The organism is Pseudomonas sp. GL-RE-29 (assembly GCF_019947275.1).
Classification (GTDB): Bacteria; Pseudomonadota; Gammaproteobacteria; order Pseudomonadales; family Pseudomonadaceae; genus Aquipseudomonas; species Aquipseudomonas fluorescens_A.
Genome location: NZ_JAGYGD010000004.1, coordinates 230,085 through 273,951, shown reverse-complemented (window position 1 = coordinate 273,951; position 43,867 = coordinate 230,085). Strand labels below are relative to the sequence as shown.

45 protein-coding genes and 1 pseudogene (1 of these 46 running past the window's edge) are annotated in these 43,867 nt (G+C 61.0%); 24 read left to right on the top strand and 22 right to left on the bottom strand.

The window, feature by feature from the left end:
* Positions 1-78 precede the first annotated feature (78 nt).
* From KGB21_RS06035 to KGB21_RS05990, 10 genes and pseudogenes are all read right to left on the bottom strand, one after another.
* Positions 79-173: pseudogene (locus KGB21_RS06035) on the bottom strand (DUF3392 domain-containing protein); the annotation flags it as partial.
* A 151-nt stretch (positions 174-324) separates the two neighbouring features.
* The gene (locus tag KGB21_RS06030) at positions 325-648 is read right to left on the bottom strand and encodes a DUF3392 domain-containing protein (RefSeq protein WP_034147559.1); all 324 of its coding nucleotides are present in this window, start codon (positions 646-648) and stop codon (positions 325-327) included.
* A 22-nt stretch (positions 649-670) separates the two neighbouring features.
* On the bottom strand, positions 671-1,876 hold the full coding sequence (gene hemW, locus KGB21_RS06025; protein ID WP_223504169.1) for a radical SAM family heme chaperone HemW: 1,206 nt from the start codon (positions 1,874-1,876) through the stop codon (positions 671-673).
* Complete coding sequence (gene rdgB / locus KGB21_RS06020; protein ID WP_103402811.1) at positions 1,873-2,469, bottom strand: RdgB/HAM1 family non-canonical purine NTP pyrophosphatase; 597 nt, start codon at positions 2,467-2,469, stop codon at positions 1,873-1,875. Before rdgB ends, hemW begins: the two co-directional genes overlap by 4 nt.
* Positions 2,466-2,900, bottom strand: a complete 435-nt coding sequence (locus KGB21_RS06015; RefSeq protein WP_034147556.1) for a DUF4426 domain-containing protein — start codon at positions 2,898-2,900, stop codon at positions 2,466-2,468. The genes rdgB and KGB21_RS06015 overlap by 4 nt, the downstream gene beginning before the upstream one ends.
* A gap of 26 nt (positions 2,901-2,926) precedes the next feature.
* The gene (gene metW / locus KGB21_RS06010) at positions 2,927-3,547 is read right to left on the bottom strand and encodes a methionine biosynthesis protein MetW (protein ID WP_034147555.1); all 621 of its coding nucleotides are present in this window, start codon (positions 3,545-3,547) and stop codon (positions 2,927-2,929) included.
* 7 nt (positions 3,548-3,554) lie between these two features.
* Positions 3,555-4,694, bottom strand: a complete 1,140-nt coding sequence (gene metX, locus KGB21_RS06005) for a homoserine O-succinyltransferase MetX (RefSeq protein ID WP_034147554.1) — start codon at positions 4,692-4,694, stop codon at positions 3,555-3,557.
* Positions 4,695-4,879: 185 nt separating this feature from the next.
* Positions 4,880-5,467, bottom strand: a complete 588-nt coding sequence (locus KGB21_RS06000) for a YggT family protein (protein ID WP_020797373.1) — start codon at positions 5,465-5,467, stop codon at positions 4,880-4,882.
* Positions 5,468-5,491: 24 nt separating this feature from the next.
* On the bottom strand, positions 5,492-6,310 hold the full coding sequence (gene proC / locus KGB21_RS05995) for a pyrroline-5-carboxylate reductase (protein WP_034147553.1): 819 nt from the start codon (positions 6,308-6,310) through the stop codon (positions 5,492-5,494).
* Between the two features lie 34 nt (positions 6,311-6,344).
* On the bottom strand, positions 6,345-7,031 hold the full coding sequence (locus tag KGB21_RS05990; protein ID WP_223504167.1) for a YggS family pyridoxal phosphate-dependent enzyme: 687 nt from the start codon (positions 7,029-7,031) through the stop codon (positions 6,345-6,347).
* Between the two features lie 194 nt (positions 7,032-7,225).
* Between KGB21_RS05990 and KGB21_RS05985 the strand changes: the two genes are divergently transcribed.
* Positions 7,226-8,260 carry a type IV pilus twitching motility protein PilT gene (locus KGB21_RS05985; RefSeq protein ID WP_223504165.1) on the top strand — a complete coding sequence of 345 codons (1,035 nt, stop codon included), beginning with the start codon at positions 7,226-7,228 and terminating at the stop codon, positions 8,258-8,260.
* Between the two features lie 142 nt (positions 8,261-8,402).
* On the opposite strand, the gene KGB21_RS05980 is transcribed toward KGB21_RS05985, so the two are convergent.
* Positions 8,403-9,020, bottom strand: a complete 618-nt coding sequence (locus KGB21_RS05980) for a C40 family peptidase (protein WP_034147550.1) — start codon at positions 9,018-9,020, stop codon at positions 8,403-8,405.
* A 249-nt stretch (positions 9,021-9,269) separates the two neighbouring features.
* On the opposite strand from KGB21_RS05980, the gene KGB21_RS05975 reads away from it, so the two are divergent.
* Positions 9,270-9,701 carry an NINE protein gene (locus KGB21_RS05975; RefSeq protein WP_034147549.1) on the top strand — a complete coding sequence of 144 codons (432 nt, stop codon included), beginning with the start codon at positions 9,270-9,272 and terminating at the stop codon, positions 9,699-9,701.
* A gap of 72 nt (positions 9,702-9,773) precedes the next feature.
* Here the strand turns inward: KGB21_RS05975 and KGB21_RS05970 are convergent, their stop codons facing one another.
* The 7 genes from KGB21_RS05970 to gshB all read right to left on the bottom strand — a co-directional run bounded on the left by KGB21_RS05970 (position 9,774) and on the right by gshB (position 15,794).
* Positions 9,774-11,045, bottom strand: coding sequence for a dihydroorotase (locus KGB21_RS05970; RefSeq protein ID WP_223504164.1), 1,272 nt, complete (start codon positions 11,043-11,045; stop codon positions 9,774-9,776).
* On the bottom strand, positions 11,042-12,046 hold the full coding sequence (locus KGB21_RS05965; protein WP_007939362.1) for an aspartate carbamoyltransferase catalytic subunit: 1,005 nt from the start codon (positions 12,044-12,046) through the stop codon (positions 11,042-11,044). Before KGB21_RS05965 ends, KGB21_RS05970 begins: the two co-directional genes overlap by 4 nt.
* 27 nt (positions 12,047-12,073) lie before the next feature.
* Positions 12,074-12,577 carry a bifunctional pyr operon transcriptional regulator/uracil phosphoribosyltransferase PyrR gene (gene pyrR / locus KGB21_RS05960; protein ID WP_034147547.1) on the bottom strand — a complete coding sequence of 168 codons (504 nt, stop codon included), beginning with the start codon at positions 12,575-12,577 and terminating at the stop codon, positions 12,074-12,076.
* Between the two features lie 94 nt (positions 12,578-12,671).
* The gene (ruvX, locus tag KGB21_RS05955) at positions 12,672-13,109 is read right to left on the bottom strand and encodes a Holliday junction resolvase RuvX (protein WP_034147546.1); all 438 of its coding nucleotides are present in this window, start codon (positions 13,107-13,109) and stop codon (positions 12,672-12,674) included.
* The gene (locus tag KGB21_RS05950; protein ID WP_034147545.1) at positions 13,109-13,681 is read right to left on the bottom strand and encodes a YqgE/AlgH family protein; all 573 of its coding nucleotides are present in this window, start codon (positions 13,679-13,681) and stop codon (positions 13,109-13,111) included. Before KGB21_RS05950 ends, ruvX begins: the two co-directional genes overlap by 1 nt.
* 135 nt (positions 13,682-13,816) lie before the next feature.
* Positions 13,817-14,716: an energy transducer TonB gene (locus tag KGB21_RS05945; RefSeq protein ID WP_223504162.1), complete on the bottom strand. Its 900-nt coding sequence runs from the start codon at positions 14,714-14,716 to the stop codon at positions 13,817-13,819.
* Positions 14,717-14,822: 106 nt separating this feature from the next.
* The gene (gene gshB, locus KGB21_RS05940; protein WP_034147543.1) at positions 14,823-15,794 is read right to left on the bottom strand and encodes a glutathione synthase; all 972 of its coding nucleotides are present in this window, start codon (positions 15,792-15,794) and stop codon (positions 14,823-14,825) included.
* 326 nt (positions 15,795-16,120) lie between these two features.
* Here gshB and pilG point away from each other — a divergent pair, with 326 nt between their 5' ends.
* From pilG to madM, 17 genes are all read left to right on the top strand, one after another.
* Positions 16,121-16,525 (top strand): twitching motility response regulator PilG, encoded by a 405-nt coding sequence (pilG, locus tag KGB21_RS05935; protein WP_034147542.1) that lies wholly within the window; start codon positions 16,121-16,123, stop codon positions 16,523-16,525.
* Positions 16,526-16,585: 60 nt separating this feature from the next.
* Positions 16,586-16,951, top strand: a complete 366-nt coding sequence (pilH, locus tag KGB21_RS05930) for a twitching motility response regulator PilH (protein ID WP_008068134.1) — start codon at positions 16,586-16,588, stop codon at positions 16,949-16,951.
* A 10-nt stretch (positions 16,952-16,961) separates the two neighbouring features.
* Complete coding sequence (locus tag KGB21_RS05925) at positions 16,962-17,495, top strand: chemotaxis protein CheW (RefSeq protein ID WP_034147540.1); 534 nt, start codon at positions 16,962-16,964, stop codon at positions 17,493-17,495.
* A gap of 157 nt (positions 17,496-17,652) precedes the next feature.
* Entirely contained in the window at positions 17,653-19,713 is a 2,061-nt protein-coding gene (locus tag KGB21_RS05920) for a methyl-accepting chemotaxis protein (protein ID WP_411741328.1), read from the top strand.
* Between the two features lie 61 nt (positions 19,714-19,774).
* Positions 19,775-25,801, top strand: coding sequence for an Hpt domain-containing protein (locus KGB21_RS05915; protein ID WP_223504160.1), 6,027 nt, complete (start codon positions 19,775-19,777; stop codon positions 25,799-25,801).
* Positions 25,794-26,261 carry a chemotaxis protein CheW gene (locus KGB21_RS05910; protein WP_034147537.1) on the top strand — a complete coding sequence of 156 codons (468 nt, stop codon included), beginning with the start codon at positions 25,794-25,796 and terminating at the stop codon, positions 26,259-26,261. Before KGB21_RS05915 ends, KGB21_RS05910 begins: the two co-directional genes overlap by 8 nt.
* 60 nt (positions 26,262-26,321) lie before the next feature.
* Complete coding sequence (locus tag KGB21_RS05905; protein ID WP_034147536.1) at positions 26,322-26,951, top strand: nucleotidyltransferase domain-containing protein; 630 nt, start codon at positions 26,322-26,324, stop codon at positions 26,949-26,951.
* Positions 26,914-27,339 (top strand): hypothetical protein, encoded by a 426-nt coding sequence (locus tag KGB21_RS05900; RefSeq protein ID WP_034147535.1) that lies wholly within the window; start codon positions 26,914-26,916, stop codon positions 27,337-27,339. The genes KGB21_RS05905 and KGB21_RS05900 overlap by 38 nt, the downstream gene beginning before the upstream one ends.
* Positions 27,340-27,564: 225 nt before the next feature.
* Positions 27,565-29,235 carry a malonate decarboxylase subunit alpha gene (mdcA, locus tag KGB21_RS05895; RefSeq protein WP_223504158.1) on the top strand — a complete coding sequence of 557 codons (1,671 nt, stop codon included), beginning with the start codon at positions 27,565-27,567 and terminating at the stop codon, positions 29,233-29,235.
* On the top strand, positions 29,235-30,110 hold the full coding sequence (locus tag KGB21_RS05890) for a triphosphoribosyl-dephospho-CoA synthase (RefSeq protein ID WP_223504156.1): 876 nt from the start codon (positions 29,235-29,237) through the stop codon (positions 30,108-30,110). Before mdcA ends, KGB21_RS05890 begins: the two co-directional genes overlap by 1 nt.
* Positions 30,110-30,409 (top strand): malonate decarboxylase subunit delta, encoded by a 300-nt coding sequence (locus tag KGB21_RS05885; RefSeq protein ID WP_034147532.1) that lies wholly within the window; start codon positions 30,110-30,112, stop codon positions 30,407-30,409. The genes KGB21_RS05890 and KGB21_RS05885 overlap by 1 nt, the downstream gene beginning before the upstream one ends.
* Positions 30,402-31,253: a biotin-independent malonate decarboxylase subunit beta gene (locus tag KGB21_RS05880; RefSeq protein ID WP_223504154.1), complete on the top strand. Its 852-nt coding sequence runs from the start codon at positions 30,402-30,404 to the stop codon at positions 31,251-31,253. The genes KGB21_RS05885 and KGB21_RS05880 overlap by 8 nt, the downstream gene beginning before the upstream one ends.
* Positions 31,250-32,053, top strand: coding sequence for a biotin-independent malonate decarboxylase subunit gamma (gene mdcE / locus KGB21_RS05875; RefSeq protein WP_223504152.1), 804 nt, complete (start codon positions 31,250-31,252; stop codon positions 32,051-32,053). The genes KGB21_RS05880 and mdcE overlap by 4 nt, the downstream gene beginning before the upstream one ends.
* On the top strand, positions 32,047-32,667 hold the full coding sequence (locus tag KGB21_RS05870) for a malonate decarboxylase holo-ACP synthase (RefSeq protein ID WP_223504151.1): 621 nt from the start codon (positions 32,047-32,049) through the stop codon (positions 32,665-32,667). The genes mdcE and KGB21_RS05870 overlap by 7 nt, the downstream gene beginning before the upstream one ends.
* The gene (gene mdcH, locus KGB21_RS05865; RefSeq protein WP_223504149.1) at positions 32,664-33,575 is read left to right on the top strand and encodes a malonate decarboxylase subunit epsilon; all 912 of its coding nucleotides are present in this window, start codon (positions 32,664-32,666) and stop codon (positions 33,573-33,575) included. The genes KGB21_RS05870 and mdcH overlap by 4 nt, the downstream gene beginning before the upstream one ends.
* A gap of 65 nt (positions 33,576-33,640) precedes the next feature.
* Entirely contained in the window at positions 33,641-34,057 is a 417-nt protein-coding gene (madL, locus tag KGB21_RS05860; protein ID WP_034147527.1) for a malonate transporter subunit MadL, read from the top strand.
* 1 nt (position 34,058) lies between these two features.
* Positions 34,059-34,823 carry a malonate transporter subunit MadM gene (gene madM / locus KGB21_RS05855; RefSeq protein WP_034147526.1) on the top strand — a complete coding sequence of 255 codons (765 nt, stop codon included), beginning with the start codon at positions 34,059-34,061 and terminating at the stop codon, positions 34,821-34,823.
* A 112-nt stretch (positions 34,824-34,935) separates the two neighbouring features.
* On the opposite strand, the gene KGB21_RS05850 is transcribed toward madM, so the two are convergent.
* The gene (locus tag KGB21_RS05850; RefSeq protein ID WP_034147525.1) at positions 34,936-35,850 is read right to left on the bottom strand and encodes a LysR substrate-binding domain-containing protein; all 915 of its coding nucleotides are present in this window, start codon (positions 35,848-35,850) and stop codon (positions 34,936-34,938) included.
* 232 nt (positions 35,851-36,082) lie between these two features.
* Here KGB21_RS05850 and trhA point away from each other — a divergent pair, with 232 nt between their 5' ends.
* Positions 36,083-36,700, top strand: a complete 618-nt coding sequence (gene trhA / locus KGB21_RS05845; protein ID WP_034147524.1) for a PAQR family membrane homeostasis protein TrhA — start codon at positions 36,083-36,085, stop codon at positions 36,698-36,700.
* Positions 36,701-36,739: 39 nt separating this feature from the next.
* On the opposite strand, the gene KGB21_RS05840 is transcribed toward trhA, so the two are convergent.
* Positions 36,740-37,657, bottom strand: a complete 918-nt coding sequence (locus KGB21_RS05840) for a LysR family transcriptional regulator (RefSeq protein WP_034147523.1) — start codon at positions 37,655-37,657, stop codon at positions 36,740-36,742.
* Positions 37,658-37,766: 109 nt separating this feature from the next.
* Here KGB21_RS05840 and KGB21_RS05835 point away from each other — a divergent pair, with 109 nt between their 5' ends.
* The 3 genes from KGB21_RS05835 (at position 37,767) to KGB21_RS05825 (ending at position 40,319) form a co-directional block, all read left to right on the top strand.
* The gene (locus KGB21_RS05835) at positions 37,767-39,008 is read left to right on the top strand and encodes a D-amino acid dehydrogenase (RefSeq protein WP_034147522.1); all 1,242 of its coding nucleotides are present in this window, start codon (positions 37,767-37,769) and stop codon (positions 39,006-39,008) included.
* 27 nt (positions 39,009-39,035) lie between these two features.
* Entirely contained in the window at positions 39,036-39,386 is a 351-nt protein-coding gene (locus tag KGB21_RS05830; protein ID WP_223504147.1) for a RidA family protein, read from the top strand.
* A 72-nt stretch (positions 39,387-39,458) separates the two neighbouring features.
* Positions 39,459-40,319 carry a transporter substrate-binding domain-containing protein gene (locus tag KGB21_RS05825; RefSeq protein WP_223504177.1) on the top strand — a complete coding sequence of 287 codons (861 nt, stop codon included), beginning with the start codon at positions 39,459-39,461 and terminating at the stop codon, positions 40,317-40,319.
* A 27-nt stretch (positions 40,320-40,346) separates the two neighbouring features.
* Here KGB21_RS05825 and KGB21_RS05820 read toward each other — a convergent pair whose 3' ends face one another.
* Together KGB21_RS05820 and KGB21_RS05815 are read right to left on the bottom strand one after the other, a co-directional pair.
* The gene (locus KGB21_RS05820; RefSeq protein ID WP_223504145.1) at positions 40,347-41,066 is read right to left on the bottom strand and encodes a 16S rRNA (uracil(1498)-N(3))-methyltransferase; all 720 of its coding nucleotides are present in this window, start codon (positions 41,064-41,066) and stop codon (positions 40,347-40,349) included.
* Positions 41,067-41,212: 146 nt separating this feature from the next.
* Positions 41,213-42,619 (bottom strand): adenosylmethionine--8-amino-7-oxononanoate transaminase, encoded by a 1,407-nt coding sequence (locus KGB21_RS05815; protein ID WP_034147518.1) that lies wholly within the window; start codon positions 42,617-42,619, stop codon positions 41,213-41,215.
* 222 nt (positions 42,620-42,841) lie between these two features.
* On the opposite strand from KGB21_RS05815, the gene KGB21_RS05810 reads away from it, so the two are divergent.
* Positions 42,842-43,867 carry the 5' portion of a flavin monoamine oxidase family protein gene (locus KGB21_RS05810; RefSeq protein WP_223504144.1) on the top strand. It continues 738 nt past the right edge of the window, so 1,026 of the gene's 1,764 nt are visible here — the first part of the coding sequence; the start codon lies at positions 42,842-42,844; its stop codon lies off the right edge, out of view.

Here is a 43,867-nt window from a genome sequence, read left to right as displayed (position 1 = left end):
GTGTCAGACACATCAATGTCCACTGACACACCATCGCCAGCAAGCCGGCTCCTACAGGTTTTTTTGCGCCTGTGGAAATCAGCGGCGGTCGGCAACTACGCCAATCAGCACCAACACACCGGCGCCAGGGTGTAATTGTTGAACTGGCTCAAACCGCGCACTATCCATCGTGTGTGGGATCTGAAGTTCGAGAAGCAGTCCAAAGCCAAACGCTAACAACCCTGTAGGAGCCGACTTGCTGGCGATGGGTGTCAGACACATCAACGTCTACTGACACTCCATCGCCAGCAAGCCGGCTCCTACAGGTTTTTTTGTGTCTGGAAATCAGCGGCGGTCTGCGACGACGCCAATCAACACCAACACCACCAACAACACCGGCGCCAGGCTGTAGTTGTTGAACTGGCTCAAGCCTTTGACGATCCACGGCGTGGCGTAGATCAGCGCAGCGCCGCTGCCGACCATGCACAGCAGGGACATCAGCGGTACGCGCAAGGCGCCGGCGATGCTGCCCAGGCGCTGCTCGACCCAGCCTTTGAAATCCGCACCAAACAGCACCAGCAGGCAACCCACCAGGGCCAGGGCGATTTCCGAGAGGTTGCTGCGGCTCCAGCGAGACACGGTGGCGAGCAGGTCGAGTACCAAATCCATTCGTTTTCCCTTAAGGCTGAAATCAGCTCAGAAATTTCTGCAGCAAGTCGTTGAGGAATAGCTGTCCGCGCTCGGTGGCCGCCAGACGTGACGGTTCGACCTGCAACAGACCGCTTTGTTCGGCTTCGCAGCGAGCTTCGGCAAGGCTTTCCAGTGATAGGCCGGTGCGCTCCGGATACAGGCACGATTCGACACCAGCGGTCAGGCGCAAGGCGTTCATCAGGAATTCGAACGGCATCTCGTCGTTGGTCAGGGCTTTCTCGCCCGCCTGAAAGCTTTTCGCCGGGTTGAGGTAATCCTTCGGCAGGCGCGTTTTCCAGGTGCGCACAATGCGCCCGTCCGGATGGCTCAGCTTGCCGTGGGCGCCTGCACCGATGCCGATGAAGTCGCCGAAACTCCAGTAATTTAGGTTATGCCGCGCCGGACGACCGGGCTGGGCATAAGCCGAGACTTCGTATTGCGCGTAACCGTGTTCGGCCAGCAGCGCTTGCCCCGCCTCCTGAATGTCCCACAGCGTGTCGTCTTCCGGCAGCGTCGGCGGCTGGTTCCAGAACACTGTGTTCGGCTCCAGGGTCAGTTGATACCAGGATAAATGTGTCGGCTTCAGGGCGATAGCGGTGCGCAGGTCGGAGAGGGCATCGTCCAGGGACTGATTTGGCAAGCCATGCATCAAATCCAGGTTGAAGTTATCGAACCCGGCCTGACGCGCCATCCCTGCGGCGCGTACCGCCTCGTCGCCGTTGTGGATGCGGCCCAAGGCCTGGAGTTTTTCCTGCTGGAAACTCTGGATGCCGATCGACAGGCGATTGATCCCCAGTTTCCTGTACGCCACGAACTTGTCTTGCTCGAACGTCCCCGGATTGGCTTCCAGCGTGATTTCGATGTCACTGGCAAACGCGATGCGCTGTTCGACGCCCTTGAGCAAACGCCCCAAGGCTTCGGCGCTGAACAGGCTTGGCGTGCCGCCACCGAAGAAAATCGAGCTCAGTTCGCGGCCGTAAACGGCGTGCAGATCCTGATCGAGATCTGCCAGCAACGCGTCGACGTACTCTTCTTCCGGCAACACGGGGCTGGCGGTGTGGGAGTTGAAGTCGCAATAAGGGCATTTGCGTACACACCACGGAATGTGGATGTACAGCGCCAAGGGCGGCAGCACAGGCAGGGCCGCCCGAGGCGATTGTGCGTCGCCGCCGAAGATCAGCGGCGACGCGGATGATTCACCGGTCATTTCAAGCCCAGACGCTGGCGCAGCAGATCCATTGCACGGGCGCGGTGGCTGATCTGGTTCTTGTCGCCCGGGCTCAACTCGGCGCTGGAGCAATCGCGCTCCGGCACCCAGAACAGCGGGTCATAGCCAAATCCGTGTTCGCCGCTGGCCTCGGTCAGGATGCGCCCGTGCCACAGGCCTTCGCAGAGGATCGGCAGCGGATCATCGGCATGCCGCACCAGCGCCAGCACGCAGACAAACTGCGCGCCGCGTTCGGCTTCGGGTACGTCCTTCAACACGTCGAGCAATTTGGCGTTGTTCGCCGCGTCGCCCTTGCCGTCGGCATAACGTGCCGAGTAGATGCCCGGTGCCCCGCCAAGGAAATCCACCGCCAGCCCGGAATCGTCGGCTAGCGCCGGCAAGCCGGAGATGCGCGCGGCATTGCGGGCCTTGAGGATGGCGTTCTCGACGAACGACAGGCCGGTTTCTTCAGGCTCGACCTGGCTGAACTCGCCGATCGAGCGCAGTTGCACCGAGTCGCCGAGCATGGCCTGGAGTTCCTTGAGTTTGCCGGCGTTATGGCTGGCCAATACGAGTTGCGTGAAATTGATCATTCGCCGGGGAAGAGCTCTTGGTTGAAATTGATGGTGTTGATTTTGTCACCGGTCTGCACCTTGATGTCGAAGGTGCGGGTTTCCTGTTGTTCCACCGGGAACTGGGCGATGTAGTAAATCGCGCCTTGCTCGGTGATCTGGCGGAAGTTCAGGTTCACGCTCTGGCTGGTCAGGTCTTTGATCGTACCGCTGACCTGGGCCATCTGCGGCTTGCCGTCCTTGAGCACCGAAATGTTGATCACGCCCTGGTTCTTGCTGCGTGTGAGTTCCGCGGCTTTGGCGATGTCGGGTGTCAGGAAGGTGGAGTTGAACGTGTTGTAGTGCACCGTCACATCGCCAAATTTTTCCTGGCGTTCACCTTTGATGGCATCAGCGGCCATGGCGGTGACGCTCAGGCAGGCGGTAAGCAAAAGCAGCGCTAGACGACCCATGATCATTCTCCTCGAAAAGTGGTGATTCAGACCGCGACCTTGTGGTCTGCAAGCCCCGGGCTGCTGACGCGGTAGATACCGATCTCACCTAACAGATTAGGCCATAGCTTACTGGCCCACCCGTGCCGATGCTGTTGATCCACGGCAAGCCGATCAATGACCTTGGCTTCACGTTCGCGGCACAAGGCTTCAAAGTCCGCGAAGGTGCAAAAGTGGATGTTCGGCGTGTTGTACCAGGTGTACGGCAGGAACTCGGAAACCGGCATCCGCCCCTTGCTCGCCAGGTACCAACGGCAGCGCCAGTGGCCGAAGTTGGGGAAGGTGATGATGCATTGGCGGCCGACCCGCAGCATTTCATCGAGGATCTTGTCCGGGTAATGCACCGCTTGCAGTGCCTGGGTCATGACCACGATGTCGAAGCTGTTGCTGGCAAAGTTACCCAGGCCCTTGTCCAGGTCCTGCTCGATGACGTTGATGCCTTTGGCCACGCACTCGGCAATGTTGTCCGGGTCGTTTTCCAGGCCATAGCCGGTGACTTGTTTGTTGTCGCGCAGCCAGGTCAGCAGTTCGCCGTCGCCGCAGCCGAGGTCGAGCACGCGGCTGCCAGCGGGGATCCATTCCTGGATGATTTCCAGATCAGCTCTCATGGCTTTCTCACAACGTAATGCGGTTCATGTAATTGCCGAACGCCTGCAAATAGCGTGGGATCGGAATCAGGAAGGCGTCGTGGCCCTGGGGTGCATCGATTTCCAGGTAGCAGACGTCCTTGCGCGCGGCCATCAGCGCATCCACCAGTTCCCGGGAACGGGCAGGGGAGAAGCGCCAGTCGGTGGTGAACGACATCACGCAGAACTTGGCTTTGGCGTTTTCGAAGGTTTTTGCCAGGTTATCGTCGAAATTCGCAGCCGGATCGAAGTAGTCCAGCGCCTTGGTCATCAACAGATAGGTATTGGCGTCGAAACGTCCGGAGAACTCTTCGCCCTGATAGCGCAGGTAGCTTTCAACCTGGAATTCGACGCTGTGGAAGTCGTAGTTGAGCTTCTCGCTTTTCAGGCCGCGACCGAATTTCTCGCCCATGGAATCGTCGGACAGGTAGGTGATGTGCCCGACCATCCGCGCCAGCATCAGCCCGCGCTTGGGGATCACGCCTTGTTCCTGGAACGAACCGCCGTGGAACTCGGGGTCCGTGAGGATCGCCTGGCGCGCCACTTCGTTGAAGGCGATGTTCTGCGCCGACAACTTGGGCGCCGAGGCGATGGCCAGGCAGTGCCGCACGCGATCCGGGTAGGTGATGGTCCACTGCAAGGCCTGCATACCCCCCAGGCTGCCGCCGATGACGGCGGCCCATTGGCCGATGCCGAGCAGGTCGGCGAGACGCGCCTGGCTGTGCACCCAATCTTCGACTGTCAGCACCGGGAAATCGGCGCCGAACGGCTTGCCGGTTTCCGGGTTGACGCTGCTCGGGCCGGTGGAGCCGTTGCAGCCACCGAGATTGTTCAGGCTGACCACGAAGAACTTGCTGGTGTCGATGGGCTTGCCGGGGCCGATGCAGCTGTCCCACCAACCGGGTTTGCGGTCGTCGGCGCTGTGATAGCCGGCCGCGTGGTGGTGGCCGGACAAGGCGTGGCAGATCAGCACGGCGTTGCTCGCCGTGGCGTTCAGCGTGCCGTAGGTCTCGTAAATCAGGTCATAGGCCGGAAGCGAACGACCGCAGGCCAATGCCAGGGGTTCGCTGAAGTGCGCCACTTGCGGCGTCACCAGACCAACAGAATCGGGGGGAAAGGCAGCTGGCATCGACCCTGCTCTCGTTGAAATGAGGCGTAAGTCTAAAGACCAGTGGGGTTAGCGGCAAGCAAAGGCCGGGGCTTATTGTTTCCCTGTTAGACCGAGGCGCTACCATCGCCAGCAAGCCGGCTCCTACAGGGGGAACGCGTACCCTTGTAGGAGCCGGCTTGCTGGCGATGAACGATAACGCGGTCTTAGATCAGCCCGAACAATTCCTTCGGCATCAACGCGTAGTAAGCAAGGCGCGGAATCAGCCAGCTCTGCAGCAATTGCAACGCGATGAAGGCAAAGATCGGCGAGATGTCGAGGCCGCCCAGGTTCGGGATGATCCGGCGGAACGGCGCGAGTACCGGTTCGGTGATTTGCTGGACCAGTTCCGCACCCGGGTTGTGGCTGCCCGGAGCGACCCAGGACAGGATCACGCTGATGATCATTGCCCAGAACAGAATCTTCAAAAACAGCGCGAAGATGCCGATCAAGGCCCACGGCGCCAGGAACAGTACGTCGACCGAGTAGCCGCTAAGCAGCAGGATCACCGCGAACAGTACCATTTGCACGATCAGCGCCAAGACCAGCGACGACATGTCCAGCCCGAACATGCTCGGAATCACCCGGCGCAGTGGCTTGAGCAATGGTTGAGTGGCCTTCACGGCGAATTGGCAGAGCGGGTTGTAGAAGTTCGCCCGCACCAGTTGCAGGATGAACCGCAGCAGTACGATCAGCAAATACAGGCTGCCCAGGGTTTGAATCACAAAAATGGCAGCGTCATTGAGTCCGAGCATTATTGATTCCTTTGTAAGAGCTGATTAGCGGCCGAGTTGCTCAGCCATTTCGGCGGAGCGGTGCGCAGCGGCGCCGAGTGCTTTTTCTACCAATGCTTCGAACCCGTCGGCCTGGAACGACTTGATCGCCGCTTCAGTGGTGCCCGCAGGCGAGGTGACGCGGCGACGTAGTTCTGCGGCGTCAACATCGCTGGCCACGGCCATGTGCGCAGCGCCCAATGCGGTCTGCAAGGTCAGTTGCGCGGCAATGTCCGCAGGCAGCCCGAGTTTCACCCCGGCAGCGGTCATGGCTTCGATAAGCAGGAAGAAGTACGCCGGGCCGGAGCCGGACACGGCAGTGACGGCATCCAGTTGCTGTTCTTCGGTCAACCACAGGGCGATGCCCACAGCCGACAGCAGCTCTTGTGCTTGCTGGCGCTGATCGGCATTCACTTCGGCGGTGGCGAACAAGCCGCTCACGCCTTGGCGCAGCAGCGCCGGGGTGTTGGGCATGCAGCGCACGATCGGCTGGGCGCCGAGCCAGTTGTTCATGCTGGCGCAGGTGATGCCGGCGGCAATCGACACCACCAGTTGATTCGGTTTGAGGCTCGGACGGATCGCCTCACAAACGGATTTCATCGCCTGGGGTTTGACCGCCAGTACGACCACGTCGGCATCCTGGATGGCTTCGGCGTTGTCGGCGAACACCTCTATGCCGTGCTCGGCCTTCACGCGCACACGTGTTTCTTCACCCGGATCGCTGGCGCGGATCTGCGCGGCGTCCAGACCTTTGGCCCGCAGGCCGCCGATCAAACTGGCCGCCATGTTGCCGGCACCGATAAAGGCAATACGCGTCTTGCTCATGTCAGGTCCTTATAAAGAAGAGGGTCAGCCATGGTTATGGCCGATCGTAATCGCGGGCGCCAAATAGCGCGGTACCGATCCGCACCCAGGTGGCGCCCATGGCAATGGCCGACTCGAGGTCGTGGCTCATGCCCATGGAAAGTGTGTCGAGCGGCAAATTGAGGCTGGCTTGCAGGCTTTGCACGGCAGCGAAAGCGGCATCCTGGGCGGCGCGATCTTCAGTCGGCTCGGGAATGGCCATCAACCCGCGCAACTTCAGGCGCGGCAGCTCGCTGATGGCATTGGCCAGGGCCGGCAGATCGGCCGGGGCACAGCCCGATTTGCTGGCTTCACCACTGACGTTGACCTGGATGCAGATGTTCAACGGTGGCAGATCGGCAGGACGTTGTTCGGAAAGGCGTTGTGCGATTTTCAAACGATCCACGGAATGCACCCAGTCGAAATGCTCGGCAATGGCGCGAGTCTTGTTCGATTGAATGGGGCCGATGAAGTGCCAGATCAAGGGCAGGTCGGCCAATTCGAGCTGTTTGCCCAGTGCTTCCTGCAAGTAGTTCTCGCCAAAGTCGCGCAGGCCGGCGGCATAGGCTTCACGCAGGGCTTGTGCGGGTTTGGTCTTGCTTACGGCCAGCAGCTGGACGCTGTTTTCGGCGCGGTTGGCGGCGAGTGTTGCAGCGTGTATGCGCGAACTAACCAGTGAAATGTTGTCTGCTATGGTGGACATCAAATCCTGCCTGAAAAAGTGCCTGCACTCGATCATGCGGCGTTAAAAGTCACCTCAGAATGCTCATTGACTGACGTCAACTCCGCTTCTTCGCTGACTTTTGCCTTGCCTGATCATCGCTCGGCGACTTTTCAGGCAGGATTTGGCGCCAGCGGCTGAAGGTTCGCGGCATTCTACTGGAATTGAGGAGCGCTATGGATATCACTGAACTGCTGGCGTTCAGCGCCAAACAAGGAGCTTCCGATCTGCATCTGTCCGCCGGCCTGCCGCCGATGATTCGTGTCGACGGCGATGTGCGGCGGATCAATTTACCGGCACTGGATCACAAGGAAGTACAGGCGCTGATCTACGACATCATGAACGACACCCAGCGGGTCGACTTCGAAAAGCACCTGGAAACCGACTTTTCCTTTGATGTGCCCGGCGTGGCGCGCTTTCGGGTTAATGCCTTCAACCAGAGCCGCGGTGCCGGCGCGGTGTTCCGTACGATTCCCTCCAGGGTCCTGAGCATGGAGGAGCTGGGGATGGGCGACGTATTCCGCAAGATGACCGACGCACCCCGTGGCCTGGTGCTGGTGACGGGCCCCACCGGCTCCGGCAAGTCCACCACGCTGGCGGCGATGATCGATCACCTGAACAACCATCGCCATCACCACATCCTCACCATCGAAGACCCCATCGAGTTCGTCCACGAATCTCGCAAATGCCTGATCAATCAGCGTGAGGTGCACCGCGATACCCGCAGCTTCGCCACGGCCCTGCGCTCGGCGCTGCGAGAAGATCCGGACGTGATTCTGGTGGGGGAGATGCGCGATCTGGAAACCATTCGCCTGGCCCTGACTGCCGCCGAAACCGGTCACCTGGTGTTCGGCACGCTGCACACCACATCGGCGGCGAAAACCATCGACCGGATCGTGGACGTGTTTCCGGGGGACGAAAAACCCATGGTGCGCTCGATGCTTTCCGAGTCGTTGCTGGCGGTGGTGTCGCAGACGCTGGTGAAGAAGATCGGCGGTGGGCGCATTGCTGCCCACGAGATCATGCTGGGGACGTCGGCGATTCGTAACCTGATCCGCGAAGACAAGGTGGCGCAGATGTACTCGTCGATTCAGGCAGGAGGATCGCTGGGGATGCAGACGCTGGATATGGGTTTGAAGGATTTGGTGACCAAAGGGCTGGTCAGTCGTGAGCACGCGCGGGAGAAGGCGCGGTCACCGGACAATTTTTGAGGGATGGAATACAGCACTGTGGCGAGGGAGCTTGCTCCCGCTCGAGTGCGCAGCGCTCGCGTTTTTTGGGGTCGCTTCGCAATCCAGCGGGAGCAAGCTCCCTCGCCACAAGTGCCCGCCTCAGAGGACGGGCGCTTTCAAATCAGCGCTGAACAACCCGCATCGCGTTCTGTTCTTTTGGAAGAACCCGCTTGGCCACTACGTAGTGTTTTTCCCAATACGGTTTCTTCAAGGTGTCGATGGAGACCGACTTGCCACGGCGCGGTGCGTGGATGAAGCGGTCGTTGCCCAAGTAGATGGCAACGTGATTGACTCGGCGACTCTTGATGTTGAAGAAAATCAGGTCGCCCGGCTTCAAGTCTTCGCGATCGACTTTCTCGCCGTGACCGCTGGCCATGGCATTGGAGGTGCGTGGCAGGTCAAACGTGGCGTCGTTGAACGCGTATTTCACCAGGCCGCTGCAGTCGAAGCCTTTGCTCGGGCTGCTGCCGCCCCAACGGTAGGGCGTACCGAGGACGTTAACAGCGCGGCTCAGCACGTTGCTGCTTTCCTTGGTCGCCATCGGCGGGACCAGGCTGCTGTTGCTGGTCAGCTGAGGCGCGAGCTTGACCGTTTTTTTGCTTTTGCTGGAAGGGGCAGAAGCGTGGGATTTTGGGGTGTAACCATTAACGTTTGGAAGACGTTGCTCACGATTGGTGGCGTGGGCGGCCAGTGGCATCAAAAGGCAAATGGTTAGCCATGTCTTGAAAAATGAACGCATTAGGCAGGGCTCGAATGTGTGAACGCGCAACTTTATAACAGCTTTTTTGTCCCTTCCGAGGCCGTTGGTCGATTCAACTTGTGGTCAACGGAACCAAATAAGCGGCAAATTGACGCAATTGTCGGACAGAACGCAGACGCCACGGGGCTTCGACGGTGGACAAAGTAGCATTTGCCATACGTCGGGTGATCGTAAAAAAGTCACAAAGATTTAAAGAATATTTATCTATCGTGTGAATCGAGGTCATCCATGAACACCTATCAGTCCCCCGTTCCGCATCAAGACACGCACAGTAAAGTGATCGGATATCTGCTGTGGATTTTCGGCTTTACCGGCGCTCACCGCTTCTATTACGGCAAACCGGTGACTGGAACGATCTGGTTCTTCACTTTCGGTTTGCTGGGCATCGGCTGGCTGATCGACTTGTTCCTGATCCCGTCCATGGACCGTGAAGCAGACTTTCGGTTCACGGCCGGGCCGATCGAATACAACGTCGCGTGGATTCTGTTGACGTTTCTTGGCGTGTTCGGCGTGCACCGGATGTATCAAGGGAAATGGATCAGCGGGCTGCTGTACCTGGTGACGGGCGGGTTGTTCTTCGTGGGGGTGCTGTATGACTTCTGGACGTTGAATGATCAGGTGTCCGTGCGCAACGCGCAGAATCGCGGCGCCTTCCAGTAAAAGCATCGCCAGCAAGCCGGCTCCTACAAATTCCGCAGGAGTCGGCTTGCTGGCGATTGGGGCGACGCGGTCTTATGCCTGGTGGCTGATCCGCCCATCCACCAGTGTGTAGCGCACTACGCCCGGCAAGCTGTGCCCAATGAACGGGCAGTTCTCGCCCTTGGACCGCCAGGTCTCACCGGCCACGGTCGAAGCCGCCGGGTCGAACAGCACGATATCCGCCGCGCCACCCACCGCCAGTTTGCCCGCCAGCAGGCGCAAGGCCTCGGCAGGCCCGGCACCGAGGCGCGCCAGCAGCGTCGGCAAGTCCAGCAGACCGTCTTCCACCAGTGTCATCGCCAGTGGCAACAACAACTCAACGCTGCTGATGCCCGGTTCGGTGGCACCGAACGGCGCCAGTTTGGCGTCGCGCTCGTGGGGTTGGTGATGGCTGGAAATCGCCGAAACCACGCCCGACTTCACGGCCGCACGCAGACCCTCACGGTCGGCGCGGGTGCGCAGTGGTGGCTGGACGTGATAGAGGCTGCTGAAATCAATCAGCGCTTCATCGGTCAGGATCAGTTGGTACAACGCCACATCCGCCGTAACCTTCAGACCACGTGCCTGGGCCTGGGCGATCAGGGCCACACCGCGAGCGCTGGTGAGTTGGCTGAAGTGCGCGCGCACGCCGGTTTGCTCGACCAACAGCAGATCCCGCGCCAGGGCCACGGTTTCGGCCGTTTCCGGAATGCCCGGCAAACCGAGGAAACTGGCGGTCGGGCCTTCATGGGCCAGCCCACCTTCGGCCAGGTCATGATCCTGCGAATTGAAAATCACCGTCAGGTCGAAGGTCGCCGCATAGTCCAGCGCCCGGCACAGGGTGCGGGTATTGCGGAAGCTCTCCAATCCGTTGCCGAAGGCCACGCAGCCGGCATCGCGCAACGCGACCAGTTCGGCCAGCTGTTCGCCATCCAGGCCTTTGCTCAGGGCGCCGATCGGGAAGACTTTGGCGTTGCCGGCCTCGCGGGCGCGGTCGAGGATCAGTTCGGCCACCGCCGAGGTGTCCAGCACCGGTTTGGTTTTCGGCGGGCAGCACAGGCTGGTCACGCCACCAGCGGCGGCGGCGCGGGTTTCGCTGGCGATCGAGCCTTTACGGCTGTAACCCGGTTCGCGCAGGGCGACGTTGAGGTCAACCAGGCCGGGAGCGGCTACCAGGCCTTGGGCGTCGATGGTGTCGACGGCGACAAAACCGGCCGGCGCGGCGCCAAGGCCGACGATCTTGCAGGCTTCAATGTGAATATCGGTGACTTGATCCAGGCCACTGGCCGGGTCGATGACGCGTGCGCCGAGAATGCTGAGCTTCACTGGGCGTTCTCCTGCTCGAATTGGCGCTGGGCTGTTTGCCCGCTCATGGCCATGGACAGCACCGCCATACGAATCGCGATGCCGTAGGTGACCTGGTTGAGGATCACCGAGTGCGGGCCGTCGGCCACCGCCGACTCAATCTCCACGCCACGGTTGATCGGCCCCGGGTGCATGACGATGGCATCGGGTTTGGCCCCGGCCAGGCGCGCGGTGGTCAGTCCGAACAGGCGATAGAACTCGCCCTCGCTCGGCAACAGGCCACCGGTCATGCGTTCACGTTGCAGGCGCAACATGATCACCACATCGACGTCCTTCAGGCCTTCGGTCATGTCGGTGTAGACCTTCACGCCGTATTGCTCGATGCCGATCGGCAGCAGGGTTTTCGGCGCGATCACGCGGATGTCCGGGCAGCCGAGGGTTTTCAGCGCCAGCATGTTCGAGCGTGCGACCCGCGAGTGCAGGATGTCGCCGACGATGGCCACCGAAAGATTCTCGAAACCGCCCTTGTGCCGGCGGATCGTCAGCATGTCGAGCATGCCCTGGGTCGGGTGCGCATGACGGCCGTCGCCGCCGTTGATGATCGCTACTTGCGGGCACACGTGTTCGGCGATGAAGTGCGCGGCACCCGAATCACCGTGGCGCACGACGAACATGTCGGCAGCCATGGCTTCCAGGTTACGTAGCGTGTCGAGCAGTGTTTCCCCCTTGCTCGCCGACGATGTCGACACGTTCAGGGTGATCACGTCCGCCGACAGGCGCTGGGCCGCCAGTTCGAAGGTGGTGCGGGTGCGGGTGGAGTTCTCGAAGAACACGTTGCACACGGTCTTGCCGCGCAGCAACGGGACTTTCTTCACCGCCCGGGCGCCGACTTCGAGGAACGAGTCGGCGGTGTCGAGGATTTCCGTCAGCAGCTCGCGGCGCAAGCCGTCGAGCGAGAGGAAGTGGCGCAGCTGGCCCTGATCATTGAGCTGCAGCGGGCGCTTGGTTTCTAGAGGCGTCATCGCGAGGGGGACTCTCAATAGGGCGAATTAAAGGGCGAGGTCTTGCACTTCGAGCGCAAGCTCCGGACCGGACAGCTTCACCCGTTCGTGGGCTGCCAGGGACAAGGTCGCGCCGACCACGTTCGGGCGGATCGGCAGTTCACCGGCGTCCAGGTCCAGCAGGCACACCAGCGTCACGCTGGCCGGGCGGCCGTAGTCGAAGAGTTCGTTCATGGCGGCGCGGATGGTGCGGCCGCTCATCAGTACGTCGTCGATCAGCACCAGGTGCTGGCCTTCGATCTCGAACGGCAGGGCGGACGGGCGCACTTGCGGGTGCAGGCCGTTCTGGCTGAAATCGTCGCGGTAGAAGGAAACGTCGAGCGTGCCAAGCGGTTCAGCGCTGCCCAGCTCTTTCAGCAAAGCCTGGGCGACCCAGACGCCGCCGCTGCGGATTCCGATGTAACGCGGTTCGCTGATGCCACGGTGTTCCAGGTGGGCCTTGAGATCGGTCGCCATCTGGCGGATCAGTTCGGCGGGATTGGGCAGGCTCATGGTTGCTCCTTCTTGGGCCCGAGGCGGCTTGTGCTTGAGGTGGCTCGGGTTGTTACTAAAAGAGCCGCATTGCGACTCTTCAGGATTGGGTGCATCAGGATTCGAACAGTGCGCCATTTTCGTCGAGCCAACCTTGCAGTAGCAGGGCGGCGGCGATGGCGTCGACCGGGTTGTCGCGGTAACTGCCTTTCTGCCCGCCACGGGCCAGGCGTTCGCCCTTGGCCTCGAAGGTGGTCAGGCGTTCGTCGTGAGTATAGAAGGGCAGGTTGAAGCGGCCGTTGAGGCGCCGGGCGAATTTTTCCGCGCGCGCGCACATGTCGCTGGGGGTGCCGTCCATGTTCAGCGGCAGGCCGACCACCACGGCGTCGGGCTTCCACTCTTTAATCAGGGCTTCGACCTGGTCCCAGTCGGGAATGCCGTTCTGCGCTTTCAAGGTGCACAGCTCGCGGGCCTGGCCGGTAATGACCTGGCCGACCGCCACGCCGATTTGTTTGGTGCCGTAGTCGAAACCCAGGATCAACCGCAGGGCCATCAGGCGTGCCCCGCCTGGCTGGTGAGCAGGCTGAGGTTGACGCCCAGGTGTCTGGCCGCCGCTTCGAGGCGCAGTTCACTGCTGGTGTTGAACAGGATGTCGGCGTCGAACGGGCAGGTCAGCCAGGCGTTTTGCGCCAGTTCGGCTTCCAGTTGCCCGGCTTCCCAACCGGCATAACCCAGGGTAATCACGCTTTTCGCCGGACCGACGCCATCGGCGATGGCGAACAGCACGTCCTGGGAGGTCGACAGGGACAGCTCGCCTTCCAGATCAACGGTCGCCTGAAAGCTCTGCCCCGAAGGGTGCAGAACGAATCCGCGATCGGTCTGCACCGGCCCGCCGATGAAGATCGGCACGTGCTGGCAGAGCGCTGGAGGTTCGATATCCGGGCGCAGTTGCTCGAGGATATCGGCCAGGTTCAGGTCTTGCGGACGGTTGACCACCAGCCCCATGGCACCATTGGCCGTGTGCTCGACGATGTAGGTCAAGGTGTGCGCAAAGTTCGGGTCGACCATGTGCGGCATGGCGATCAGGAAGTGATGCTTGAGGTAGCTGGGGCTGACGTTTTTCATGAGCGCTAGTGTGGCGTTGGAGGGGCGAACTGACAAGCTTGAGTGAGCCAAAAGATCGCAGCCTGCGGCAGCTCCTACAGGGAAACGCGTTCCAAATGTAGGAGCTGCCGCAGGCTGCGATCTTTTGATCTTCAGTCAGTTGCTTGAGAGGCGATCCCCACGCGCAAATTTCCACGTGCGGATGATTTCCAGCCGGTCGATATCCGACAAGTCCCCGGTAAACGGCGCAAATGGCGCCGCCAGCCGCACGATGCGCTGGGCCGCCTGATCCAGCAGCGGTTGCCCGGACGACTCCAGCACCAGCACTTCATACAGCGAGCCGTCGCGGTTGATCGACACCATCAGGCGCAAGTTGCCGTAAATCTGTTTGCGCCGGGCTTCGTCGGGGTAATTGAGGTTGCCGATGCGCTCGACCTTCTTGCGCCATTCGTCCTTGTACCAGGCGCCCTTGTCTTTCATGGTCGAAGCGGCGCTCAGACGGTGGATGCGCGGGCGTTTGGCGTACAGCTGTTGTTCCTGGGCCAATTCCGCTTCCAGGCTGGCGATGTCGCTGGACAGCTGTTCACTGTCGAAGGTCGGCGCGGCCACGGCGGGTTTGGTGAGGGGTTTGGGTTCTTCGGTTTTCGCCGGGGCTTTTTTCGGCTTCGGCGCGACGGTGGTCACGGCGGCCTTGGGCGCAGCCTCCTGGACTTCAGGCTTGGCGGCTGGCGGTGGCGTGACTTTCTGCACCTTGTTGTCCTGGAAAGGCGCGACCTCAGTGGTCTTGGGGATCGCCTTTTTATCCAGGGTGCCACTGCCTTGCTGGTTTTCCTGGGCAAGAAAATCAGCTTTTTCAGGCTTCTTTTCGCTTTTGAAGGTGGCGAGGGTGATTTCCAGGGTTTTGCTGATCTGCTTGGGTTCGACCATGGTAAAGCCGACACCCAACAGCAAAGCGAGGTGAATCAACGCTGCCAGAAACAGGGTAAAACCGAGGCGATCGGCCGGGCGCACGCCGTAATGGGCGAGTTCGGGAGGCAGATCGGACGGGAGGGTCATGGCAAAAAAACCAACATCGCGTTTTTACGAGCCCGGCATGATAACGCAATGTTGGTTTTTAGCTTCAAGCTCCAGGCTTCAAGCGACAAGCTGCATTCGGCACGCTTCAACCTTGCCGCTTGAGGCTTGCAGCTTTCAGCTGCTTCTCTATGGCATCCATCAACAAGCTGCCAATGTCGGTGCCAAAGGCATTGTCGATTTCGCGAATGCAGGTCGGGCTGGTGACGTTGATTTCCGTCAGGTGCTCGCCGATCACGTCGAGGCCGACGAACAGCAGGCCTTTCTCGCGCAGGGTCGGGCCGACCTGGGCGGCGATCCAGCGATCCTTCTCGCTCAGCGGACGCGCTTCGCCACGGCCACCAGCGGCGAGGTTGCCACGGGTTTCGCCAGCAGCGGGAATACGCGCCAGGCAGTAATCCACCGGCTCGCCGTCGATCATCAGGATGCGTTTGTCGCCATCCTTGATCGCCGGCAGGTAGGCCTGGCCCATGATCTGCTGGGTGCCGAGTGCGGTCAGGGTTTCGAGAATCACTGACAGGTTCGGGTCGCCCGCGCGGTGACGGAAGATCGATGTGCCGCCCATGCCGTCCAGCGGCTTGAGAATCACGTCGCCGTGTTTGGCGGCAAATTCACGCAGCACATCGGCGCGGCGGCTGACCACGGTCGGCGGCGTGCACTGCGGGAACAGCGTGGCGAACAGTTTCTCGTTGCAGTCACGCAGGCTCTGCGGTTTGTTGACCACCAGCACGCCAGCGCTCTCGGCTTGCTCCAGCAAGTACGTGGAGTAAACGAACTCCATGTCGAACGGCGGATCCTTGCGCATCAGGATCACGTCCAGGTCGCTAAGCAGCGCATCCTGCTCGGCTTCCAGTTCGAACCATTTTTCCGGGTTGGCGAACACTTTCAGCGGACGCATCCGCGCTCTGGCTTCACCTTCGCCCTGGTACAGGTCGCGCTGTTCCATATAGAACAGTTCCCAGCCACGCTTCTGCGCGGCCAGCAGCATGGCCAGCGAGCTATCCTTTTTATAGGAGATGCCGGCAATAGGATCCATGACAATCCCGACGCGAACGCTCATGGGTGTTTCCTCGAAATTAGGGGGCGAAATCAGTCTGTAGGAGCAAGCTTGCTCGCGATCGGGTCGACGCGGTTGTTCAGATAGACCATGTCAACGTTCATCGCGAGCAAGCTTGCTCCTACAGAAGGTAAGGACCATATAAAAGTGGCGTCAGAGTGGCGCTGAGTGTGTTCCCGGTCAAGGAAAAACCACTGCCAGGGCCGGCCGATAGATTGCGTTTGGAGACTGTGCTAAAAAGGCTGCCAAGTGGCGCCGGGCCTTGAGCTTCAAGGGTTTCGAGCGGCCAAACGGACAAATTGTTTCACAAAGGCGACGGCAGATCATTTATGGACCAGCAACCCAGCGCCTTGAAGGTCATGGTGATCGACGATTCGAAGACGATTCGCCGCACCGCCGAAACGCTGCTCAAGAACGTGGGTTGTGAGGTCATCACGGCCATCGACGGTTTCGATGCGCTGGCCAAGATTGCCGACAATCACCCCGGCATCATCTTCGTCGACATCATGATGCCGCGTCTGGATGGCTATCAGACCTGCGCTTTAATCAAGAACAACAGTGCATTCAAGTCCACGCCAGTGATTATGCTGTCGTCCAAGGACGGGCTGTTCGACAAGGCCAAGGGGCGCATCGTCGGCTCCGATCAGTTTCTGACCAAGCCTTTCAGCAAGGAAGAACTGCTCAACGCGATCCAGGCCCATGTTCCGGGCTTCGCCGCTGTTTTGCCGCAGTAAGACACGCACAGTGACGCTCGGCCAGCGGGCCGGATGTCGACAAGAAAAATGGGGAAGACCATGGCACGTATTCTGATCGTCGATGATTCGCCGACCGAAATGTACAAACTGACCGGCATGCTGGAAAAGCACGGTCATGAAGTCTTGAAAGCCGAAAACGGCGCGGACGGCGTGGCCCTGGCCCGCCAGGAAAAACCCGACGCAGTGCTGATGGACATTGTGATGCCCGGCCTCAACGGTTTCCAGGCGACCCGTCAGTTGACCAAAGACCCGGAAACCGGGCACATCCCGGTGATCATCATCACCACCAAGGATCAGGAAACCGACAAGGTCTGGGGCACGCGCCAGGGCGCCAAGGACTACCTGACCAAACCAGTCGACGAAGAAACCCTGATCAAGACCCTGAACAACGTGCTGGCCGGTTGATCAGCCGGCCATGAACGAGTCGCTGACGGCTTTTGAACTGCTGCTGCAGATCGACCAGCGCTGTCGTCTGCTGGCAGCGGATCTGCCGTCTCAACCAACCCGGCAGGATAGCTGGAGCGGCATCGGCTTTCGCCTGGGCGAGCACTGGTACGTCGCCCCCATGGGCGAAGTCAGTGAAGTGCTGCACGAGCCGCGCTTCACTCAAGTGCCGGGGGTCAAGCCCTGGGTCAAGGGCGTGGCCAATTTGCGTGGGCGTTTGTTGCCGATCATGGATTTGTGCGGTTTCTTTGGTCACGAAGTCTCGACGGCGCGCAAGCAACGGCGGGTGTTGGTGGTGGAGCATAACGAGGTGTTTGCCGGGTTGTTGGTCGATGAGGTCTTCGGCTTGCAGCACTTTGCCCAGGACAGCCTGAAGCCGGCAGATCATTCGAGTGGGCCGATTTCAGCGTTTATCGAGGGCCGGTTTCAGCGAGAGCAGAGCTGGCAGGTGTTCAGCCCGTTTGCGCTGGCGCGGGCGCAGGGATTCATGAACGTGGCGCTATAGCCGGTACAACAGAGGACCTGTGGGAGCCGAGCTTGCTCGCGATGAGGGACTCAAAGCCAACACATGTGTCGACTGACATACCGCTATCGCGGGCAAGCCCGCTCCCACAGGGGGGTTGGGCAAGTCTTGGAAAGCGTGGATTAACAGGCGAAGACCGATGATAAAAGCAAAAACAGGCAAGCCAATGGAAGGGTCGCGCAGTCGTTCGCAGATCATCGTGCTGTTTATCGCACTGATCATCTTCATCATGCTGTTGTTCGCCAACTTCGCGTACCTCAACACCCAGGCCACTTGCGACAAACAATACATCGGCCACGCCGGTGAGCTGCGCGTGCTGTCCCAGCGCATCGCCAAGAACGCCACCGAAGCCGCCGCCGGCAAGGCCGCGGCATTCAAATTGCTCAGCGACGCGCGCAACGATTTTGCCCAGCGCTGGAGCTATCTGAAGAAAGGCGACCCGGCCACCGGCTTGCCACCGGCACCGTCCGAGGTGCGTCCGGAAATGCGCGCCGTGCAGATGGACTGGGAACGCCTGCTGAAAAACACCGACGCCATCCTCTCCAGCGAACAGACCGTTTTGTCGCTGCACCAAGTCGCCTCGACTCTGGGCGAAACCGTGCCGCAGTTGCAGGTCGAGTACGAAAAAGTGGTGGAAATCCTCTTGCAGCGCGGCGCTCCGGCGGCCCAGGTGGCGATGGCCCAGCGTCAATCGCTGCTGGCCGAACGGATTCTCGGCGCGGTGAATACCGTGCTGTCCGGCGACGAAAGTTCACAGCAGGCCGCTGACGCCTTCGGTCGCGATGCGGCGCGTTTCGGCCAGGTTCTCAACGGCATGCTGCAGGGCAACACAGCGCTGCGGGTCAGCCAGGTCGAAGACCGCGATGCGCGTGCGCGCTTGATGGAAATTTCCGAACTGTTCGAATTCGTCTCCGGCTCCGTCGATGAAATCCTCGAAACCTCGCCGGAACTGTTCAAGGTCCGGGAGTCTGCCAGCAACATTTTCAGCCTGTCGCAAACCTTGCTCGACGAAGCCTCGCACCTGGCCAGCGGTTTCGAAAACCTTGCCGGCGGGCGCAAAACCGACACCATCGGTGGTTACGTGCTGGGCCTGGCTGCATTGATGTCGATCATCCTCATCGGTCTGGTGATGGTGCGCGAAACCAATCGCCAACTGCGGGAAACCGCCGAGAAAAACGAGCGCAACCAGAACGCGATCATGCGCCTGCTCGACGAGATCGAAGACCTCGCCGATGGCGACCTGACGGTAACCGCTTCGGTGACCGAAGACTTCACCGGGACTATCGCCGATTCGATCAACTATTCCGTGGACCAATTGCGCGATCTCGTGGCGACCATCAACCTTACCGCTGGCCAGGTCGCCGCCGCCGTGCAGGAAACCCAGGCCACCGCCATGCACCTGGCGCAGGCGTCGGAGCATCAGGCGCAGCAGATTTCCGAAGCCTCCACCGCGATCAACGACATGGCCCAGTCCATCGATCAGGTGTCGGCCAACGCCGCCGAATCCTCAGCGGTGGCCGAGCGTTCGGTGGAGATCGCCAACAAGGGCAACGAGGTGGTGCACAACACCATCCACGGCATGGACAACATCCGCGAGCAGATTCAGGACACCGCCAAGCGCATCAAGCGCCTCGGTGAGTCTTCCCAGGAAATCGGTGACATTGTCAGCCTGATCGATGACATCGCCGATCAAACCAACATCCTGGCCCTCAACGCGGCCATCCAGGCCTCCATGGCCGGTGATGCCGGGCGTGGTTTTGCGGTGGTCGCAGACGAAGTGCAACGGCTGGCCGAGCGTTCGTCCGCCGCCACCCGGCAAATCGAAACCCTGGTGCGGGCGATTCAGACCGACACCAACGAAGCGGTTATTTCCATGGAACAGACCACCACCGAAGTGGTGCGCGGCGCGCGTCTGGCGCAGGATGCCGGTGTGGCCCTGGAAGAAATCGAAGGGGTTTCCAAAACCCTCGCGGCGCTGATCCAGAGTATTTCCAACGCCGCCCAGCAACAGACGTCGTCTGCCGGGCAGATTTCCCTGACGATGAACGTGATCCAGCAGATCACCTCGCAGACTTCGTCCGGCTCCACTGCCACCGCCGAGAGCATCGGCAACCTGGCGAAAATGGCCAGCCAGCTGCGGCGCTCGGTGTCCGGTTTCACCTTGCCGGCCGCCAAGGCGCAAGTGGCGGACGAAGCTTGAACCGCCCTCGGGCCTTGGCGTCTTGATTGGCATTTTGACTGAAGCGGGAACTGGAGTGGTTATGGGTGATCGGCACGACTATGTGGCCCTTGAGTGGGTCAAAGGCGAGATTGCCGAAACGCTGAAGCAGGCTCATCACGCGATCGAAACCCAGCTTGATGACCCGCAGGCGACGCACGCCCTGAGCGAATGCCTGGCGTGCATCCATCAGGTTCACGGCAGTTTGCAGATGGTCGAATTCTACGGCGCGGCCCTGCTCGCCGAAGAGATGGAACGGTTGACCACCGCCCTGCAACAGAACCGCGTCAGCCATCGTGACGAGGCGCTGCACCTGATGCTGCAAGCTCTCGGCCAGCTGCCGATCTACCTCGACAGGGTGCAGAGCGCCCGCCGCGATTTGCCGCTGGTGGTGCTGCCGCTGATCAACGATTTGCGCAGTGCTCGTGGTGAAAGTCTGTTGTCGGAAACCAGCCTGTTCAGCCCGCAACTGCCCGACCTGCCAGCGCTGGATGAAGAAGCGCTGAAGCGGCTGGAACCGGCAGACCTGCCGAGTGTGCTGCGCAAGTTGCGGCAGATGTTGCAGATGGCTCTGGTCGGTTTGCTGCGCGAGCAGGATGACGACACGCATCTCGGTTATCTGGCGACCGTGTTCAGCCGACTCGAAAGCCTGTGCGACAGCGCGCCCCTGAGCCCGCTGTGGCAGGTCGCTTCGGCGCTGGTCGAAGGCATGCGCGGCGGTGCTATCGCCAACAGTCCGGCCTTGCGCAGCCTGTTCAAGGACGCCGACAAAGAACTGAAGCGCCTGCTCGAACAGGGCATGCGCGCAGCCAATCAGCCGGCACCGCCGGAGTTGCTTAAAAGCTTGCTGTTCTACATAGCCAAAGCCGAACACCCCACCGGGCAGATGCTGACCATGAAAGATCGTTACGGACTGGACGATGCGCTGCCGGACAGCGCGATGGTCGATGAAGAACGCGCACGGCTGGCCGGTCCTGACCGCGACGCCATGCGCTCGGTATTGGCGGCGCTCTGCGAAGAGCTGGTGCGGGTCAAGGAGCGCCTTGACCTGTTCGTACGCAGTGACCGGCAACACACCTCCGATCTCGAGAGCCTGTTGGCACCGCTGCGGCAAATCGCCGACACCCTGGCGGTGCTGGGTTTCGGCCAGCCGCGCAAAGTCATCATCGATCAACTGGCGGTGGTGCTGAGCCTCGCCCAGGGCCAGCGTGCGCCCGATGATGCGATTCTCATGGACGTCGCCGGGGCCTTGCTTTACGTCGAGGCGACACTGGCCGGAATGGTCGGCACCGTAGAACCCGAAAGCCAGGAAGAAAGCCGCCTGCCGACCACCGACCTGACGCAGATCCATCAGATCGTGATCAAGGAAGCACGCATCTGCCTGCAACAGGCCAAGGACATGATCGTCGACTACATCGACGCCGATTGGGACCGCCAGCATTTGCAGGCGTTGCCGGCCTTGTTGACCCAAGTGCGCGGTGCGCTGGCGATGATTCCGCTGAGCCGCGCGGCGGGCCTGATCGAAACCTGCAACCACTTCATCCGCGAGCATCTGCTGCTTGATCCGGGGCAGCCCGGTTGGCAGGAACTGGACAGCCTGGCCGACGTGATCGCCAGCCTCGAATACTACCTTGAGCGCCTCAACGATGACCCGGAAGCCCCCGGTGAGCAGTTGCTCGATATCGCCGAACAAAGCCTGGCGTCCCTCGGTTTCTTCCCCTCTGAACAGCATGTGCCGGTGCTTGAGGACGTGTTGAGCCCCAGCGAAGCACAGGTCATGCAACAAATGCAGGAGCTGGATGGTCCGGCCATCGTGCAGACCCTGGCCGATGTGCTCGCCAGTCCGGTTTCCGCCCTGAACCCTCCGGCCCTGACCACACCGGGCAGCCTGTTGCCGCCGCCTGCCGGTGAAGAGCCGGTGGATGAAGAATTGCGCGAAGTGTTCCTCGAAGAGACTGACGAGGTCCTTGAGATTCTTCGCGAATACTTGCCGCGTTGGTCGGCCAATCCTGAAAACACCTCAGCCCTGAGTGAGGTGCGCCGTGCCTTCCACACCCTCAAGGGCAGTGGCCGGATGGTCCGTGCGCTGGTGTTGGGCGAACTGGCCTGGGCCATGGAAAACCTGCTTAATCGGGTGCTGGAACACAGCGTCGCGCCGGGCGCTGCGGTGCAGCAACTCCTGGGCGAGGTCGTGGAGCTGCTGCCGGAGCTGGTGGCTGAATATGCCGCCGACGCCCAGCGCCAGCGCAACGACGTCGACCAATTGGCCGCCCACGCCCATGCCCTGGCCAAGGGCGAGGAGTCGGCTGCCGATGAAGACACCCAGGACGTCTCGGCCCTCGATCCGCTGTTGCTGGAGATCTTCCGCAAAGAAGCCGAAACCCACTTGGCCAGTCTCAATCGCTTTCTCGATCAGGCCGCCGAGCACGTGCCGTTGCAGGCCAGCGACGAATTACAGCGCGCCTTGCACACCCTCAAGGGCAGCGCATCGATGGCCGGAGTTTTGCCGATTGCCGAGCTGGCCGCGCCGCTCGATCAACTGGCCCGGGAATACAAGGCCCACCAAATCGCCCTCGACCTTGATGAAGTCGAAGTGCTGCTGGAAGCCGAAGGCTTGTTCCGGCTCGGCTTGCGCCAGCTCAAGAGCGATCCGTTGGCCGAGATTCCAGACGCTGCATCGTTGATTGAGCGCACCCAGGCCTTGCTTGTCGAACGCCTGGCCAGCCTGTCGAACACACCGAGCAGCGGGCTACGGATCAAGCGCGATCCGCAGTTGATCAACAACTTTCTGGCCCAGGGCATGGACATCCTGCTCGACGCCGAAAGCCTGCTGCAGCGCTGGCAACAGCACCCCGGAGAGCGCCAGGAACTCAGCGCGTTGCTGGACGAATTGACCACTCTTGGCGAAGGCGCGCACCTGGCCGATTTGCATCCGGTGGATGAACTCTGCGAAGCCTTGCTTGACCTGTACGGCGCCGTGGAGGAAAGCAGCCTGGCGGTTAGCGAAGCGTTTTTCCATGAGGCGCAAAGTGCCCACGAAGCGCTGATCAACATGCTCGACGAGCTGGCTGCCGGCCAGGAAGTCAGCCCGCAGCCGGAGCGGATTCGCGCCTTGCACGGTTTGCTCGACCAGAGCCTCGACCCGTCGGCGATGGGGCTGATTCGCAGCGACGGCAGCCGTTCGCTGAGCATTCGCGACCTGTCCGATGCCACCGCCGAATTGGCACAAACCGCTGTGGAAAAACCGGCACAGACCACTGTGGGAGCTGGCTTGCCAGCGATGGATTCACAGGCGCCACGTTTATCCAATGAAAACGCGTCATCGTTAACGCCCATCGCTGGCAAGCCAGCTCCCACAATAGAACTGGACGACGAGATCGTTTCGATCTTCCTCGAAGAAGCGGTGGATATCCTCGAAAGCGCCAACCAGGCCTTGCAGCGCTGGTTGAGCGAGCCGCACAACGCCGCACCGTTGTCGTCCTTGCAACGCGACCTGCACACCCTCAAGGGTGGCGCGCGGATGGCCGAGGTCGGACCGGTCGGCGATCTGGCCCATGAACTGGAGAGCCTTTACCAAGGGCTGGTGGACCGCCGTTACAGCCAAAGCGAAGAGCTGGCGCAGTTGCTCCAACAGAGCCATGACCGTCTGGCACTGATGCTTGAACAGTTGCAACAGCATCAACCCTTGGGCGACCCAAACGAACTGATTGAAGCGATCCGAGCGTTCAGGCAAGGCCACGTGGGCAGTGCCGATGTTGCCGAACCCGCCGCGAGCGACGACTCGACTCATCACGACAGTGAGTTGCTGGACATCTTCCTCGAGGAAGGTTTCGACATCATCGAAAGCTCGGGTGCGGCGCTGGTGCGTTGGCAGGCCGAGCCTTCGAGCCGTCAGGAAGTGGAAACCCTGTTGCGCGACTTGCACACCCTCAAGGGCGGTGCGCGCATGGTGGAAATCGCGCCGATCGGCGATTTGGCCCATGAACTGGAATTCCTCTACGAAGGCTTGTCCGCGGGTGTTCTGAAACCCTCTTCGGCGTTGTTCGAGTTGCTGCAACGCAGCCATGACCGACTGGCGCAAATGCTCGACGCCACCCGTGCCGGTGAGCCATTGCCGCCAGCCGACCGACTGATCGATGCGATCAAGAATTTCAGCCATCCGGTGGTGCCTGGCGCTGCCACTGCGCCCATCGTGCTGCCCGCCGCCATAAAAACCGAAACCCCGGTACTGCAACCCGACGCCGGTGCAGACATGGTCAAGGTCTCGGCGGAGCTGCTCGACGATCTGGTCAACCTGGCCGGCGAGACGTCGATTTTCCGAGGGCGAATCGAGCAGCAGGTCAGTGATGCTCAAGTGACGCTAAACGAGATGGAAACCACCATCGAGCGGATGCGCGACCAGTTACGCCGCCTCGATACCGAAACCCAGGGCCGGATCCTCAGCCGTCAGCAAGTCGACGCCGAACGCCAGGGCTACGAAGAATTCGATCCGCTGGAAATGGACCGCCACTCACAATTGCAGCAACTGTCGCGCGCCTTGTTCGAATCCGCCTCCGACTTGCTCGATCTCAAGGAAACCCTGGACCGTCGCAACCACGACGCGGAAAACCTGCTCCAGCAGCAGGGCCGCATCAACACCGAGTTGCAGGAAGGGCTGATGCGCACGCGCATGGTGCCGTTCGAACGGATGCTGCCGCGCTTGAAGCGCATCGTCCGTCAGGTGTCCGAGGAGTTGGGCAAGGACGTCGAGTTCATCGTCGGCAACGCCGAGGGTGAAATGGACCGCAACGTCCTCGAACGCATGGCCGCGCCGCTGGAGCACATGCTGCGCAACGCCGTGGACCATGGCCTGGAATCCGCCGAAGTGCGGGTCGCAGCGGGCAAACCGGCACAGGGACGGATCACCCTCGACCTGTTGCGCGAGGGCGGCGACATCATTTTCGATATCCGCGACGACGGCGCCGGTGTGCCGCTGGAAGCAGTGCAACGCAAAGCCATCAAGCGCGGCTTGCTCGATCCGAACAGTGAAATCGGCGACCGCGAGGTGCTGCAATTTATCCTGCAACCGGGGTTCTCCACTGCCGAAAAAATTACCCAGATTTCCGGGCGTGGCGTCGGCATGGACGTGGTGCATGAAGAGGTGCGGCAACTGGGCGGCAGCATGAGCATCGACTCGGTGCCGGGGCAGGGTGTGCATTTCCGTATTCGCCTGCCGTTCACGGTGTCGGTCAACCGTGCGCTGATGGTGCACTGCGGGGAAGATCAATACGCGATCCCGCTGAACACCATCGAAGGCATCGTCCGCGTCTTGCCCAATGAACTCGAAGGGCATTTCCGCCTTGATCCACCGACGTATGAATACGCCGGGCAACGCTATGAGCTGTGCTATCTGGGCGAGCTGCTCAAAACCAGTCCACGGCCAAAATTGCTGGGCCAGAGCTTGCCGCTGCCAGTGTTGCTGGTGCAATGCAACGAGCGCCACATCGCCGTGCAGGTCGACGCCATGGCCGGCACCCGCGAGATCGTGGTCAAGAGCCTCGGCCCACAGTTTGCGGCGGTGCAGGGCGTGTCCGGGGCGACGATTCTGGGCGATGGCCGGGTGGTGCTGATTCTGGATTTGCTGGCGCCCATCCGCGCCTTGCAAGCGCACGTGCCGCAGCGGTCGAAAACCCATGAACTGGAGGTCGAACCGCAGCGGCCGTTGCTGGTCATGGTGGTCGACGACTCGGTCACCGTGCGCAAGGTCACCAGCCGTTTGCTCGAACGTCACGGCATGAACGTGCTGACGGCCAAGGACGGTGTCGATGCCATGCTGCTGCTCGAAGAGCACCTGCCGGACGTGATGCTGCTGGACATCGAAATGCCGCGCATGGACGGCTTCGAAGTGGCGACCCAAGTGCGCAACGATGAGCGCTTGCAGCACCTGCCGATCATCATGATCACCTCGCGCACCGGGCAAAAACACCGCGACCGCGCCATGGCCATCGGTGTCAACGACTACCTCGGCAAGCCGTACCAGGAATCGGTACTGCTCGAAAGCATTGCCCTGTGGAGCAAAACCCATGCTTGAACGGCTAATGAGCCAGCGCACCAGTAACCTCACCGGCCTGCTGCTGCCCCTGGCCGACCGTAACCTGATCCTGCCCAACGTCGCGGTCGCCGAGCTGATCGATTACCAACCGGCGGCATTCGACCTCGATACGCCACCCTGGTATCTCGGCCGGGTGACGTGGCGTAACCGGCAGATCCCATTACTCAGTTTCGAGTCGGCGTGCGGCCACAAAATCGCCATTGGCGAGCGCGCGCGGATCGTCATTCTCAATGCATTGGGCGGTCGGCCTGAAGTGAAATTCATGGCGATGCTGATTCAGGGGATCCCACGCTCCTACAAGCTCGACAGCCAGTTGAGCTATGTCGACGTGCCGTTGTGCTCGCTGGAAAAAGCGGCGGTGCAGGTGGGCGATCAAGTGGCCAAGGTGCCGGATTTGTTGGCGTTGGAGGAATTGCTGGTGGGGGCGGGGTTGATCTGAAGGTTGAAGATTCCCATAAGGGGACCTAAAGTTCCCTTTTTGGGACTTTCGGTTGTTGCCATGGAAAACCTGTCGCTGAGTGAAGCTTTATTCACCACTACCCAGCAAAAAGTGTTGGGCCTGTTGTTTGGCAAACCTGACCGAAGTTTTTACGCCAATGAAATAGCCCGCTGGGCTCAGGTCGGTAAAGGCAGCCTCATGCGCGAACTGGAACGCTTGCAACGAGCGGGCGTGCTGACGATGTCACGACTGGGTAACCAGACCCACTATCAAGCCAATCCCGATTGCCCGATTTATACCGAACTACTGGGTATCACCCGGAAAACGTTCGGTATCGCCGAGCCGTTACGTGACGCGCTACAACCCTTCGCCGAACAACTCACATGGGCGTTTGTTTACGGTTCCATCGCCAAGGATCAGGCAAACGCATCCAGTGACATTGATCTCATGCTCATCGGTGAAGGTCTGCACTACAGTGATGTGATGGAGCGGCTCTTGCCTCTGGAAGAACATCTGGGCCGCACCCTTAATCCGACGCTCTATACCCCAGAAGACTGGGTCGCAAAACTGTCGGCCGAAAACAGCTTCGTCATGCGGGTTGCGCAGCAGGAAAAGATCAACCTGATGGGTGAAAGCCCTTTGGAGTCCAAGGATGGGCAGCAACGAGAATCTGGAGAATCTTTTACGTAGTGGTGGATTGAAGGCCGAGGCGCCGGATCGCAAGGAATGTGAGGGTTTGATGCGTTCGGCAACGGATCGCTTGAAGGATGCACTAACCCCGTCGCTTTCGTTCGCAAGTCGATTTGATCTGGCCTACAACGCTGCCCATGGGATGGCGCTGACGGCGCTTAGGCTGTGTGGTTACCGTTCGGACAAGCGTTACCTGGTTTTCCAGTGCCTGATTCACACTGCGGGCTTCGGCAAAGTGCAGGTTCGGCTATTCGCCCTTTGCCATGAACGACGCAACCTGGCGGAGTACGAAGGCTATATGGATGAAGATGAGGCGTTGCTGGGGCAGTTGCTGGAATGCACGGCGCAATTGTTGATCCGCGTGGAGCAGCAAATGGCTGGACTGTGATTCTTTAATGGAAGCTTCGAAACGATTTGATGTCCCCATCGCGAGCAGGCTCGCTCCCACAGGTTTAATGCATGACGTAGATCCTGCGTGGGGCGAGCCTGCTCGCGATAGCGTCAAATTGAGCAACCATTACTTTGACCGTAACAATCCACCGCTCTGCTTGATTGATGCCCCGCACCCAACGCTCCTAAGGTGACCCCACGACAGCGAACCCGTGGAGTGGTCATGACAACAACAATATCCCCCGACTCGCGATGGACGCGGCGGCGCAGCGAGAAGCAGCGGCGTCTCGAACTGGTGCGAGGTCTCGCCGATGGTGTGGTGTTGCCCACCGACAAGATCGTGGCGGCGCTCGAGGCGTTGATCCTGCCCGGCGACCGTGTGGTGCTGGAGGGCAACAACCAGAAGCAGGCGGATTTTCTTTCCCGTTCACTGGTGAAGGCTGACCCGGCCAAGCTGCATGATTTGCACATGATCATGCCCAGCGTCGGTCGCGCCGAGCACCTGGACCTGTTCGAACGCGGTATCGCCCGCAAACTCGATTTCGCCTTCGCCGGCACCCAAAGCCTGCGCATCAGCCAATTGCTTGAAGACGGCCTGCTGGAAATCGGCGCGATCCACACCTACATCGAGCTTTACGCACGGCTGGTGGTGGACCTGATTCCCAACGTCGTGCTCTCGGCCGGTTTCATGGCCGATCGCGCCGGCAACATCTACACCGGCGCGAGTACCGAAGACACCCCCGCCTTAATCGAACCGGCCGCGTTCAGCGACGGCATCGTCATCGTCCAGGTCAACCAATTGGTGGACGACGTCAGCGAACTGCCTCGCGTCGACATTCCCGCCTCCTGGGTCGATTTCGTGGTGGTGGCTGACAAGCCGTTCTACATCGAACCGCTGTTCACCCGCGACCCGCGCCACATCAAGCCTGTGCATGTGTTGATGGCGATGATGGCGATTCGCGGGATCTACGAAAAACACAATGTGCAGTCGCTCAACCACGGCATCGGTTTCAATACCGCCGCCATCGAATTGATCCTGCCGACCTACGGCGAATCCCTCGGCCTCAAAGGCAAAATCTGCCGCAACTGGACGCTCAATCCGCACCCGACGTTGATCCCGGCGATTGAAAGCGGCTGGGTCGAAAGCGTGCATTGTTTCGGCACCGAATTGGGCATGGAAAACTACATCGCCGCCCGGCCTGACGTGTTCTTCACCGGACGTGACGGCTCCATGCGTTCCAACCGGATGTTCAGTCAGCTTGCCGGACAGTACGCGGTGGACCTGTTCATCGGCGCCACGCTGCAAGTCGATGGCGATGGTCACTCTTCCACGGTGACCCGCGGACGCCTGGCCGGATTTGGTGGGGCACCGAACATGGGCCACGACCCACGCGGTCGCCGTCACGGCACGCCGGCCTGGCTCGACATGCGCCACGGCGACGCGGCCGAACCGATGCTCGAACGTGGCAAGAAACTTGTGGTGCAAATGGTCGAGACCTTCCAGGAGGGCGGCAAACCGACCTTCGTCGAAACCCTCGACGCCGTTGAAGTGGCGAAGAAAAGCGGCATGCCGCTGGCGCCGATCATGATCTACGGCGACGACGTCACCCATCTGCTGACCGAAGAAGGCATCGCCTATCTGTACAAGGCGCGCTCGCTGGAAGAGCGCCAGGCGATGATCGCCGCCGTCGCTGGCGTCACCGCCATCGGCTTGCGCCACAACCCGAAAGACACCGCGCGCATGCGCCGCGAAGGCTTGATCGCCTTGCCCGAAGACCTCGGCATTCGCCGCACCGACGCCACCCGCGAACTGCTCGCGGCGAAAAGCGTGGCCGATCTGGTCGAGTGGTCGGGTGGCCTCTACAACCCGCCCGCCAAGTTCAGGAGCTGGTAATGCACGCATTCAACCTGCAACCGAAAACCCTGACCCTGGCCGAACGGCTGGCGGACCTGGCGGTGGACGCGCTGATCGACGAAGCCGACCTGTCGCCGAAACCGGCACTGGTCGACCGTCGCGGCAACGGTGCCCACACTGATTTGCACCTCGGGCTGATGCACGCCTCGGCCCTGGCCTTGTGGCCGGCGTTCAAGGAAATGGCTGAAGCCGCCATAGATATTGGCGAGATTAATTTACCGCTGCGCGAAGCGATTGGCCTGATCGGACGTGAAGGCGAGCAAGCGATGCTCGCGACCACCAGCGGCGTGAACACCCACCGTGGCGCGATCTGGGCCTTGGGCTTGCTGGTCGTCGCGGTTGCGCTTGAGCCGCAATCCACCGCCGCGAGCTCCATTTCTCTACGCGCCGCACGCCTTGCCTTGCTTGATGATCGTTACGCGCCGCGTCCGCTGAGTCACGGCGCGCAGGTCACTCTTCGCTATGGTGCGCGCGGTGCCCGTGAAGAGGCGCAACTCGGGTTCCCGGCCGTGACTCAACGCGCACTGCCGCAACTCAAACGCAGCCGCGCTACCGGCCATGGCGAACAGAACGCCCGGCTCGATGCGCTGCTGGCGATCATGACAAACCTGGCCGACACCTGCGTGCTGTATCGCGCCGGGGAAGAAGGCCTGCACACCATGCAACTCGGTGCCCAAGCGGTGCTCGACGCGGGCGGCAGTGCCAGCCTCGCCGGACGTCGTCGGTTGCATGAGCTGGACCAACAATTAATCGCGTTGAATGCCTCGCCCGGCGGCGCTGCCGACCTGCTCGCAGCCTGCCTGTTCATCGACCGCATCGAGTCCGGCGACGGCATCATCCAGGGAGCATTTTGATGGAAACCTTATCCTTTGAATTCCCAGCCGGGCAGCCGCCTCGTGGGCGCACGCTGGTGGGGTGTGTCGGTTCGGGCGATCTGGAAGTGCTGATCGAACCGGGTCAGGCCGGCAAGTTGACCATCACCGTGCAGACCTCGGTCAATGGCAGCGAACAACGCTGGCAGCACCTGTTCGCGCGGATGTTCGACGGGCAGACCCCACCGGCAATGGACATCGATATCCACGATTTCGGCGCGACCCCCGGTGTGGTGCGCCTGCGTCTGGAACAAGGCTTCGAGGAGATCGGCCATGACTGACAGCGCAGCGTTGCTGACCAAACACAGCTTCGTCGAACTCGGTGCGCGGCAACGGGCGAAAGCCTTGCTCGATGCGGGCACGTTCCGTGAATTGCTCGACCCGTTCCAACGCGTCATGTCGCCCTGGCTGTCGCGCCAAGGTGTGGTGCCACAGGCCGATGACGGCGTGATCATCGCCAAGGGCAGCATTGACGGGTTGCCGGTGGTGATCGCCGCCATCGAAGGCGCGTTCCAGGGGGGCAGCCTCGGTGAAGTCGGCGGGGCGAAAATTGCCGGCGCGCTGGAACTGGCCGCCGAAGATAACCGCAAGGGCATTGCGACCCGAGCCGTGTTGCTGCTGGAGACCGGCGGTGTGCGTTTGCAGGAAGCCAATCTTGGCTTGGCGGCGATTGCCGATATTCACGCGGCGATTGTCGACCTGCGCCAGTACCAACCAGTGGTCGGTGTGGTTGCGGGTAGCGTGGGTTGCTTCGGCGGCATGTCGATTGCCGCCGGGTTGTGCAGCTACTTGCTGGTGACCCAGGAAGCGCGCCTCGGGTTGAACGGCCCGCAAGTGATTGAACAAGAAGCCGGGCTTGAGGAATACGACTCGCGGGATCGTCCGTTTATCTGGAGCCTGACCGGTGGCGAGCAGCGTTTTGCTACAGGGCTGGTGGATCGCTACGCCTCTGACGACGTGGCGCAGATCCGCCAACAGGTCAGCGAATTGCTCCAGAAAGGTTTGCCTGCGCAGCAGCGCAGCAGTCAGGCCGAACTGTTCCTGCAACGGCTGGCGCGTCTGGACGCCGAACCGCAAATCGAGCCTTCAGTGGTTCGCGATCTGTATCAAGGAGAGCGCTCATGAGTTCGTATTCCCTGAGAGGCTTGAACTGGTTCAACGCCTTGAGCGCTGGCGCCAAAGCGGTCGACGGTTTGACAGCGTCGCTGAAAGTGGCTGATGGATTTCTGGGTGAGCAACCGGTGCGGTTTATCGCTGTGGTGGCTGATCCCGACAATCGGTTTGTACGCGCCCGTAACGGCGAGGTTGGTTTGCTCGAAGGCTGGGGTCTGGCCAAGGTTGTGGATGAAGTCATCGCCGCTGATCAGGACAAGCCGCAAAAACGCGCCGTGATCGCCATCGTCGATGTGCCGAGTCAGGCTTATGGCCGCCGTGAGGAAGCACTCGGCATTCATCAAGCCCTGGCCGGTGCCGCTGACAGTTATGCTCGCGCCCGTCTGGCCGGGCACGCCGTGATCGGTTTGCTGGTGGGCAAGGCCATGTCCGGGGCGTTTCTCGCCCACGGTTATCAGGCTAATCGGCTGATTGCCCTGCGTGATCCGGGCGTGATGGTGCATGCCATGGGCAAGGCATCGGCGGCGCGCGTGACGCTGCGCAGTATCGAAGAACTGGAAACCCTGGCCGCCAGCGTGCCGCCAATGGCGTATGACATCGACAGCTATGCCAGCCTTGGTTTGCTCTGGGAAACCTTGTCGGTGGAGCAGATCGAACAGCCGTCGGCGAGCGATCTGGCGCGGGTGACTGAATGCCTGAATCTGGCGATCGGCGATGTGGCGGCGAAGGGACACGACCTGAGTGGTCGTCTCGGCGCAGCCAATCGTGCGGCGTCGAGCAAGGTTCGCCAGTTGTTGAGGGAACAGTGGTGAACATGCTTCTGGCCCACGATCTGCTCTGGGGCATGACCCCGGAACAACTGCCTGCGGATGCGCCTGCGTGGGTGGTTGAGTCCCTCCGTGCCGGTCAGCCAGTCGTGGTTCGGCGCGCATTGTCGGTGGCAGGGCAGGTTGCAGTCGGCGTGCGTGGACGTTTGCGTGAGCAGCGTTATGCGACGTCGATGGCGATCGCGTCGATTAGCCGTCGCGTATCGCCGGAAGAGCTCTGCCACGTCGACATCGACCGGGAATTGCCGGCCGTGCGAGCCCTGACGCAACTGCGGCCAATGCTGGATAAGTGCGGCTGGGTCTGGGGTGTCAGCGGCAGTGCCGGGTTTGAACTGGCGAGTGGTTTTACGGCGTTGCACGAAGGTAGCGACCTCGACTTGATCCTGCGTACACCGCAGCCGCTGAGCCGTGCCGAATCCCGGGCGTTGGTCGCGACGCTCGACACCGTCACCTGTGTGGTGGACATGCAACTGCAAACGCCATTCGGCGCCGTCGCCTTGCGCGAATGGGCCGGTTCGTCGCATCGCGTGTTGCTCAAAAACGCCAGCCAGGCCTGTCTGGTGCTCGATCCGTGGAACCCGCAGGAGCAAGCAGCGTGAGCAGCTTGTTGGTGTTCCCCGGTCAGGGCGCGCAGCAGCCGGGCATGCTTCAGCGTTTGCCTCGGGAAACGTTGAACGAAGCAAGTGACGTGCTCGGTGAAGATGTACTGCTGCTGGATTCTGCCGAAGCGTTGCAATCGACGCGGGCCGTTCAGTTGTGCCTGTTGATCGCCGGCGTGGCGGCGGCGCGGCAGTTGTCGTTGCCAGCCGATTACGTCGCCGGGTTGTCCATCGGTGCCTATCCGGCTGCGGTGGTGGCGGGCGCGTTGAGCTTCAGCGATGCGCTGCATCTGGTCAGCCTGCGCGGTGAGTTGATGCAGCAGGCTTATCCACGGGGCTACGGCATGACCGCGATCATTGGTCTGGACCTTGCGACGGTGGAAGGTTTGCTGGCGCAGGTGCACAGCATCGACACGCCGGTTTACCTGGCCAACATCAATGCCGACAACCAGGTCGTCATTGCAGGCAGCGACGCCGCGATGAAAGCCGTCGCCGGGTTGGCGAAAGATTGCGGTGCAGGGCTGGCCAAGCGCTTGGCAGTCAGCGTGCCGTCGCACTGCCCGTTACTGGATGCGCCCGCAAAGCTTCTGGCTGAAGCGTTCGCCAAGGTGCCGCTGAATACGCCGACCCTCGGTTACCTCAGCGGCAGTCGCGCCCGGCCGGTGATCAACACCGAAGCCTTGCGCGACGACCTGGCTTTCAACATGTGCCGCGTGGTGGATTGGCGCGGCACGGTGCAAAGCGCTTACGAGCGCGGCGTACGTCTACAGATCGAACTGCCGCCCGGTGCGGTGCTGACCGGGCTGGCGCGCCGGGTGTTCGAGCAAGGCACCGTGATGGCTTTCGACGGTGCCCGTCTCGATACCTTGCAGGCGCTGTTGCGTGAGGAGGGAAGCCGCCAACCCTAGAGCTTCGACCCAAGGCTTCGAACAACAAAAACAACATTCGACGATGCACTTCGAGGACAACAACAATGATTATTTACGGTGTGGCGCTGTTGGCGATTTGTACGCTGGCAGGGGTGATCATGGGTGACATGCTCGGCGTGTTGCTGGGCGTGAAGTCCAATGTCGGCGGGGTCGGGATCGCGATGATCCTGTTGATCTGCGCGCGGTTGTGGATGCAAAAGCGCGGCGGCATGACCAAGGATTGCGAGATGGGCGTCGGCTTCTGGGGCGCCATGTACATTCCGGTGGTGGTGGCGATGGCCGCGCAACAGAACGTCGTCACGGCGCTGCACGGCGGCCCGGTAGCGGTGCTGGCGGCGATTGGTTCGGTGGTGATCTGCGGTTGCACCATTGCCTTGATCAGTCGGACCCACAAGGGCGAACCCTTGCCCGATGAGCCCGAAGAGTTGAGCCCCGTTGGCACACCCGTAGGAGGTCGCTGATATGTGGGATCTCATCGAGAAAGGGCTGGAACATAACGGCCTGGTCACTGCATTCGCCTTCGTCGGCGTGATCATGTGGGTGTCGGTCATCCTCTCGAAACGCCTGACCTTCGGGCGCATTCACGGCTCGGCGATTGCCATTGTCATTGGCCTGGTCCTGGCCTGGGTCGGCGGCACCCTGACCGGCGGGCAAAAAGGCCTGGCCGACCTGACGCTGTTCTCCGGCATTGGTTTGATGGGCGGCGCCATGCTGCGGGACTTTGCCATCGTCGCCACGGCGTTCGAAGTGCAGGCCACCGAAGCGAAAAAGGCCGGGATGATTGGTGTGATCGCGCTGCTGTTGGGCACGGTGCTGCCGTTCATTGTCGGCGCGAGCATCGCCTGGGTGTTTGGTTATCGCGATGCGGTGAGCATGACCACCATCGGTGCCGGTGCGGTGACTTACATTGTCGGCCCGGTGACCGGGGCGGCGATTGGCGCGACCTCGGATGTGATGGCGTTGTCGATCGCCACCGGGCTGATCAAGGCGATTCTGGTGATGGTCGGCACGCCGATGGCAGCGCGCTGGATGGGCCTGGATAACCCGCGTTCGGCGATGGTGTTTGGCGGCTTGGCCGGGACTGTCAGCGGTGTGACGGCGGGGCTGGCGGCGACGGATCGGCGGCTGGTGCCTTATGGCGCGTTGACGGCGACGTTCCACACCGGTCTTGGGTGCTTGTTGGGGCCTTCGTTGTTGTACTTCATTGTTCGCGGGATTGTTGGCTAATTACCAGAATGCTTTTGTGGCGAGGGAGCTTGCTCCCGCTCGGGTGCGAAGCGCCCGCAAAAAAGGGTCTGCTGCGCAGCCCAGCGGGAGCAAGCTCCCTCGCCACAAGGTTTTATGCCTGGCGATTGGCATACATCCGACACTCCGCCAGTAACGCCAGCAGATTTGGATCGCGCTCCTTGGCTTTGAGAAACACCACACCAATGTGCTGCTGCAACCGGTACTTCTCCTGCAATGGAATCAGCTTCACCCGGTTCTCATACACCGCCGCAATCCTCCCCGGCAGCAACGCATAACCGACGCCCGAGCTGACCATGCTCAGCAGGGTGAAGATGTCGTTGACCTGCATCGCCACTTTCGGCTCGAACCCCGCCTGCTCGAATACCCGTTTGCCGTCCTGGTGCGTGGCGAAGCCCTGGGTGAGGGTGATGAAGGTTTCGTCGCGCACTTCTGCAAGGTCGACTTCGGTCCTGTGGGCAAATTTCGAATCGGCGGGCGTGGCGAGGAAGATATCGTCGGAGAACAGCGGAATGTGCTCCAGGTCCGGGTCGATGATGCTGTCGTCCAGGGACACCAGGATCGCATCGACTTCCATGTTCTTGAGCTTGTACAACAGGTCGAAATTCGAGCCGAGGATCAGGTCGATGTTGAGTTCGCTGCGGCGGATTTTCAGGCCCATGATCAGCTGCGGCACAGTCTTCACCGTCAGCGAATACAGCGAGCCGAGTTTGAAGCGTTCAGCGGAAAATCCGGCGGCCTCGCGGGTCAGGCGCACGCTTTCCACGACGTCCTGAATCAGCTTCTGCGCACGTTCTTCCAGCACATAGGCGCTTTCCAGCGGCGTCAGGTTGCGGCCTTCATGTTTGAACAGCGGGCAGCGCAGGGCGCTTTCCAGGGAATGGATCGCCCGGTGCACGCTGACATTGCTGGTCTGTAATTCGGCCGCGGCCCGGGCCAGGTTGCCGGTGCGCATGAAGGCAAGGAACACCTCGAGTTTTTTCAGGGTCAACTCTTCGTCGATCAACATGGCGCGGACTCTTATTCGAATGGCTCGATTGTGCCTATTTACATTGATGTGCGCAGACCTTTGTGGGAGCTGGCTTGCCAGCGATGGCGTCTTGAGGATCAAGGTAAAACTTGAGGTCCTATCGCCAGCAAGCCGGCTCCTGCAGGAGGGTTTGTTTTCTGAAACATTGCGCTTTTACGCTTGAGGCCTGAGCCTTGCGCACTGCGGGAATGAATGTCGAGGTGGGTAAACGATGTATCACGGGGAAAGATTGAACGCCTGGACGCATTTGGTCGGGGCGGTGGCGGCGACGGTCGGGGTGGTGTGGATGCTGGTGCTCGCCAGCATGGACGGCAGCCCGTGGAAGATCGTCAGCGTGGCGATCTACGGTTTTACCTTGATGGCCCTTTACAGCGCATCGACCGTGTACCACAGCGTGCGCGGGCGCAAGAAAGCGATCATGCAGAAGGTCGATCACTTTTCGATCTACCTGCTGATCGCCGGCAGTTACACGCCGTTCTGCCTGGTGACCCTGCGCGGGCCGTGGGGCTGGACGTTGTTCGGGATTGTCTGGGGGCTGGCGCTGATTGGCATCCTGCAGGAAATCAAGCCGCGTTCCGAAGCACGGGTTCTGTCGATCGTGATTTACGCGGTGATGGGCTGGATCGTGCTGGTGGCGGTCAAGCCGTTGCTGGCGGCGCTGGGCAGTGCCGGGTTTGCGTGGTTGGCGACTGGCGGGGTTTTGTACACCGTGGGGATTGTCTTTTTTGCCCTCGACCATCGCCTGCGGCATGCCCACGGGATCTGGCATTTGTTCGTGATCGCCGGGAGTTTGCTGCACTTTGTGGCGATTTTCTTTTATGTCCTTTAGACCGCGTCGCCGCCAATCGCTAACAGGCTAGTTCCCACATTAACGCTGCGACGGGATCAAGCGATCCAGTTGCTCCTGGGCCCGACGGCTGAACACCTGCAACAGGTCATTCAAGGTGTGGGGAGGAGGCTCGGCAGCGCGGGTGACTGCGTACAAGGTGATGGGCAGCGGCGGAGTCAACGGGCGAATCGTCGTCGCGGCACAGGAGGCGCCAAGTGCGGTGAACGGATCGATCACTGCCAAACCGGCGCCGGATTCCACCATCGCCCGGGCCAATGAATAGGTCTGCACCGCGATGCGTACCCGGGGCGGCGGCTCGACCGCTTCGAGGTAACTGTCGAGGCGGGCCGCCAACGGGTCGGCGCTGGACAGGCCTATCAAGGGTGCGCCGGCCAGGGCCATCAGGGGCAACGGCGTGCCTGCCTCTACCGCCGACCAGTACCCCGATGGTGCCAGAGCCACCAGCACACCGGACGCCAGCGCCTGAGCCTTGAGCCCCGGATGATCCGGTCGTTGCAGGGTCAGGGCGAGATCAATTTCACGCATCAGCAGGTTCTGCACCAGTTCGCGGCTATGGGCGCTGGACAGTTCGCAGGCGATGTCCGGATAGCGCTCGGTCCACTCGTGAATGGCCGGCGGCAGCAATGACAGGGCCAGCGCCGGGGTAGCGCCAATCCGCAGGCTATGACCCGGCTCGCGACGCAGGCTCTGGGCCAGGCGCCGCACGCCTTGCAGGCTTTCGCTGACCTTGTCGACCTCGCGCTCTAACTCCAGCGCTTCGGGTGTGGCTTGCAATTTACCGCGTACCCGCAAGAACAACGGGAATCCCAGTTGCTGCTCGGCGTGTTGCAGCACCTTGCTCACCGCCGGCTGGGAGACGTGCAGCAACTGCGCGGCGGCGCTGATCGAGCCGGTCTGGCGAATGGCCTGGAAAATCTCGATGTGACGGAGGCGCATGGCTAGTCCATAACCTTTGTCTATGGGTTTGGCATCTTTATGCATTGTTCAGCATCTGTCACCTGGCTCTAACCTGCACTTCGTCTTCACAACGGTTTTAAGGACGGACATGGCTCAGCGTGTGTGCATTATCGGCGGTGGCGTGATTGGCCTGGCAACGGCCTATGCGCTGGTGCGTGACGGATTCGAAGTGACCGTGATTGAAGCCCGGGATAGCCTGGGCAGCGAAACCAGTTTCGCCAACGGTGGCCAGTTGTCCTATCGCTATGTGGCGCCCCTGGCTGATGCCGGTGTGCCGTTGCAAGCCATCGGCTGGATGCTGCGCGGTGACTCGCCGCTGAAGCTGCGTCCGCGTCTGGATCCGGCACAGTGGCGCTGGATGGCGTCGTTCCTCAACGCTTGCCGCCGATCGGTCAACCGTGAGAATGCCGCCCATCTGTTGCGGCTGGCGCTGTTCAGCCAGAGCATCTTGAAGACGTGGCGAGAAGACGATGGGCTGGCGGGTTTCGAGTGGCGGCGCAACGGCAAGCTGGTGACCTTCCGTAACCCCGGTAGCTTTGATCATGCCCGCAAGGGGCTGGCCGATCCGCAGCAACAGCAGGTGTTGTCGCCTGCCGAATGTACGCAATTGGAACCGGCGCTAACCGATGCACCCTTCGTCGGAGCGATTTATACCCCGGACGAAGAAGTCGGCGATTGCCATGGCTTTTGTCAGCAATTGGCAACGCGACTGAAAGCCTCCGGCCGTTGCGAGTTCCGATTGGGCCAGGCGGTGACCGGCATTCGTCACGCCAATGGCGCGGTCAACGCCATCGAATTGGGCAGTGAAATCCTGGAGGTGGAGCAACTGGTGATTGCCGCCGGGCATCGCAGCCCGGCGCTGGCGTTACCCGGCCTGCAATTGCCGCTGTACCCGCTCAAGGGCTACAGCCTGACAGTACCGATTGGCCCGGAACACCGGGCACCGGATGTGAGCATCACCGACTACGACCGAAAGATTGTGTATGCGCGCATCGGCGAGCAATTGCGTATCGCGGCGATGGTCGACATCGTCGGTTTCGACCCGGCGATTGACCCGCAGCGCTTGGCCCTGATCAAGCGTCAGGCTCGTGACACCTTCGCCAATGCTGGCGCCTATGATGAGGCCGTCGAATGGGCCGGAATGCGTCCGGCAACCCCCAGTGGCGTGCCATTGCTGGGTGCCACGGCCTATCGCAACCTGTGGCTCAATCTCGGCCATGGTGCGCTGGGCTTTACCTTGGCATGTGGCAGCGCGCGCTTGCTCTGCGAGCTGATCGGCAAGGGGCAACCTTCCATCGAACTGCACGGTTTCAGCCATCGGGCTGCGTGAATTCCTGTTTCTCCAGAGGACTCTGCAATGACCATTCAACGTCTCCACAGCAACTCGCGACTGTCCGGCGTCGTGACTTTCGGCGATCTGGTGTTTCTCTCCGGACAGGTACCGGGCGAGGCCACTGACGTCAGCAACCAGACCCGTGAAGTGTTGGCGAAAATCGACGCTTTGTTGACCGAGGCCGGCAGCGACAAGAGTCATCTGCTCAATGCGACCATTTACCTCAAGGACATCAACGCGGATTTCGCCGCGATGAACGAGGTCTGGTCGCAGTGGTTGTCACCGGGCCAGGCACCGACCCGCACTACCGTGCAGGCGCAACTGGCCCGCCCTGAAATCCTGGTGGAAATCACTGTGATCGCCGCCCGCCGTTAATCGCTCTACCCACAACGGAGAATAACAATGCAAAAAAAAATCACGTTGCTTGGCTGCACCCTGGGCTTGCTGATGGGCAGTCAGGTCCAGGCCACTGAACCACCTTTGAGCGGAACGTTGGGCAAAATCGCCAGTACCAAGAGCATCACCCTGGGCTATCGAGATGCGTCAGTACCGTTCTCCTACGTGGGTGACCACACGGGCAAGCCGATGGGTTATTCGGTGGATCTGGCGGGCAAGATCGTCGAACGCATCCAGCAGCAACTGGCGTTGCCCGATCTCAACGTTCAGTACAACCTGGTGACTTCTCAAACCCGCATTCCGCTGGTGCAGAACGGCACCGTAGATCTGGAGTGTGGTTCCACAGGCGTGACCGCCGAGCGGCAGAAGCAGGTGGCGTTCTCCTACGGTTTCATTTACGTCAAAGGCCAGTTGCTCACGGCCAGAGACAGCGGCATCAAGAGTTTCGCCGACCTGCGTGGCAAGAACGTGGTAACCACTGCCGGCACCACCAATGAGCGCTACCTGAAGAGCTATAACGTCGACCACAAGATCGACATGTTCGTGATTAGCGCCAAGGATCACGGCGAAGCGTTCCAGATGTTGCAAACGGGACGGGCGGCGGCGTTTTATATGGACGATGCGCTGCTCTACGGCGAACGCGCCAAGGCCCACGACCCGCATAAGTGGGTGGTGGTCGGGGAAGAGCAGTCGCGGGAAATCTACAGCTGCATGGTGCGCAAGGACGATCCGCAATTCCTTGCGCTGGTTAACAGCGCGCTGGGTGATCTTTACAGTTCAGGGGAAATCAACGGTATCTACAAACGCTGGTTTGAACAGCCGATCCCGCCAAAGGGCTTGAACCTTGAGTTCCCGATGACCAGTGAACTCAAGGCGATCATTGCCAAGCCAGTGAGTGATCCGGTGCAATAGTCCTCTGGGCTGTCTGGCAACGGCAGCCTAAAAATCGCCCCAAAGCTGCTGGGCAACCGCAAGGGCAACTACCGGCGCCGTTTCGGTTCGCAACACCCGCGGGCCGAGGCGGGCGGCATGAAAACCGTTGTCCTTGGCCTGCTCGACTTCCGCATCTGACAACCCGCCTTCCGGGCCGATCAGGAATGCCAATGTCGCAGGCTTGGCGTGGCTGACCAATGGCTCGGCCACCGGATGCAGCACCAACTTCAACTCAGCTTCAGTCTGTTTCAACCAATCCGCCAACAGCACCGGCGGATGAATCACTGGCACCCGTGAACGCCCGCATTGCTCGCACGCGCTGATCGCCACCTGGCGCCAGTGCAGCAGGCGTTTGTCGGCACGCTCGTCCTTGAGCCGGACTTCACAGCGGTCGCTGAAAATCGGTGTGATTTCGGTGACGCCCAGTTCGGTGGCTTTCTGAATCGCCCAGTCCATGCGCTCGCCACGGGACAGGCCCTGGCCGAGGTGGATCTGCAACGGTGACTCAACCTGGCCGGCGAACTGCTCATCGATTTGCACCACCACGCGCTTCTTGCCGACTTCGACCAGCGTGGCGCGAAACTCCTGGCCCGAGCCGTCGAACAATTGCAGCGCATCGCCCTCGGCCATGCGCAGCACGCGGCTGATGTAGTGGGCCTGGGCCTCGGGCAGTTCGTGCTCGCCGGTGCTCAGGGGGGCGTCGATGAAGAAGCGGGACAGTCTCATTTTGGTTCTCTACTCAATTCAATCGGAGTCGCTTTTGTGGCGAGGGAGCTTGCTCCCGGTGGACTGCGCAGCAGTCCCTCTTTTTGGGGCCGCTTCGCAGCCCAGCGGGAGCAAGCTCCCTCGCCACAGGGGTTGTGCAATGACTGTCAACCCGGATCACGGAACCCCGGATGGAAGTCCTTCGGGACTGAAACGCTGACGCTGTCGCGCGTCGCAATGTCGATCCCTTCGCTGGCCACTTCAGCCAGAAAGTCGATCTGCTCCGGTGTCACCACATACGGCGGCAGGAAATACACCACGCTGCCCAACGGCCGCAGCAAGGCACCACGCTCCAGCGCATGCTGGAACACCTTCAGACCGCGACGTTCCTGCCATGGATAAGCTTCTTTGCTGGCCTTGTCCTTGACCATCTCGATGGCCAGGACCATGCCGGTCTGGCGCACTTCGCTGACGTTCGGATGATCGACCAGATGCGCAGTGGAGGAGGCCATGCGCTGCGCCAACACCTTGTTGTTCTCGATGACGTTGTCTTCTTCGAAGATATCCAGCGTCGCCAATGCCGCCGCGCAGGCCAGCGGATTGCCGGTGTAGCTGTGGGAATGCAGGAAGGCGCGCAGGGTCGGGTAGTCGTCGTAGAAAGCGCTGTAGACGTCTTCGGTGGTCAGGCACGCGGCCAACGGCAGGTAGCCGCCGGTCAGCGCCTTGGACAGGCAAAGGAAGTCCGGGCGAATGCCGGCCTGTTCGCAGGCGAACATGGTGCCGGTGCGGCCGAAGCCGACGGCGATTTCGTCGTGGATCAGGTGCACGCCGTAGCGATCACAGGCTTCACGCAGCAACTTGAGATACACCGGGTGGTACATGCGCATGCCGCCAGCGCCCTGGATCAGCGGCTCGACGATCACTGCTGCAACGGTGTCATGGTTCTCGGCCAGGGTTTGTTCCATCGCCGCGAACATATTGCGCGAGTGTTCTTCCCAGCTCATGCCTTCCGGGCGCAAGTAGCAATCGGGACTTGGCACCTTGATGGTGTCGAGCAGCAGGGCTTTGTAGGTTTCGGTGAACAGCGGCACGTCGCCCACCGACATCGCCGCCATGGTTTCGCCGTGGTAGCTGTTGGTCAGGGTGACAAAGCGCTTCTTGTTCGGCTGGCCGCGGTTGAGCCAGTAGTGAAAGCTCATTTTCAGCGCGACTTCGATGCAGGACGAGCCGTTATCGGCGTAGAAGCACCGCGTCAGGCCTTCCGGCGTCATCTTCACCAGGCGCTCGGACAACTCGATCACCGGCTGATGGCTGAAACCGGCGAGGATCACGTGTTCCAGTTGATCGACCTGATCCTTGATGCGCTGGTTGATGCGCGGGTTGGCGTGGCCGAATACATTGACCCACCAGGAACTGACCGCGTCGAGGTAGCGTTTGCCTTCGAAATCTTCCAGCCAGACCCCTTCACCGCGCTTGATCGGGATCAGCGGCAGTTGTTCGTGATCTTTCATCTGGGTGCAGGGATGCCACAACACCGCGAGATCGCGTTCCATCCACTGTTTATTCAGGCCCATTTTTACTCTCCTCGAGGCGGTCCGTGACGCGCGCGGACATGCAATCGCGCAAGCCTATGCAATGCGTCGCACGGGGACAACCCATTGTGTCGAATGAGCTACTTTGTATAGGCCGATAGACGTTGCTGGCGGGCGTTTGAAGGCTGACGTATCCTTCGCGGTTCTTGAGTCGTCTGGCTCGCAAAACCGCTATTTTTCTCGTGTATTTCCGGAGTTCGCTGAATGTCTGTCGGTTGGCTGCGCGCCTGTGCGCTGGTGATGTTGGGGCTGTTCAGCGTGTCTGCGCTGGCCAAGGATAAAACCGCGATCGTGATCGGCGGCGGGGTCTCGGGCCTCACGGCTGCTTATGAACTGCAGAAAAAGGGCTGGCAGGTCACGCTGCTGGAAGCCAAGACGAGCCCGGGCGGTCGTTCCGGCATGGCCACCAGCGAGTGGATCGGCAACGACAAGGCCCAGCCGGTTTTGAACAAGTACGTCTCGGAGTTCAAGCTGAGCACCACGCCAGCACCTGAATTCGTTCGGACCCCGAGCTACCTGATCGACGGCGTGTATTACACCGCCGCCGACCTGGCGACCAAGGATCCCACCACTGCCGAAGCGCTCAAGCGCTACGAAAAGACCGTGGACGACCTGGCACGCTCGGTCGAAGACCCGCAGAACCCGGCGGCGAACAACACGCTGCACTCGCTGGACCAGATCAACGTGTCGAACTGGCTGGATCGGCTGACACTGCCACCCACTGCCCGTCAGTTGGTTAACCAGCAGATTCGTACCCGCTATGACGAACCTTCGCGCCTGTCGCTGCTGTACTTCGCACAGCAAAGCAGTGTCTACCGTGGCGTCTCCGACCGTGACCTGCGTGCTTCGCGTCTGGTTGGTGGCAGCCCCGTGCTGGCCCAGGCTTTCGTCAAGCAACTGAAAACCATCAAGACCAGCTCCCCGGTTTCGTCGATCACCCAGGACAAAGACGGCGTCACCGTCAAGGTCGGCAGCGTTGGCTATCAGGCTGACTATGTCGTGCTGGCCGTGCCGTTGCGCGCACTGAACAAGATCCAGATGACCCCGTCGCTGGACGCCCAGCACCTGGCGGCGATCAAGGGCACCAACTACGGCTGGCGCGACCAGATCATGCTGAAGTTCAAGACCCCGGTGTGGGAACCGAAAGCACGCATGTCCGGCGAGATCTACAGCAACACCGGCCTCGGTATGTTGTGGATCGAGCCTGCCTTGAAGGGTGGCGCCAACGTG

Excerpts from the sequence above, each read along its gene's own strand:
- KGB21_RS05990 (WP_223504167.1), bottom strand. The coding sequence starts at position 7,031 with ATGTCCACCATAGCAGACAACATTTCACTGGTTAGTTCGCGCATACAC.
- KGB21_RS05840 (WP_034147523.1), bottom strand. The coding sequence starts at position 37,657 with ATGCGCCTCCGTCACATCGAGATTTTCCAGGCCATTCGCCAGACCGGC.
- KGB21_RS05850 (WP_034147525.1), bottom strand. The coding sequence starts at position 35,850 with ATGTTGATCGACGAAGAGTTGACCCTGAAAAAACTCGAGGTGTTCCTT.
- KGB21_RS05915 (WP_223504160.1), top strand. The coding sequence starts at position 19,775 with ATGGGTGATCGGCACGACTATGTGGCCCTTGAGTGGGTCAAAGGCGAG.
- pilH (WP_008068134.1), top strand. The coding sequence starts at position 16,586 with ATGGCACGTATTCTGATCGTCGATGATTCGCCGACCGAAATGTACAAA.
- KGB21_RS05965 (WP_007939362.1), bottom strand. The coding sequence starts at position 12,046 with ATGACGCCTCTAGAAACCAAGCGCCCGCTGCAGCTCAATGATCAGGGC.
- madL (WP_034147527.1), top strand. The coding sequence starts at position 33,641 with ATGATTATTTACGGTGTGGCGCTGTTGGCGATTTGTACGCTGGCAGGG.
- metX (WP_034147554.1), bottom strand. The coding sequence starts at position 4,694 with ATGCCAGCTGCCTTTCCCCCCGATTCTGTTGGTCTGGTGACGCCGCAA.
- KGB21_RS06030 (WP_034147559.1), bottom strand. The coding sequence starts at position 648 with ATGGATTTGGTACTCGACCTGCTCGCCACCGTGTCTCGCTGGAGCCGC.
- KGB21_RS06015 (WP_034147556.1), bottom strand. The coding sequence starts at position 2,900 with ATGGGTCGTCTAGCGCTGCTTTTGCTTACCGCCTGCCTGAGCGTCACC.
- KGB21_RS05925 (WP_034147540.1), top strand. The coding sequence starts at position 16,962 with ATGAACGAGTCGCTGACGGCTTTTGAACTGCTGCTGCAGATCGACCAG.
- KGB21_RS05985 (WP_223504165.1), top strand. The coding sequence starts at position 7,226 with ATGGATATCACTGAACTGCTGGCGTTCAGCGCCAAACAAGGAGCTTCC.
- KGB21_RS05945 (WP_223504162.1), bottom strand. The coding sequence starts at position 14,716 with ATGACCCTCCCGTCCGATCTGCCTCCCGAACTCGCCCATTACGGCGTG.
- KGB21_RS06000 (WP_020797373.1), bottom strand. The coding sequence starts at position 5,467 with ATGCTCGGACTCAATGACGCTGCCATTTTTGTGATTCAAACCCTGGGC.
- gshB (WP_034147543.1), bottom strand. The coding sequence starts at position 15,794 with ATGAGCGTTCGCGTCGGGATTGTCATGGATCCTATTGCCGGCATCTCC.
- KGB21_RS05900 (WP_034147535.1), top strand. The coding sequence starts at position 26,914 with ATGGGCAGCAACGAGAATCTGGAGAATCTTTTACGTAGTGGTGGATTG.
- mdcE (WP_223504152.1), top strand. The coding sequence starts at position 31,250 with ATGAGTTCGTATTCCCTGAGAGGCTTGAACTGGTTCAACGCCTTGAGC.
- trhA (WP_034147524.1), top strand. The coding sequence starts at position 36,083 with ATGTATCACGGGGAAAGATTGAACGCCTGGACGCATTTGGTCGGGGCG.
- KGB21_RS05890 (WP_223504156.1), top strand. The coding sequence starts at position 29,235 with ATGCACGCATTCAACCTGCAACCGAAAACCCTGACCCTGGCCGAACGG.
- KGB21_RS05835 (WP_034147522.1), top strand. The coding sequence starts at position 37,767 with ATGGCTCAGCGTGTGTGCATTATCGGCGGTGGCGTGATTGGCCTGGCA.
- KGB21_RS05980 (WP_034147550.1), bottom strand. The coding sequence starts at position 9,020 with ATGCGTTCATTTTTCAAGACATGGCTAACCATTTGCCTTTTGATGCCA.
- KGB21_RS05975 (WP_034147549.1), top strand. The coding sequence starts at position 9,270 with ATGAACACCTATCAGTCCCCCGTTCCGCATCAAGACACGCACAGTAAA.
- pyrR (WP_034147547.1), bottom strand. The coding sequence starts at position 12,577 with ATGAGCCTGCCCAATCCCGCCGAACTGATCCGCCAGATGGCGACCGAT.
- KGB21_RS05880 (WP_223504154.1), top strand. The coding sequence starts at position 30,402 with ATGACTGACAGCGCAGCGTTGCTGACCAAACACAGCTTCGTCGAACTC.
- mdcA (WP_223504158.1), top strand. The coding sequence starts at position 27,565 with ATGACAACAACAATATCCCCCGACTCGCGATGGACGCGGCGGCGCAGC.
- KGB21_RS05815 (WP_034147518.1), bottom strand. The coding sequence starts at position 42,619 with ATGGGCCTGAATAAACAGTGGATGGAACGCGATCTCGCGGTGTTGTGG.
- KGB21_RS05820 (WP_223504145.1), bottom strand. The coding sequence starts at position 41,066 with ATGAGACTGTCCCGCTTCTTCATCGACGCCCCCCTGAGCACCGGCGAG.
- KGB21_RS05920 (WP_411741328.1), top strand. The coding sequence starts at position 17,653 with ATGATAAAAGCAAAAACAGGCAAGCCAATGGAAGGGTCGCGCAGTCGT.
- ruvX (WP_034147546.1), bottom strand. The coding sequence starts at position 13,109 with ATGGCCCTGCGGTTGATCCTGGGTTTCGACTACGGCACCAAACAAATC.
- hemW (WP_223504169.1), bottom strand. The coding sequence starts at position 1,876 with ATGACCGGTGAATCATCCGCGTCGCCGCTGATCTTCGGCGGCGACGCA.
- KGB21_RS05905 (WP_034147536.1), top strand. The coding sequence starts at position 26,322 with ATGGAAAACCTGTCGCTGAGTGAAGCTTTATTCACCACTACCCAGCAA.
- metW (WP_034147555.1), bottom strand. The coding sequence starts at position 3,547 with ATGAGAGCTGATCTGGAAATCATCCAGGAATGGATCCCCGCTGGCAGC.
- KGB21_RS05885 (WP_034147532.1), top strand. The coding sequence starts at position 30,110 with ATGGAAACCTTATCCTTTGAATTCCCAGCCGGGCAGCCGCCTCGTGGG.
- rdgB (WP_103402811.1), bottom strand. The coding sequence starts at position 2,469 with ATGATCAATTTCACGCAACTCGTATTGGCCAGCCATAACGCCGGCAAA.
- proC (WP_034147553.1), bottom strand. The coding sequence starts at position 6,310 with ATGAGCAAGACGCGTATTGCCTTTATCGGTGCCGGCAACATGGCGGCC.
- pilG (WP_034147542.1), top strand. The coding sequence starts at position 16,121 with ATGGACCAGCAACCCAGCGCCTTGAAGGTCATGGTGATCGACGATTCG.
- madM (WP_034147526.1), top strand. The coding sequence starts at position 34,059 with ATGTGGGATCTCATCGAGAAAGGGCTGGAACATAACGGCCTGGTCACT.
- KGB21_RS05950 (WP_034147545.1), bottom strand. The coding sequence starts at position 13,681 with ATGAAAAACGTCAGCCCCAGCTACCTCAAGCATCACTTCCTGATCGCC.
- KGB21_RS05825 (WP_223504177.1), top strand. The coding sequence starts at position 39,459 with ATGGGCAGTCAGGTCCAGGCCACTGAACCACCTTTGAGCGGAACGTTG.
- KGB21_RS05830 (WP_223504147.1), top strand. The coding sequence starts at position 39,036 with ATGACCATTCAACGTCTCCACAGCAACTCGCGACTGTCCGGCGTCGTG.
- KGB21_RS05910 (WP_034147537.1), top strand. The coding sequence starts at position 25,794 with ATGCTTGAACGGCTAATGAGCCAGCGCACCAGTAACCTCACCGGCCTG.